Source organism: Gordonia otitidis NBRC 100426, from assembly GCF_000248075.1.
Lineage (GTDB): Bacteria > Actinomycetota > Actinomycetes > Mycobacteriales > Mycobacteriaceae > Gordonia > Gordonia otitidis.
The window spans coordinates 1-57,671 of sequence record NZ_BAFB01000256.1; the positions used below are offsets into that span (position 1 = coordinate 1).

The window sequence follows — 57,671 nt, forward strand, 5'->3', positions numbered from 1 at the left end:
ACGAACACCATCGGAATCCGCGGCAGGTCCGCGATGTCGATCGGACCGTCGGGCAGGTCGGTACCCGGCGGACACACGAGCCAGAACTCCTGCTCTCCCAACGTGATCACCTCGAGGCCGTCGGCTCGTGCGTCGAGAGTGCCGAGGTGGGTGACGACGAACTCGCAGCGGCCCTCCTCGATCATGGCCGATGCCGCCGACTCGTCGTGCATGTCTCGGACACGGACACGTGCCGCGGGATGCTCGGCAACGAACGCGGCGAGAAGATCCGCGAGGCTCGCACCGTCGATGAAGGGCGATGCCATTATCTCGATCCGACCGGTGATCTCCTCGGCACCGACCGCCAGCGCGTCCTGTACAGAACCGACGTCGCGGACCATCTGACGTGCGGAACCAACCAGCGCTCGACCGGCGGCGCTCGGTACCATTCCGCGTCCGATCCGGTGGAAGAGCTGCACTCCGAACTCGCGCTCGAGGGCGCGCAGAGCCTGTGAGACGGTCGGCTGTGTCACGCCGAGCGTTGCCGACGCTCCGCCGATACCACCGTGGTCGACGACGGCGAGGAAGTACTCGATCTGACGGAGTTCCACCGGTGTCCGCCTATCCGAGGTCGTCCGCGTCGAGGGTGGCGTCGACAGTGCTGAGCGCGTCGTCGTCGACTAGTGCCGGTGCGCCACAGGTACGACGCGCCACAGCGATGAAAGCGGCCGCTGCCGGGGACGGTTGGCCCGACCGGACGAGCATGCCGAACTCGTGATGGAGCGGTGGGGTCATCGGGTAGGCGACGGCGCCGGGGATCTGTTCGGCAACGGAGTCCCGCGGCAGGATGGTCGCGCCCACGCCGCGGTTCACCAGTTCACGCACCGTGGGTGGATGCGCGCAGTCGACGACCACGTTGCGCGCGTCGTCGCCGATGACGTCGGTCAGTTGAGTTCCCATCGTCTGGTCGGAGAGATCGATCACCAGTGGTAGTGATCGAACGGACTTCCGCGCCAGTGCACCGTCTGTGGTGTCGACCGACAGCGACGGCGGCGCCGCCAGTACGAGTTCCTGCGTGCCCAGAGGGGCGAAGGTGAACGTCGAATGGTCTGCGGCCGAATCGATCAGACCGATTTCTGCCTCACCGTGCCGGAGTCGATTCACGATGCCGGCGGGTCCGTCGGCGGCGAGGATGCGGACGGCGACCTGGTTGAACCGTGTGCGGAAGTCACGCACGATCGATACCAACGGTGTCACGGCGAACATCGAATCGGTGACCACATCGACGGTGCCCGAACGCAACTCGCGGACTGCTGCGACGCGGTCGCGTGCGCGGTCGACGTCGGCGAGGACACGACGCGCGACCACCTCGACGCGTGCTCCCGCGTCGGTGAGTTCGAGACGACGCCCCGAGCGGTCGAACAGGGTCACCCCGAGGCGGCGTTCGAGGGTGCGGATCGCCTGCGAGAGCGACGGCTGGGAGATGTAGAGGGCCTGTGCAGCCTTGGTGATACCGCCGTGGTCGATGACCGCGACGAAATAGGTGGCGAGATGCAGGTCCACCACCTGATCGTAGGCGAGCGTCTGCGAGCTGCGTCACGCCCGTGTCAGTGACCCGTCCACGTCGGTGCACGCTTCTCGGCGAATGCCCGTGCACCCTCCTGTGCGTCGTCGGAGGCGAAGACCGGGTCGAGAATGCCGCTCTGTGCTGCGAAGAGATCGGGATCTGTGTAGCGGATGGCCATGCTGACCACCTGTTTGGTGGCACGCACGGCGAGGGGACCGTTGGCGGCGATCCGTCCCGCGAGCTCGCGCGCTCCCTCCAGCGCTCCGCCCGACGGCGTCAGGGTGTTCACCAGGCCGAACTCGTGCGCGCGGACCGCGGTGATCGGATCGCCGGTGAGCGCGATTTCCATGGCGAGTTGGTACGGCAAGATCTTGGGCAGGCGCAGCAGACCGCCCGCAGCGGCGGCGAGTCCCCGCTTGACCTCCGGCAGCCCGAACTTCGCGTCCTCGGCGGCGACGATCAGATCCGCAGACAGCGCCAGCTCGCACCCGCCGGCCAGTGCCCAGCCCTCGACTGCTGCCACGAGGGGTTTACTCGGCGGCGCCGACGCGATACCACCGAATCCGCGTCCGGGGACACTGGGCAGTTCGCCTCGCGTGAACGCTTTGAGATCCATACCGGCACAGAAGGTTCCGCCTGCGCCGGTGAGGATTCCGATGGTGATGTCGTCGCGACGCTCGAACTCGTCCATCGCGGCGGCGAGTTGTTGTGCGACCTCCTGATCGACGGCGTTCCGCGCGTCCGGCCGGTCGATGGTCACAACGGCTATGCCGTCGGCGAATTCGGTGCGCACCGGGGTCATCGCAGGGATCCTCTCGTGGTTGCGGATTCGACGTCGAGGTCATCGGGCAGGGGATCCGTGATCGTCCAGCGCACGGGTTCGTGGCCCGCCGACGAAATGACACCGCGCGCCTCGAGGACGAGCAGATGTGCATTTGTTTCGCGCAATGCCATGCGTGACAGGGGGATCGACAGTTCGGAGAACGGTCGCGACCACGTCACCGTGCGCGTCACGTCCCACGCTGTCGCGCCGGGTTGGTCGGAGACGGCTTCGGTGATCTCGGTGAGTCGCTCCTCGTGGTGGGAGAGAAGATCCGTCACCCGGTCGGCGAGTCCGCGGAACCGGTACTCGTGGCTGGGCATCGCCTCGAGGTCGCCGATGTGCTCGGTCCGCGCGAGAGAGGTGAGGTAGTCGGCCAATGGACTCGGGGTCTGGAACGGATTGGTCGACACGTTCGGGCTGATCCGGGGGAGCAGGTGATCGCCGGTGAAGATGACCCCGGCGTCGTCGTCGGCGAAACAGAGGTGACCCGCCGTGTGTCCGGGCGTCCAGACCGCGCGTAGATTCCAGCCGGGGACCTCCAGCGGCGAGCCGTCGTCGAGTTCGACATCCATCGTGCGGCCGTCGGGGAGGCGGACGAACTCGAGTAGACCGGTGTCGGCGACATCGGTCGGCGCGCCGAGGATGCGCAGGTCTTCCTGGGCTGCCTCGAACTCGCGCGCTTGCTCCGCCTCGGAGTGGAACCGCAGGTGACGTGGGTCCGCGGTGTGCATGGCGACCTGCGGATCGACGTGCTCGAGAAGGCGGGGTACGAGTCCGAAGTGGTCGGGATGCAGGTGCGTGACGAAGACCTGCGAGACGTCATTGAGGTCGTGCCCGGTCGCGTGGATGCCGTCGACCAGCATCTGCCAGCCCGCGTCGGTGTTCCACCCGGTGTCGATGAGTGCCAGTCGACCGTCCGCCGTCGCCAGCGCGTACACGAGGATGTAGCGCAACGGGTTGCCGGGCATGGGCACCGGAATCGACCAGAGGCCAGGACGTACTTCTTCGACGGGCGGCAGTTCCTTGCGACCCCACGCCTCGCGCTGACGATGCCCGGTGACCACGATCGACGTACTCATCGTCTCATCCGACCACGCCCCGGCCGAGCGCCACAAACACCCGTCGACTCACGGGCCGTGAGGAGAACCCTATATGTGATTCGCGCTGGAAACGGTCGCCTGATCCCACACGGCGAGTAGTTCGTCCATCACGTCCGTCGACATCCCGAACAGGCTCAGGTGGCTCTCGCCGTGCAGGCTGAAGAGTTTGGCGTCGGGCAGTAGTGACACCACGTGCTCGCCGTGGGCGTAGGGGACGATGTGGTCGTGATCGCCGTGCCACCAGCGCACCGGGGTGACGACGTCGGCGACTCGGAAACCCCAGTCGCGCGAGAACACCCGCACGTCGTTGAACGGTGCCTCCATGCGGTGTGAACCGCCGCTGAGCAGGTCGTCGAGGAACATCGCGCGGAACTCGGGACGGCTGAGCAACTCGCGGTCGGCGGCGGGGGATAGCCTGCCGTAGAGCAGGATCGCAGGCTCGGCGATCGGACGTACGAATCGCAACGCCGTACTGATCGCCTGCCCGACCGGTGCGCCGACGAACGGGAGGATCGGTGCAGCGCGGCGGGCGAGCGCCACGGCACCACCACCGATTGCCTCGCAGCCGACGGTCGGCGCCACACCACCGACGATTCCGGCGACGTGGACGCGCGGGCCGAACTCGTGCGCGACGGCCAGCGCATACGGGCCTCCACCGGACACCCCGATGACACCGAAGTCGTCGATGCCGAGCGCATCGAGCACATCGACGAGGTCATCACAGAAATCCCGCACGCACTCATACGGATGGGCCGTCGACGACCCGACACCCGGTCGGTCGATTCCGATGAGCCGGACGCCGCGGGCCGCGGCGTACTCGCGTGCTTCGATCGGGATCTGCCGACGAGCACCGGGAGTGCCGTGGAGCCAGAGGATCGGGCGTCCCGATGCTGAACCGAACTCCGCGAAGCCGATGCGGCGCTTCTTGCGTTCGAGCGATGATGTTCCGACTGCAACGGAGCCCTCGATCTTCGGGCGATCGACGTCGATCATGTGACCAGGATCTCATGATCGAAGCTTCCGTGGGCGTCAGGGGCCTCGGCACCGGTTCACGCCTATCGGGTGCCGTTGCCGACGAATGCAGGCATGGTTGAGCCATGGCCTCCGCCTGGCAACCGCTGAAGAGTTCGGTCTTCCGCAATCTGTTCATCGCGCAGCTCGTGTCGAACATCGGGTTGTGGATGCAGTCGGTCGGCGCGCAGTGGTATCTCGTCGACCAGCACGCCGGCCCAGCGGTGATCTCGTTGGTGCAGACCGCCAGCCTCGCCCCCACGCTGTTGCTCTCGCTGGTGGCGGGTGTCCTGGCCGACAGCCTCGACCGCAAGTGGCTTCTCGTGGTGATGTCGGTGTACTCGACGGCGATCGGGGTGCTGATGGCCGTGCTGGCGTTCACCGGGCACCTCAATCCCGCCACCCTGCTGATCCTGACGTTCCTGCTCGGCGCGGGTGCTGCGCTCTCGTCACCTGCGTTCCAAGCGATCCAGCCCGAACTCGTCCCGCGTGACGAGATACCCGACGCCGCGTCGCTGGGCAGCGTGTCGGTCAACGCCGCCCGCGCGATCGGTCCCGCGCTGGCAGGCGTGATCTTCTCGTTGGGCGGAGCGGGCACGGTCTTTCTGCTCAACGCCATTTCTTATCTGGCCGTCGTGGTCGCACTGTTGATGTGGAAACGCTCGGGACAGAGCTCCGACATCGTTCCCGAACGTCTGTCGGACTCGCTGTGGGTAGGGCTGCGCTATGTGGCGGCGGCGCCCATCGTGCGTCGAATCCTGCTGCGATCAGCGCTGTTCGCCATCCCCGCGTCGGCTCTATGGGCTTTACTTCCGCTGATCGTTGCGCACTCCTTTCATCTCGGGTCGTCGGGGTACGGTCTCGTGCTCGGCGTGCTCGGCGTCGGCGCGATGATCGGAGTGGCGTTGATGCCGTGGATGCGGCAACACCTTTCGTCGGCGGCGATCCTCGCACTGTCGGCCCTGGTGTTCGCCATAGCGACCATCGGCGCGGCCTTTCTGCCGCTGTGGCCGTGTCTGGTGCTCTTCCTGTTCGCCGGAATCGCGTGGATCGCGACACTTACCACCCTGAACGCGGGGGCGCAATTGACGCTCCCGCAGTGGGTCCGTGCACGCGGGATGGCGGCCTATCTCCTGGTGTTCATGGGGTCACAGGGCATCGGCGCATTGATCTGGGGCGCTCTCGGCTCTGCCATCGGTACGCGGTGGGCACTGGTGATCGCAGGAGTGTGTCTGCTGCTGACCGCGGCGAGCGTGCGGTTACTCCCGCCGTCGCCGGTCACCGGCAAGCTCAGCCGCGACCTGTCGATGGCATGGCCGGTACCGACGTTGATCTTCGAACCCGACCCCGACGACGGGCCGGTCGAGGTCAGTGCGATCTACAACGTCCCGGCCAACCGCCATGCCGATTTCCTCGCCGCCATGCCCGCGGTGGCGAGATCACGCCGACGCACCGGAGCGCGCAACTGGCATCTGTACCGAAGCGCCGACGAACCCGACCACTACGTGGAGCAGTTCATCGTGCCGTCGTGGTCGGAGTATCAGCGTCAGCATCGTGAACGGTGGACCGAGTACGACCACGACAACGTCGCGCGAGTGCTCGCCATGACCGAAACCGGCATACCCGACGAACGGCACCTGTTCAGCACGGATCTTCGCTGAGCGCGCACGGACGGAAAACGCCAGCGTGACGGCGTACCGTTGTTCGGGTGAGTGCAGACGTTTCCCCGGCAACGCAGAGCTCGACGCCGTCGTCGATTCAACGGATCATCCGCGGTGTTCGCCACGTGGCCACGCCCTATCCCGTTCGTGATCTGCCCGTCGGTCGGATGGTCGAATTACCCGGCCGTGGAACCACATTCGTCACCGACTCCGGACCGGAGGACGCTCCCGCAGTGTTTCTGCTGCACTCGGTGCTCACCACGGGTCTGCTCTGTTGGTATCCGTCGATCCCGCAGCTGAACGGTCGCTACCGGGTCATCACACTCGACCAGCGCTGGCACGGGCGCGGAATCCAGGCGGCCGGGTTCGATCTGCGCGACTGTGCCGACGACGTCGTCGCGCTCGCCGACGTCCTCGGCATCGACCGTTTCATCGCCGCCGGGTTCTCCATGGGCGGCGGGATCGCGCAACTCGCGTGGCGCCGGCACCCGGGCAGGGTATCGGGGCTCGTGTTGTGCTCGACGGGGCCGTTCTTCAGTGAGCGAGACCCGCATCGGCGCGGCCGCGACGCCCGCATCGGACGAATCCTGCGCCCGATCTACGAATCGCTACCGCGCCCATCGTCGGAGAGCCTCGATCAGCCCTCGAAGCACACCACCGTGTGGGCCTTCAAACAATTTCTGTCGACGCCGCTGTCGCACGCAGGCGATTTCGGCGAAGGCCTCGGCAACTTCGACTCCCGCCCATGGCTCGGCGAGATCGACGTCCCCACGTCGGTCGTCGTCTCGACCCGTGACCACACCGTCGAGCCGGAGCGACAACAATTGCTCGTCGACGGCATTCCTGGCGCACGCCGATTCGACGTCGATGGCGGCCACGCCTGCTGCGTGATCGGCGTCGAGAAGTTCCTCCCGCCCTTCGTCGCCGCCGTCGACGCGGCCGCCCTCGCGTCTCCGGTGCTCGTCAGTCGGGGCTGATCGGCGCGTCCGAACGTTCCGCTGAACGCCGTGGCAGACGCCGCCGTCGGCGGCCCGCGGCCACAAGACCTTCGACGCGGTTCTCGCCGGCGGTCCCGACAAGGGCTCGCTGTGAGCGATCTGGAGTAGGGTCGACATCGTGCCCTCCTTCAGCCCATTGGAGTGGCCGGTCTTCCGGCAGTTGCGCACCGGCGACAAGTACGGCCGCGGTCCGGCCGTACAGTCTCCGCGCACCCGCGCCACCGAGTCGAGGACCGCCACCGCCGATCGCGTGGTGCAGAGCGTGTGCCCGTTCTGCGCTGTCGGCTGCGGGCAGAAGGTCTACGTCAAAGACGATCGCGTCATCCAGATCGAGGGCGATCCCGATTCGCCGATCTCGCGCGGGCGGCTGTGCCCGAAGGGCGCCTCGAGCGAACAACTGGTGAACAACCCGATGCGGCAGCGCACCATTCGTTATCGCGCGCCGTATGCGGCCGAGTGGACCGATCTCGATCTCGACACGGCCATCGACATGATCGCCGACCGGTTCGTCGAGTCGCGGCGTCGGACCTGGCAGGACACAGATGACCAGGGTCGCGTGCTGCGTCGCACCATGGGCATCGCTTCGCTCGGTGGCGCAACCCTCGACAACGAAGAGAACTATCTGATCAAGAAACTCTTCACCGCGGCGGGCGCGATTCAGATCGAGAACCAGGCGCGTATATGACACTCCGCAACCGTTCCCAGTCTGGGAGCCTCATTTGGACGCGGCGGCGCAACGCAATCACTACAGGACATGGCGAACTCCGACTGCATCGTGCTCATCGGCGGCAACATGGCCGAAGCGCACCCGGTCGGATTCCAGTGGGTCGTTGAAGCACGCTCCCGCGGAGCGCGCGTCATCCACGTCGACCCGCGGTTCACGAGAACGTCGGCCAACGCCGACAAGCACATCTCGATCCGTGCCGGCTCCGATGTCGTGCTGCTCGGCGGGCTGATCAACTACATGATCACTCACGAGCGGTACTTCCGGGAGTACGTCGTCGCCTACACCAACGCCGCGACGATCGTCAACGACGACTACCGCGACACCGAAGACCTCGGCGGGCTGTTCTCCGGGTTCGATCCCGAGACCGGGCAGTACGACCCGTCGACGTGGGCGTACGCCGACGCCGAGGACGGTCGCATCGAGTCGCCCGGCGGTGAGGAGCACGGTGACTCGGCGGCAGCGCGTGCGGCCGGCGACCAGCACGGTTCCGGAGGGCCTCCCCTCGAGCATGCGAAGGTGCTGCGCGACGACTCGCTGACCGACGAGCACACTGTCTTCCAGATCCTGAAACGGCACTTCTCCCGGTACACACCGGAGATGGTCCGCGACATGTGCGGCATCTCGATCGACGAATTCACCTACCTCGCCGAGTCGATCGCCGACAACTCGGGCCGCGACCGCACAACGTGTTTCGGCTATGCGACCGGGTGGACGCAGCACACCCTCGGCGCGCAGTTCATCCGTACCGCCGCTGTCCTGCAGTTGCTGCTCGGCAACGTCGGGCGCCCCGGTAGCGGGATCATGGCGTTGCGTGGGCACGCGAGCATCCAGGGATCCACCGACATCCCGACGCTGTTCAATCTGCTTCCCGGTTATCTGCCGATGCCCTCGGTGGGTAAGCACGACACCTTCGAGCAGTACCTCGAAGCGGTGGGTTCGCCTGCGCAGAAAGGCTATTGGGCCTACGCCGATACCTACATGGTGAGTCTGCTCAAGGCGTGGTTCGGCGACGCCGCGACGGCCGACAACGACTGGTGCTACGACTATCTGCCCCGACTGAACGGTCCCGCGGGGACGTATCAGACAACAGTGTCGATGCTCGACGACGAGGTCGAGGGCTACTTCGTGCTCGGCCAGAACCCGGCGGTCGGGTCGGCGAACGGTAGGCAACAACGCCTCGCGATGAGTCACCTGAAGTGGCTCGTGGTCCGCGATCTGAACATGATCGAGTCGGCGACCTGGTGGAAGGAGGGCCCCGAGATCTCCTCCGGAGAGTTGCGCACCGAGGACATCGGTACCGAGGTCTTCTTCATGCCAGCCGCCACCCATGTCGAGAAGGCAGGCTCGTTCACCCAGACCCAGCGCATGGTGCAGTGGCGGCACCAGGCGGTCACACCGCCGGGTCAGGCGCAGAGCGAACTCGACTTCTTCTACGAGCTCGGTAAGCGAATCCGACAGCGGCTCGAGGACTCCGACGATCCGCGCGACCGACCGCTACTAGACATGACGTGGGACTACCCGCTCGACGAGCACGGCAACCCCGAACCGGAGTCGGTGCTCTCGGAGATCAACGGTTACGTCACATCTGGCGAGCACGCGGGTGAGAACCTGACCAGCTACACACAGATGAAGGCCGACGGCTCGACGGCAGGTGGCTGCTGGATCTACACCGGCGTTTACGCTCACGCGACCAACATGGCTGCGCGACGCGTCCCGCACGGCGGCGACTCTGTGAGCCAGCACGAGTGGGGTTGGGTGTGGCCCGCCGATCGTCGGATTCTCTACAATCGAGCCTCCGCCGACCCCGAGGGCAAACCGTGGAGCGAACGCAAGCGCTACATCTGGTGGGATGCGCAGGCGCACAAGTGGGTTGGCGACGACGTGCCGGACTTCCCGGTCGACAAAGCGCCCGACGCCCGCCCCGATCCTGATCTCGGTGGCGCGGACGGCCTCGCGGGCGATGACCCGTTCATCATGCAATCCGACGGCAAGGGTTGGCTCTTCGCGCCCAAGGGACTCGTCGACGGCCCGCTGCCCGCGCACTACGAGCCGCAGGAATCGCCGGTGGCCAATGCGCTCTACCCGCAGCAGCAGGCGCCCGCGCGAATCATCTTCGCGCGCACCGACAACCTCGACGCTCCGAGCGCAGGCGATGCCGGCTCCGAGGTCTATCCCTACGTGTTCACCACCTATCGGCTGACCGAGCATCACACCGCGGGCGGGATGAGCCGGTGGTCGCCGTACCTCGCGGAACTGCAACCGGAGATGTTCTGTGAGGTCTCGCCGGCGCTGGCCGCAGAGCGCGGGCTGGTCAACGAGGGGTGGGCGACGATCATCTCGCCCCGCGCGGCGATCGAGGCGCGTGTGCTGGTCACCGATCGCATGAAGACGTTGCGGATCAACGGGCGTGACGTCCACCAGGTCGGCCTTCCCTACCATTGGGGAATCGGCAGTGACGCGGTGGTCAGTGGCGACGCCGCCAACGATCTTCTCGGCGTCACACTCGATCCCAACGTGCAGATCCAGGAGTCGAAGGTCGGGTCGTGCGAGGTGATCGCAGGCCGTCGGCCGCAGGGCAGGGCACTTCTCGACCTTGTGCGGGACTACCAGCAGCGCGCAGGCGTGACACCGCAGACCGACAATGTGCGCATCACCGACCCAGAGCACGAAACAATCTATCCGCCAACCGATTCCGACGACACCGACGGAGAGGGATTCACCCGATGGTGAGGAGTGCGAGATGAGCCATCAACTGTCCGGTCCCACCGACCCGAGTGCCGACGCGCACTGGGGCGACGCCGAGCGTGCGCGCAAGGGCTTCTTCACCGACACCTCGATCTGTATCGGCTGCAAGGCATGCGAGGTCGCATGCAAGGAGTGGAACCACAATCCGCGCGACGGCGACCTCGAACTGACCGGCATGTCCTACGACAACACCGTCGCGCTCGGCGCGAGCACCTGGCGCCACGTCGCATTCATCGAGCAGGATCGCGAACGCATCGAGCAGGCACGTGAATCCGGACGCGCCCTTGTCGGTTTGGGGATGCCGACGATGCCGGGCGGCGCAGAGCCACAGCCCGAAGTGGACACCACCCCGCCCGATACTTCCCCACCCGATACTTCTCCGCCCGACACCCCCGAGTTCCGGTGGCTGATGTCGTCGGACGTCTGCAAGCACTGCACGCACGCGGGTTGTCTCGACGTCTGCCCGACAGGCGCGTTGTTCCGCACCGAGTTCGGGACCGTCGTCGTGCAGCACGACGTCTGCAATGGCTGTGGAACCTGTGTTGCCGGTTGCCCTTTCGGGGTCGTCGAACGTCGTTCCGACGGAACCGTCGAGCCGACAACACGAGAAGGGCAACGCAAAGGTGAGCAGCCTCCCGTGCCGAGGCGTGGTGTGGCACAGAAGTGCACACTCTGTTACGACCGTCTCGTCGACGACGAGACACCCGCATGCGCCAAGACCTGTCCGACGACGTCGATCAAGTTCGGCGATCACGACGACATGTTCGACACCGCACGCGAGCGCGTCGCGCAACTACACGAACAGGGGATGACCGAGGCTCGCCTCTACGGTGCGAATCCCAACGACGGGGTCGGGGGCACCGGCTCGGTGTTTCTGCTGCTCGACGAACCCGAGGTGTACGGTCTCCCGCCGGATCCGCGGGTGTGCACGGCCGACCTACCCACGATGTACCGCCGTGCAGGCGCTGCGGCCCTCGGCATGGTTGCTGCAGCGGCGGTCTCCTTCCTGACCGGTAGGAAGCGATGACCTCCGACTACGATTCGCTACGCCCACCGGAACCATCGGGGCGTCGAAAGCGTAAGGGCGGCAAGGGGCGTCGACGTAACTTCTTCGGTCAGGGCGACGGTGGGCGCGAGATGTCCATGGTGCCCGACGTCGAGTTCGAGAAGGTCGACGCCGACGGGCACGCGGGCTACTACGGGCACAACGTCGTCAAGCCTCCACCCTGGGACGACAAGGTGGCCACCTATCTGTTCCTCGGCGGTGTCGCGGGAGGGTCGGGTGTGCTCGCTGCCGGGGCGCAGTTGACGGGACGGAAAGTGTTGCGCCGCAACGCCCGCATCAGCGGGCTGGCGGCAGCGGGACTCGGTGGGGTCGCCCTGATCGCCGACCTGGGCCGCCCGGACCGCTTCTACAACATGCTGCGGACCTTCAAGGTCACGTCGCCGATGAGCGTCGGCTCGTGGATTCTGTCCGGCTTCTCCGGGGGCATCGGCGTGGCGGCCGCGGCGGAGGTGGATCGTCTTCTCCGAGAGCGACTTCCGCTCGGGCCGCTACGTTCTGTGCTGCGCGTGGCCGAAGCGCCCGCCGGACTCGTCGGTGGGGCGTTCGGGCCGTTGCTCGCCGTGTACACGGCAGCACTGCTCGGCGACACGGCAACCCCGACGTGGAACGCGATGCACCGCGACCTGCCCTTCGTGTTCGTGAGTTCGGCGAGTCTTGCGGCTAGCGGACTCGCTCTGGTCACCACGCCGCTCGACGAGGCCGGTCCGGCCAGGACCCTCGCCGTACTCGGCGTGGTGGGCGATGTGGCGGCCACCCGGGTGATGGAATCGCGCATGGACCCCGTCGCCGCCGAACCACTCCACCACGGCACCCCGGGCACTCTGATGCGCTGGGCGGAAGGTCTGGCAGTCGCGGGAGGGGTGGGTGCGCTGCTCAGCGGCCGCTCACGTATTGCGTCTGCGGTCTCGGGGACAGCCCTGCTCGCGGCGTCGGCGTGCACCCGCTTCGGTGTCTTCCACGCGGGCATCGAATCGGCCAAGGATCCGCGATACACGATAGAGCCACAGAAGCGTCGCCTCGCTGCTCGTCGTGCCGCCGGTGTCACCGACGATTCCATCACGACTGCGGACTGACAGTCAGCGCGTCAGCCGAGTCTGCTCAGCCGGGATGGTGTGCGGTGCGCGTGTCTCGCAAGCGGCCGATCGTCTCCGAGGTCGGCGACGACAACCCGGTTTCCGCCCTGGCGCTTCGCTGCGTACATTGCGGCGTCGGCCGCCTCGAAGAGCCTGTCGACGTCTTTCGTGCCACCGCCGGAGGCCGCGCTGATGCCGATGCTCACCGTAACAGAAGGCGAGGTGTCGGCAGCGACGCCGACCCGGATACGTTCGGCCAGCGAGCGGGCCGTGCGTAGTTCGTCGTCGAGGATGACCGCGAACTCCTCGCCGCCGGTTCGGGCGGCGACCAGGTTGCGGATTCCCGCCAGTCGATGACCTGCCTGCGTGATCCGACCGCCGACGCGCACGAGCACGAGGTCACCGATGTGATGGCCGTGTGTGTCGTTGATGGCCTTGAATCCGTCGATGTCGATGATGATCACCGACATGACCGTGCGGGAGTCGTCGAGGCCGGCAAGGTAGCGTTCCAGGCCGCGCCGATTGGCCATTCGGGTCAGCGCGTCGGTCCCGGCGTCGGAGGCATTGGTGCCCAGCACCCACAGGAAGTAGTGGACGGTCGGGAGAATGACCAGGACAAGGGCGAACGGCGCGATGCCTTTCGAGAGGGCGACCAGCAGCATGTCCTGCCCCCGATCGATCGCGACCAACACGATCAGCAGGACAGTGACGGCCGAGGCGAACACACTGTGCAGAACGTGGGCACGCGAGGTGCAGAAGAACATCGCGAACACGCTCATGATGGAGAAGATCGTGACACCTGCGACGCCCAGCAGATGATCGTGATGCCCGAGGCATGCCACAGCGATCACCGCGTCGCTGAACAGGAGCACCGTCAGACTCTCGAGCCTGCTCGGCAACGGGAGCACCCACCAGCGCACCACGAGACTCGCGGTGACCAGAGTGGTCAGTACCAAGACCTGCGTGACATACGGAGCGAAGTCGGAGTTCGACGACGTCGCGGCCGCTCCGGCTGCGAAACCGAGCAGGGCTGTTCCGAGAGTGAGGACGAGTCGTTTGAGCGTTCGGCCGCCCAGTTGCTCGAACACGGGCACACGGCGTTGCAGAGATTGCCGATCGCGAAACCACGTCGAGACGGCGAAGCCGGGGCGCTGACGCGACATCATCCCCCCTAGAAATAGGCCCGTCGTCCACGAGAATAGAGTGAGCGCGCTTCGATGTCAGCGAACTGCGATCCCTGCACCTGCAACTATCTCGCCGATCACGGGATATCCGGGGACTTCGCCGACCAGCAGGAGGCCGCCGGACGTCTGGGCGTCGGCGAGCATCAGCAGATCGTTCTCGTCGATGCCGCTGCCGACGTCGAGGTGATCGCGAACCCACTCGAGGTTGCGTCGGCTGCCGCCGGAGACGTAACCGTCGTCGAGCGCGTCGCGGGCGCCGTCGACGAGGGGCACCGCGGAGGTGTCGACGACCGCGCGTACGCCCGACGCCCGGGTGAGCTTGTGGAGGTGGCCGAGCAGCCCGAAGCCGGTGACGTCGGTGCCGGCGCGGACTCCGGCGCGTAGGGCCGCGTCGGCCGCGTCGCGGTTGAGCGTCGTCATCACCTCGATCGCTGCGTCGAATACTTCTCCGGTCTGCTTGTGTCGGTTGTTGAGCATTCCGACGCCGATCGGTTTGGTCAGTGTGAGGGGTGATCCGACGGTCGCGGAGTCGTTGCGGATGAGGGCGTCGGGGGCGGCTATCCCGGTCACGGCCATCCCGTACTTGGGCTCCGGGTCGTCGATGCTGTGCCCGCCTATCACGGGGCAGTCGGCTTGTGCTGCGACTGCCAGCCCGCCGCGCAAGACCTCGGTCATCAACTCCATGGGCAGGACGTCGCGCGGCCAGCCGACGAGGTTGATCGCGACGACGGGCGAGCCGCCCATCGCGTAGATGTCGGAAAGTGCGTTGGCAGCCGCAATGCGCCCCCAGTCGTAAGCGTCGTCGACGACTGGGGTGAAGAAGTCGGCGGTCGAGAGGACGGCGAGGTCGTCGCGGATTCGCACGGCTGCGGCGTCGTCGCCGTCATCGAGGCCGACCAGGATGTTCTCGCCACTCTGGCCGGTCAACCCGGAGACTGCGGCCTCGAGCTCGCCCGGTGGGATCTTGCACGCGCATCCGCCGCCGTGGGCGTACCCGGTCAGCCTGATCGTCGGGGTCTGCGAGGGGCTCGTGTCGACGGTGCTCATCTGACACAGGGTAATCAGGGGTTCGAGCCATCCGAGGTGGGATTCGCTACGGTTGGGTCGGCGAGGAGGCGTCTGGGTTCCTGGTGGTCCCCCCGGTCTTCAAAACCGAGGAGGTCGAGTATCTCGGTCTGGCGGGTTCGATTCCCGTCCGCCTCCGCCACAGCGCCACCGCAGCGGAAAGGAAGGGTGCGGGTGAGTCAGGTCGACGGCACGCGTCCGGAGCGGCAGCAGTCGGATGCCCGACGTCGAATCCCGCGCACCGACCGACTGCTGAGCAATCCCGACATCGCGTCGGCTGCAGCACGACTCGGCGAGCAGTCGGTACGCGACGTCGTGCGTGAGGTCCAGGACTCGGCACGACGCGGTGAACTCGACCCCGACGAGGTGGAGTCGGTCATCTGCGAAGCCCTTGCCCGTCGCCGTGTCGGTTCGGGTCGGGGCGTGCTCAACGCCACCGGGGTGGTCGTCCACACCAATCTCGGCCGTGCGTCGCTCTCGGGTGCCGCGTGCGACGCCGTTCTCGACGCCTGCGGCTACGTCGACGTCGAACTCGATCTGGAGTCGGGGACACGATCGCGACGCGGAGCAGCGACGCGCGCCGCCCTCCTGCGTGCCTGCCCCGCGGCGAATGACGCGTTGATGGTGAACAACGGTGCCGCGGCGATGGTGCTGGCCACGACAGCGCTCGCCGCCGGACGCGAGGTGGTCATCAGCAGGGGGGAGATGATCGAGATCGGTGCGGGATTCCGCCTGACAGACCTCATCGAGTCGACCGGCGCGCGCCTGCGTGAGGTCGGCACCACCAACCGCACCCACCCGGGTGACTACGCGAGGGCCATCGCCGACGGCGACGTCGGGTGCGTACTCAAGGTGCATCCGAGTAACTATCGTGTCAGCGGGTTCACCGCGGAGGCGACTATCGCTGAAATCGCCGAAATCACTGTCGGGCAAGGTGTTCCACTGATCGCCGATCTCGGCAGCGGACTTCTCGTGCCCGATGCGACGCTGCCGGACGAGCCGGACGCATCGTCGGCGCTGACCGCGGGCGCGGATCTGGTGATCGCCAGCGGCGACAAACTACTCGGCGGCCCACAGGCCGGAATCCTGCTCGGCGACGTCGATCTCATCGCTCGGTTGGCCAAGCATCCGCTGGCGCGGGCCGTGCGCGCCGACAAACTGGCTCTGGCGGCGATGGAGGCGACGCTGACCGGGCCTACGCCACCGGTGACCGAATACCTCCACGCAGACCCGGATCTGTTGCGCGCCAGGACCGAGAGTGTCGCGACGGCCATCGGGGGCGTCGACGTGGTTCCGCACGACGGCAGGGTCGGTGGGGGAGGGGCGCCCGGAGTGCCGTTGCCCGGCTGGGCGATCCGACTCCCCGAGCGTGCCGCGCATGCCCTCCGTACGGGTGTTCCCGCAGTGCTGCCGCGAGTCCACGACGGCGCCTGCCTCGTCGACCTGCGTTGTATCCCGCACGCCGACGACGCGACCGTCGCCGCAGCCGTGCGACGTGCTCTCGATTCGGCCGGGCCGGGATCGGCCGATTAGATGTACGTCGTCGCCACTGCCGGTCACGTCGACCACGGCAAGAGTGCGCTGGTACGCGCGCTGACGGGTATCGAGCCCGATCGATGGGCAGAAGAGCGTAGACGAGGGCTCACCATCGACCTCGGGTTCGCCTGGACCACAACGCGATCCGGCGCAGATCTGGCCTTCGTCGACGTGCCGGGTCACCAGCGCTTCCTCGGCAACATGCTCGCGGGCCTCGGGCCGACACCGGTCGTGATGTTCGTCGTCGCCGCGGACGAGGGGTGGCGCAGGCAGTCGTCGGACCACCGCGACGCGATCGTCGCACTCGGCATCGACCGCGGTGTTGTGGTGCTGTCGCGTGCCGACCTCGCGGACAGGGGACGGATCGACGAGGTCGTCGCCCAGGTGGCCGACGAGTTCGACGGAACGGGGCTGGTCGACGCTCCCGTTGTCGTCACGTCCGCGCACACCGGGCACGGGATCGACGCCCTGCGTGACCGGCTCACAGACGTCCTCGAGGACGGACCGGTTCCCTCCGACGCTGCGCCCGTTCGGTTCTGGATCGACCGATCGTTCAGCATCACCGGAGCAGGTGCGGTGGTGACCGGAACCCTGTCGGCAGGATCACTCGGTCGGGGCGACACACTCGATCTGGTGACCGACAACAACGTACGGTCCGTCGGGATACGTGGGGTGCAGAGTGAGAACGCGCCGCGTGAGCGCGTCGGTCCGGTCAGTCGTGTGGCGGTGAACCTCAGGGATGTGTCCGCATCGGACATCGCCCGCGGCGATCTGCTGCTCACCCCCGGCATGTGGCGGCTGACCGACACCGTCGACGTTCGTCGGGTCAGCGGTCCCGGGTTGGACTCCGTGCCAACAGGTCTCGGTGTCCATGTCGGCACGGCCGCACCGCACGGTCGAGTGCGCCCCTTCGACGCCGAGCATGCGCGAATGACACTCGACCGCGCGTTGCCGTTGATCGTCGGCGACCGTATCGTCCTGCGTGACCCGGGCAGTGGACTCGTCGGCGGGGGTGTCGTGCTGGACGCGGAACCTCCGGAGTTGCGGCGGCGTGGTGATGCGGCGCGTCGCGCAGAGGCGTTGTCGGACATGCGCACTGACGGCGACGCGCTCCACGAGGTGGTGCGTCGCGGCGCGGCGACCGTCGACCACCTCACGCGACTCGGGGTCGCCACCGCTGGCGAGAGTGCGCCTGCCGGAGTGCGGGTCGTCGGGGGCTGGTGGGTTGACGAGTCTGCCTGGGAGATCTGGATCAAGCGGCTCCGGGCTGCTGTCGACGCTGTGGCCGTGGAGGATTCGATGTCGCGGGGACTGCCGAGGGCGAGCGTGGTCGGCGCGGTCGGCTTGCCATCGGACGCGCTGGTTGCCGCTCTCATCGCAGACGCTGGTCTCGATCATGCCGATGGCTACCTCACGAAGCAGGGTGCGGTCCCCGGACTCGGCGACGCGGAGGAGGCGGTCGCAGCGCTCGAACGCAGATTCGCCGACAACGCTTTCGCCGCACCGGAGGCCGACGACCTCTCAGCGCTCGGTCTGGGCCACAAGCAGTTGGCCGCGGCCGAGCGACTGGGGCGGTTACTGCGCTTGCGCGACGGGATCGTGGTGTCGCCGCGCTCTCCGGCGCTGGCCATGCGGGTGCTCGCGGGGCTGGAGCAACCGTTCACCACCAGCGAGGCCCGCAAGGCGCTGGGAACCACCCGCCGTGTCGCGATCCCGCTTCTCGAGCATCTCGATGCCCGCGGTTGGACGAGACGCCTCGACTCCGGTCACCGCGAGGTGGTGCGGTGAGGTTGTCGCCGTGCGACCAGCGGGAGCGCAAGAACGGTCGGGCGATGAGCAGCTGACGGGTTCCATACTGGCCATATGCCTACGCAAGGACGGGATCGACTCCGCGAACTGCTCGACGCCGTGCTCGCCGACGACAACTCGACACTCGGGAACATGGCCGCAAGTGTCTACTCGTCGCCGTTTCACTTCAGTCGACGAGTTGCACGGGACGTCGGCGAGCCGCCGGCCGCGCTCCGACGCCGCGTCCTCCTCGAACGGGCCGCATGGCAGTTGCGACACGGAGCGTCGGTGACCGATGCGGCCTTCGCCGCGGGCTATGAGTCAGTCGAGGGTTTCAGCCGCGCGTTCGGGCGCGCTTACGGTCACCCGCCGAGCGCGATGCCGTCGGGCGTCGAGGGGCGCGGGCACTGGTTGCCTGCCCCGAACGGAATCCACTTCCATTCGCCGACAGTCCTCTACGTCGCGGGATCGAGCACGTTCGGCGATGGGACCACGGCGTCGAGCGGTGACCTGGTGTCGCTGCTCGTGCGCCACGACGTCGACGACATAGCCGCGTTGCTCGACGTCGCAAAGTCGTTGAGTGACGAGGACTTCGACCGGGTGCACTTGCCGGGAAACACGACGATCGCCTGGGACGGGCACGACGAGTCGTTGTCCGATGTGCTGCACCATCTCGTGTTCGCCACGGTGCCGTGGATGGCCAGTATCGACGGCGACGACCTACCCGACGCGGACATACGGTACAGCGCGGCGGAACTCGCCGACCGATACGACGACATCGCCCCGCGGTGGCTGGCGACGGTCCGTGAGATCGACCGACGCAAAGCGTGGGCGGACAGCATCGTCGACGCGCTGTGCGATCCGCCGGAATCCTTCGTGCTTGCCCACATCGTCGCGCATGTGCTGACGTTCTCGGCTCATCGTCGACAACTTGCCCGAACGATGTTCGCCCGGGTGGGGATCGACACCTCGGCGCCCGAACTCGACCCCGACCCGATCATGTGGCAGCGCAGGCAATTCGGAGGTGTCCAGTGAGTACGACAACGCGGTTTCGCTTCTACACGGCGACGAGTCTCGACGGCTTCCTCGCCGATGCCTCCGACTCACTCGATTGGCTGCTCACTCAACCGATCGACGACGACGGTCCGATGAACTACGCCGACTTCATCGGCGGTATCGGCTGCCTGGTGATGGGGTCGACCACCTACGAGTGGGTCGTCGAACACGAAGTGGAACAGGGTAATCCGTGGCCGTACGAGATCCCAGCGTTCGTGTTCTCCACGCGCGACCTCGCAACCGTCGCCGAGAGTGTTCGTGTCGTGTCCGGGGCACCGGGCGTTCACCGTCAGGCCCTTCTCGACGCGGCAGCTGGTCGCGATGTGTGGGTCGTCGGGGGCGGCGATCTCGCCGCCCAGTTCTTCGCGGCCGGGATGCTCGACGAACTCATCGTCTCGATCGCACCGGTCCTGCTCGGTTCGGGACGGCCGCTCTTCACCGCGCGGTGCGATCTCGAACTGCTCGACGTCGCGCGTAACCGCGGGTTCATCTGCGCGCGTTACGACGTCGCGGCGTTCCGCTGAACGCTTGTGCCTTGTCGGCGTTCAGCGGAACGCTTGTGCCTTGTCGGCGTTCAGCGGAACGTTCACTCCGAAACCCTGTCAGTACCCGCCGATACGATGCCCTTATCGAACACATCATCGATCTCCAGGGGTGGCCATGGCCGGCGGCAGCACAGACATATTCGACGAGGCTGATCCGTGCGAGCTGGCGGTGGGGGAGATCGCCGACCGGCTGGAAGGCTACGCGGGCCAGATCGCGAGTATGACTGCCCGGTTCCTGCTCCTGGTGTCAGAATTCGACCGACGCACCGGCTGGTCGGGTGACGGGATCATCTCGTGCGCACACTGGTTGACGTTGCGGACCGGGCTGTCGACGCGAACCGCGCAGGAGTACGTGCGGGTGGCACGCACCCTCGACGAATTGCCGAAGATACGTGTGGCGTTCGCGCAGGGGCGGTTGTCGTACTCGAAAGTGCGTGCACTGACTCGCGTCGTGACACCCGACCGCGAGGACGAACTGCTCAACGTCGCGTTGTCCGCCGACGCCGCCCAACTCGAGCGGGTGGTCCGGGCTATCCGCTCCATAGATCAGCGGGAGCGCGAGGCCACCGAGGGTGAGGTCGAATCAACCGCGTCGTGGGAGTGGAATTCCGACGGCACCCTGTCGGTGCGGATGCGTTTGTCGGCGGTAGACGGGGCGTCGTTCATGGCGGCGACGGTCCGCGCCGAGTACGAGCGCACGCGGACGTCCGGGTCCGACGACCGCGGTCCGACCGTCGCCGATCTCGTGGCCGCACAGATCGAACGAGCCGGTGGGGCAGATCGCGAAGCCGACATCGAGGAGGCCGGTCTCGAGCCTGCGGATAGACGGCTGTGGCGCCACACGCCTGCGAACATCGCACCCGCGGTGGTGCTGATGGCAGAGACGATGCAGTCAGCGATCGAGGTGCCCACGTTCACGCCGGGTGCCGAAGTGGTCGTCCACACGCATGAGCGCGGCGAGGGCGTAGCTGACCGCACCGCGGCAGTCGCTCCCGATGCGCACGTCGAGGGTGGTCCGGCCCTGTCGGCGGTGGAGGTGGCTGAGGTGTCGTGCTCCGGCACGACGACCGACGTCCGCCATGATCGGAGGGGGACGGTGACGTCGTGGGGGCGTCGAACGCGGGTGCCGTCGACGCGGACCTTGCGGGCGATTCTGGACCGTGACGGCGGGTGCCGCTACCCGGGATGCGGACGGACACGGCACCTGCACGCGCATCACGTCCGGTTCTGGTCGCGTGGCGGGGCCACGACGCCCGACAACCTGGTGCTGCTGTGTTCGTCGCATCACCGAGCGCTACACCGAGGCGAGTTCTCGATCGAGGCGCATGCGTTGCAGCAGTTCATATTTCATCGGCAGGTCGATGGGACCGTGATCGAGCGGGCGCCGTCGATCAGTGCGGCTCAGGGATGGCGGCCGGCAGCGATCGCCGACGGCGCGGTGGTGCCCGAGAACCCCGGACGGCTCGACCTCGGATACACGACCGAGGTCTTGTACGCCGCGTGAAGGTTCAAGCAGGCCGCCAGCAGTCGCGACGATTCGACGACGAGGACCTTGGCGGCGTGAGGGCGTTCAGCGGAACGCCGGCGTAGTGAGCGCCTCGCGATGACGAGTGCCCCCAGTAGGGCTCGAACCTACGACCTGCGGATTAAAAGTCCGTAGCTCTACCAACTGAGCTATAGGGGCGGGTGCCTCGACGCGGTGGCCGACGCAGGATGTGAGTTTACAGGTCTGCCTGGCAGCGGTGCGTTGACGGTCCGGATGGAATTGTCGATGCCCTTCACGCCCGAACCGGGTATGGTGTCCACAGGGCGCCTTCTCGCGCGAAATGCGGCCTGACCAGGCGATTTGTGAATTGCGCGAGCGGTGTCCTAAGCTGAGTCGGCTCCCAACGGAGAACCGGCCCCCTTCGTCTAGCGGCCTAGGACGCCGCCCTTTCAAGGCGGTAGCGCGGGTTCGAATCCCGTAGGGGGTACAACTGAGCCCCTACGGGGGAGCAGGAAAATTGAACATGGCCCTGTGGCGCAGTTGGTTAGCGCGCCGCCCTGTCACGGCGGAGGTCGCGGGTTCGAGTCCCGTCAGGGTCGCCAAAGGTTTCCGGTGTCGCACCGGACCTTCCGGCCAGGTAGCTCAGTTGGTACGAGCGTCCGCCTGAAAAGCGGAAGGTCGCCGGTTCGATCCCGGCCCTGGCCACTGAGAAAAACCACCTGGCAACAGGTGGTTTTCTTGTATTCAGGCACTGCGTTGCCGCGTCGCCGCTATATGTTCCACCGCGTTTAGGTAGCGCCGCGTCATCAGCGCCTGGACGGTACGCGCGATCGGTCCACCGAGTCGGGTATACCAACGACCAGGACGTGAGAAGGCGCAGATCGTCGCCACCACAGAGTCGTCGGCTCGCCATTCCACCGCGAACAATTCTTCGCCACTTTCGGGATGACCGGGTAGCGTGCCGTAGGCGAATCCGGAGCAATCGGGTTCGTCGACGACGTACACCACTCGGCACGGGACGCGGATGGGTCCGAGAAACCATGCGGAGCACATCATTACCGTGCCCACCCGGGCCGACGGGGTGCTCGCCCGTACGGTTAGTCCAGCACCTCGGTGCATTTCGTACCGAAGAATCGCGTCCCCGATGGTCCTGAAGTCGGATTCGCCTCGGCCGACGACGCGTTCTGCGCGGCTCACGTGGGCATCTGAAGGGAGCGTTCCGCGAGTAGCGCCGATCTCGTCGTAGGTGACTGACGCGCCGATCCAGTTGCCGAGGTCGGTCATACCGCGCACTGCCCTCGGTAGCGGAGTCCGCGGTATGCAGGCACTCGAGTCGGTCTGATCCGAGCGTCCGGTCTCATCCGAGTCCCCAGGTGAACCAGGACGCCACGAGGCCGACCATGCCGCCGGCAACAGCGAATGCGATGGCGTATCCCACGCCGAAGCGTCGGGTGCGTACCGGGATGATCAGCGCGATCGCAGGGATCATCAACACGACCCACGCGACCAGCCAGGGCAGCCAGTACGTGGCAATGAGTGGTCTGCTCTGCGGGTAATCCAGCGGGGCCGCGGTCGGCTCCGGGAGGCCGAGCCAGTCGCGGCTGATTCTCGCGAGCGGGGGCATCGCTACAAACGCGACGAGGACGCCTGCTGCCACGGCGATCGCATCGACGAGCTTGCGCGCGCGAACCGTCCGTACATCGGTCATCGCCTCATTCTAGGAACGCCGCGCGTGTGCGAACGACGACGTCCACCGCTCGTCGGCGTATCGTCAGCGCCCGGAGCCGCCCATCGTGAGCGAGTGTCGGGTCATGGTCAACTGGATGTGTGACATCCATCGATCGCACGATTGCCACTGATCGCCTGGCGGCGCTCGAGCGCCGCGTCGTCGACGATCCCGAAGCGCGCCCCGCTGCCGTCGCCATCGTGATCTCGAGTCAGGCGGACAGGCAGGGGATCTGGATCTTGCGACGCCCACTGACCATGCGCAAGCATGCCGCGCAGTTCGCCCTTCCCGGCGGGCGACTCGATCCGGGAGAAGGGGTCATCGACGCCGCACTACGTGAACTCGAGGAAGAACTCGGGGTCGCCCTCCATCCCGACGACGTACTCGGACTACTCGACGACTACCCCACGCGATCCGGCTTTGTGATGACGCCCGTCGTGTGTTGGGCACAGGATGCTTCGGCTCCGTCGCCTAGCCCGGATGAGGTGTCCGAGCTGTTCTTCGTACCTCTCGACGACCTGCTCGACGAACCCCGGTTCATCACCATCCCCGAGTCGCCCCGCCCGGTGATCCAACTCCCGATTCCAGGGCTGCGCCGCGACCCCGACGACCACTCGCCCAGCGGCCGCTCGGCGTTGCTCCATGCGCCGACCGCTGCAGTGATCTATCAGTTCGTCGAAGTTGTGCTGCGAGGGAGGGACACTCGGGTCGACGGCTTTGAGCAGCCGGTATTCGCCTGGAAGTAAAAAATCTGACCCATCGGAATGAAATCGGACCGCGGTCCGTTTAGAATGACTGATGGGCCGGAGAGACGGTCCACGGACCACAACGAGAAATCGACAAGAAGCCGAGGAGTTTCACCATGACCACAAGCACCGTCAAGGCCCCCATCGAGGCCGGCGTCTGGAACATCGATCCCACCCACTCGACCGTGGGCTTCGTCGTGAAGCACCTCATGGTGAGCAAGGTGCGCGGCAAGTTCGAGACCTTCAGCGGCACCATCACCGTCGCCGAGGACGGCACGCCGTCGGTGCAGGCCGAGATCGACGTCACGACCATCACCACCGGCAACCCGCAGCGCGACGGCCACATCAAGTCCGCTGACTTCTTCGACGCCGAGAAGTTCCCGAAGGCCACCTTCGTATCGACGAGCGTGCGCCCCGATGGTGACAACTTCGTGCTCACCGGCGACTTCACGCTGCACGGTGTGACCAAGTCGGTCGATCTCGCACTCGAGTTCAACGGCTCGAACGCGGGCATGGGCCAGGGAGAGGTCGCGGGCTTCGAGGCCAGCACCGTGCTCAACCGCAAGGACTTCGGCATCGACATCGAAATGCCTCTCGAGGGCGGCGGCGTCGTGGTCGGCGACAAGGTCACCATCAACCTCGAGATCGAGGCGGTCAAGTCCCAGGCCTGATCCCTCGTCAGACCACTCGTGCTCATCGTCGGATCATCGACGTCACGTGCGAGTTCGAAGCCGGCGCTGTTCCTCCGTCCCCTTGGAACGGCGCCGGCTTTTGTCTGCTGTCACAATGAGTAGTCTTTTGTGACAAAGCAGGCAGAAAGGCGTCACGGTGCAACCGCAACGCGACTCGGGCGACCATGACGACAAGTGGTCTCGCGCGCGGCGTCGATACTCGACATTCGTCTGGGGCGTCGAGCGGCCGCCGACGCTGCGCGAGTGGGGAGATATCGGTCGCGCCGAGCGGATCCGCCTCGCACGTCGCGCAAGCCTGATCGCGGGCTCCGCGATCGTCGGCAGCAATGTACTCGTCGGTCTCGAAACGTTCCTGCTGGTGCAACTCGCCTACAACGGCGGTCGGATGACGTTCGCCACCACGCTTGGCGCGCCCAACTTCCCGGCGGTCGTCGCTGCGATCGTGGTCGGGCTCATCGTCAACATCTTCTTCGTGCTCGGAGTGATGACGCCACAGCTGCGGTGGTTCATCAGCGGCAATCTCGCCGACCGTGCTCGTCGACGTTCCGTGCAGCGGATCCCGTTCGCGCAGGCGGCCGCGACGATGGTCGGCTGGCTGCTCGCAGTGCTGAGCTACGTGCTGCTGTCGTTGGACAAGCTCACCGCCGACGACCTGCTCGGCGTGGCGGTCGCCTTCGCCCTCGCCGGGGTGTCGATCGGATGCCTCACCTACCTCTTCGCCGAACGATCGGCCCGTCCGCTGCTGATCATCGCGCTGCAGGATCAACCCGCAACGCATGCCGTCCAAGGTGTGCGTGCCCGGATGGCGGCGGTGTGGGCGATCAGTTGCCTCGTGCCGATGACAGGACTGCTCATCATCAACATCGGACGATGGTCGGGACTCCTGCCGCCGGCCGTCGGCCGGATCGACTGGACGACCGTGGTCCTCGCCGCAGTCGGCCTCGCGGCAGGGGTCCGTGTCATCATGCTGGTCGGGCAGGCCATCATCGACCCGCTCACCGAACTGCGGCACGCCGTGCAACAGGTACAGGACGGCGACCTCACGACCCACGTCGACGTCTACGACTCCTCGGAACTCGGAGTGCTTCAGCACGGGTTCAACGAGATGGTCGAGGGTCTCGACGAGCGTGAGAGGATGCGCGAACTGTTCGCACGACACGTCGGCGACACCGTCGCGCGACTGGCGATCGAACACGGCGTGGGCATGCACGGGTCCAACTGCCAGGTCGGCGTGTTGTTCGTCGACATCGTCGGCTCGACTTCGTTCGCCGAGCACCGTGCACCCCAGGACACCGCCGCGCTGCTCAATTCGTTCTTCTCCGTGGTCGCCGACGTGGTGGACCGGCACGGTGGCTTCGTCAACAAATTCGAGGGCGACGCTGCGCTCGCAGTGTTCGGCGCTCCCGTCGAACTCGACGATCCTGCTGCGGCAGCGCTTGCCGCTGCGCGTGATCTGGCCAGGGGGCTGACCGAGGCTCTCGACATCCGGTGGGGCATCGGGGTCTCCTACGGCACTGTCTTCGCCGGCAACATCGGAGCCGAACGGCGCTACGAGTACACCGTCATCGGCGATCCGGTCAACGAGTGTGCACGATTGTGCGAATTCGCGCGCAGCGGTCGCTACCCGGTTCTTGCGAGTGGCGCCGCGATCGACGCGTCGGAGCAGGAGAGCGAGCACTGGACAGCGGTGGACCGCCGCGTCATGCGCGGACGTAGCGAGATCACCGAGATGTACGCCCCGATCGGACTCGACGGGCACACGCCGCTGTCGATCAGCGGCTTGATCTCGGGTCTGCTCGGCCCCGCCATCCGAATGGCGACCGGCTCGTCGAGGCATTCCGGCAACTGACCGGAAGTTCTTCATCGCGGTAGATGCAGCGGAACGTCGGGAACATGTGGCAGGTGGATCTGGCCGTTGCGGAGTTCGTCGATTAGTGCGACCAGCGGCGGCACGACGGTCTCGGCGACCTCCGCGGCATCGGCGGCGCGCCGGGCGTAGGTGTGTGCTGTGTCGCTGCCGGGCATGTCCGCCGCGCGTTCGACGTAGGGCGTCGGCGTCTCGCCGCGGACCACCTTCGCCATGTTCTCGAAGGCGTCGGAATCGGGATCGTTCCAGTACTCGCCGTGTCCCTTCAGCCCCTGCACCAACCCGTGTTTCTCCGAGTTGTGCTCGCCGTAGAAGCCGGTATCCATGCGTATGACGCCCTCGGCTGTGTCGGGATCGGCGCCGTGCGGGTTGCCGGGTAGCGACTGCGACGCCTGGATGAGATCGCCCGGCGCCGTCAGCGAATAGCGCTCGACGTCGCGGTCGCTCCACGGCGTATCGAACACTCCCGTGCCCGCGGACGACGCATAGATCACGCGGTCCGCCCGCAGCCCCAGCTGTTCGGCGGACCCGACGACGGATCCGCCGTAGGAGTGACCGATATAGGTGGTCTTCGCGCCCGGACATGTGGCCTCGATCTCGGCGTCGAGCGCGTGACTGAAACCCACCAACCCTGGTGCCATGTCGCGTGCGAGCTGCGGATCGAGAGCGGAGTCGTTGACCGACGAGGCCACCGCGGACACCGAACCCAGCACTGCCCCGGGAACGATTCCGGCCGGACCGAGCGCGCGTCCGCCCACCGCCCCACCAGCGAGAGCATCGGAGACAACCGTCGGCCAACCCTCGTATCCCACTTTCTGCGGGAGGTCGCCGTCGGCGTAGACGAAGACGGGGCCACCGGTGCGCTTCGACAGGTTCCACGCCGATTTCGTGTTCGACGTGCTGTCGTTCATGTTCGTTCCCGTTCCCGGTACGTACACCGCAGCGTTGGGTGTGCCCGGCGCCAATTGACCGATCATCTCGATGAAGTGACCGTTCTCGGTGTTGTCGAAGACGATGAATGATCGCTCGACCAGGTGATCGTCCGCGCCATCCCCTGCGCGCGGATCGTCGAAGCCTGCGGCCTGACGCGGATCGGGGATCTGACGCAGGAACTCGATCAGTCTCTTTGCGCGGGGGCCGTTCCCCCGACCGGCTTGCCGTTCATCGGCGAGGGCGTTGCGGATGTTGACCTCGTTTGCGTTGGCACGCAACGGGAATGGCACACCGTCGAGTCTGCCCATCGCGATCGGGTCGGCAGCGACGAGCCGACGCACATCGGAGGGACTCATGGCCTCGAGCGTCGCGCGTATCTCTGTTGGTCGCATCATCGACAATCGCCTGACCAGATCGTCGGCGTCGGTATACGTGCCGTCGGGGAGCCGGACATCGGGTTGCCCGTTGACCATCGTGGCGAGATCACTGGCGAGGTCGGCGATCCGGCTCCCATAGTCGGTGTCGTACGCGCCAACCGTGTTCAGTCCGTGCTGAATCTGGGCCTGCAGGCTCGAGGCCTTGTCGTTCTCGGCCGAGTCATCGTCGGCGGAATCATCTTCCGCGGAGTTCCCGACGCGGCTCACCTCTCCGGTGTCGGAGACGGTGAAGCCCTGGGCGAGTGCGCTCGCAACCTGGCGCAGGACGTAGTCGCGGGCATGCGCGATGTCGGCCGCGGCGTCTTTGGCCTCGTCGGCGATCTGGTTCAACACGTTGCGCACCTCATCGGCGTGATCGCGCTCCTGCGTCACGCGAACATGGGCGGCATCGTGTGTGGCACCCCGCCAGAGCATCGCCCCGTCGAATGCACGGGCGGTGGCATCGAGCGCGGCATCGAGAGTTGCGGCGGCGGACTGCGCAGCGTCGCCCGCGGCCGTCATCGAATCGGTGCTCCACGAGCGCAGTAGCGAGATGGTCGGAGACATCACCGCTCCGCGAGGCTGCGCAACGATGCTGCTGCGGCGGCATCGCCAGCGGTGGTCGAGTCGTTGAACGTCCGTAGGTGGTTGCCGAGGGTGCGTAGCCGCGTCGCGACGGACGCGAGGGTCGGGGACGCCGCAGAGTGTGCGCTGTGGAGTGCGGCCACGACGCTGCTTTCCGAACCGGTGGCGGCCGACAATGCGCCGAGTTCGATGTCGGCGACGGCGGAGCCCTGCGCGCGCCAGCATGCCGCCATCGACGTGATCTCGTCGGCGTCGACACCGAATCGCAGCTGATCGTGAATGCTGTCGGCCGTCTTCGTCACGAAGTCGGGCACGAGATCGCTCGGACTCATGGAGGCCCCCTGGGTCAGATGACTCCGCCGGCTGTCACCGGCGGCAGCAACTCTGACGCAGACGAAGCCGGAAAGGTTCCGCGCACGGACGCGGGTGGGATCACCAGACGCCGGGAGGTCGGAACTGCACGCTCATCCGTGCGCCGACCCCGCGAACCTTGGGTACCGCATGCTCCCAGGTGCGCTGGCAACTCCCGCCCATCACCAACAGATCGCCGGCCGACAGCATGAACTTCAACGACGTCCCGCCGCCGCGCGGCCGCAGCGCCAACGGACGTGGCGAACCGAGCGACACGATCGCGACCATCGTGTCGTGCGTGGCACCGCGACCGAACCGATCGCCATGCCACGCAACCGAATCCGACCCGTCGCGATACAGACACAGGCCCGCCGTGGCGAAGCCCTCGGGCAACTCGTCGCGATAGTGGGCGGTCAACGCCGACCTGGCGTCGTCGAGGAGTTGGTCGGGCAGTTCGTCGCCCGCTCGGTAATTGCAGACCAGCCGCGGAACGTCGACGACCCTGTCGTACATCCGACGACGCTCGGCTCGCCACGGCACTGCGGTACGCAGCGCGTCGAACAGGTCGACGCTGCCGGTGATCCATCCCGGTCGCAGATCCGCCCACGCGCCGTCGGTCAGTGTGCGTCGTTCGACGTGTTGTCCGAGATCGCCGAGACGAGGCGACTCGGCGTCGAGATCGAAAATCGATCCCTGGACTCCTGCGCTCATGCCCCGAAGTCTACACGTTGATCGAACAAGCGTTCGTATGCCGGATCCGGTTGATCGTGGGGAGGCGAGGACCGTAGGACGTCGATCACAATCTCCGCTCGGAGGTGGCGCGTCGAGATGGCCGTATGTATACCGGAGCACAAGTGTTAGTCACTAACAGTTCTTGCCACCGACAGTTCCAGGGAGATCGCTGATGGCGTCGTTGTTGTTCCGGGTGGGGCGATTCTCGTTCCGCCACAAGTGGTGGGTGATCGGCGCCTGGGTGCTGATCGCCGCTCTGTTGATCGGGCTCGTCGGTGCGCTGAACCCCAAGTTCGCCAAGGACTTCGACCTTCCGGGAACCGACTCGGGAACCGCGACGTCGCAGGTCGAGGAGTACTTCCCGCAGGTGATGAAGCAGCAGTCGCAGGCATCGACGAGCGTCCTCGTCGCCGCCGACGACGGACTCGCCAATCACTCATCGCAGATCGACGCCCTTGTCGCCGACCTGCACACGCTGCCCGATCTCACCGACGAGGCCACGGTGCTCAACCCGGTGACCGTTGCGGCCGCCAAACCCGAGCTCGCGTCCTCTGTCCTCGGCGACGGCGGCAAGGTGGGGCTGATCCAGGTGAGGCAGAACATCGAGCTGACGGACCTCACCGTCGACAACAAGAAACAGTTGACGGACATCCTGGAGAAGCATCGCGGAAACGGGTTGCAGGTCGAGGCCACCGGTTCGTTGATGAGTGTGATGGAGGCAGGCGGCAAGGCCGAGCTGATCGGATTCGCCATCGCGTTCGTGGTGATGATCGTCGCCTTCGGGGCACTGGTCGCCGCGTTCATCCCGCTGATCACCGGCCTGATGGGTGTGCTGATCACGATCATGCTCCTGCGGTTGTCGGCCGAGGTGTTGACCGTCAACGAGACCGCGACGGCGATTGTCACGATGCTCGGCATCGCGGTGTCGATCGACTACGCGCTGTTCATCGTGTCCCGCTACCGCGGCGAGGTGAAACGCGGTGGTGACAGGGCCGACGCCGCCGGTCGGGCAGTCGGTACGGCGGGCTCCGCGGTGGTCTTCGCGGGACTGACGGTGATCATCGCCGTCGTGGCGCTGATGGTCGTCGGTATCCCCTTGATCACGCAGATGGGCGCGGGCGCAGCGGTCGCGGTGTTCATGGCTGTTCTCGCGGCGCTGACTTTGATTCCCGCCCTGCTCGGTGCCGTCGGCCGGTTCGCGTTCACCCCGCGCATCCCGTGGATCAAGCATGCAGAGGAGTCCGACACCGCCGACACGAACGGAGTCCGGTTCGGTCGCATGGTGGTCCGACGGCCGATCCCGTTCATCGTCGCCGGACTTGCGGTGCTGGTACTCGCGGCGATCCCGGTCGGCAAGCTCCAACTCGGACTGTCGCTCTCCAGCGACGACGAAGCGCCTGCGCAGGCGCTGCTGCAGCGCGGATTCGGCGAGGGCATCAACGGGCCGCTGCTCGTGGTGTTGCACTCGGAGGGCGGCACGGTGGAGAACGCGGCCACCGAGACCGTCGCGCACATCAAGACGCTGCCCGACGTCGCCAACGCGTCGACGTTGACGTGGATCGGCAACGGGACACCGCAGCCGAACGTCGGCGCGAACTCCGCTCTGATCTCGGTCACCCCCAACAGCGCACCGTCGGACGAGGCGACGCATGACCTCATGGAACAGATCCGCGCGTTCAGCCCCGACGCCGAGCGGGCGGGTGCAGAGCTCCACGTCGGCGGTCAGACAGCCATCATGTCCGACCTCTCGGCCAAGCTCGACAAGGCGCTCATCCCGTATCTGATCGTGGTGGTCGGCCTCGCGTTCCTGATCATGATCGCGGTGTTCCGGTCGATCTGGGTGCCCCTCATCGGAACGGTCGGCTTCATCTTCTCGGTCCTGGCGACCTTCGGCGTCACGGTCGCGATCTTCCAGGAGGGTTGGTTCGGTCTGATCGACAACACCAAGCCGATCCTGTCGTTCCTGCCGATCTTCCTGATCGGTGTGGTGTTCGGCCTCGCGATGGATTATCAGGTCTTCCTGGTGACCCGCATCAGGGAGGAGTACATCCACGGCATGACCGCCAAGGACGCGATCGTCGCCGGCTACCGCCACGGTGCCCGGGTCGTGACCTCCGCCGCGATCATCATGATCAGCGTGTTCGCGGCCTTCATGCTCTCGCCGGACACGACCGCCAAGATGCTCGGCTTCTCACTCGCGATCGCGGTGCTGTTCGACGCTTTCATCATCCGGATGATCGTGGTGCCCGCGGTGATCGCATTGCTGGGCGATCGGGCGTGGGGTCTGCCACGATGGCTGGACAAGCTGGTTCCCAACCTCGACATCGAGGGTGAGAAGGTGCGCGACCGCGGTATCCCGCAGGAGAGCAGCGCCGAGTCCCGAGAGGTCGTCGCGGCGTCGAGCTGACCGCGAGAGAGGATTGCGATGACCGAGGCGTCGAGTACGGCAGCGGTGGCTTCCGCACCCGCCTCGGTCACGCACGTCGGGGATGTCGCCGACCGGCCGATCGGCTTGCGCGAGAAACACAAACGACGGACCCGTGCTGCGATTCGTGCTGCGGCGATGGAACTGTTCGACGCTCAGGGATACGCGCAGACGACCGTCGCCCAGATCGCCGAGGCGGCCGAGGTCTCCCACACCACGTTCTTCCGCTATTTCCAGTCGAAGGAGCAGGTCGTCGTCAGCGACGACCTCGACGAGGTGTGGCAGGACGCGCTCACATCGATCCCCCAGGCCTCGGGCGCTTCGACCTGTTGCGTGCGATGGTGCGGACGCTCGTGGGACTCGTCCTCGCCGACGACTGGGCCTCGGACCCGGCACGGATGAAACTCATCCAGTCCGAGCCGGCGCTGCTGTTGGTCAACCAGGTCGAGTCCGACCGCGCGATCTCCGAGGCCGCCGACTTCATCGGCGACTACCTCGGCGTCGACCGTGACAGCCGGCGGCTGCGGGTGTTCATCGCAGCTGTGGGCGGGATGATGTTCCACATCGCCAACGACATCGAGGACCCGCGCGACGGGCAGCTGCTCGATACGCTCCTCGAGGCCATCGACCTCCTCGAGGCGGGTCTACCGGTCTAGCGCCGCGGCTCTCAGGGTCTCGGCTGCCGCGTCGAGCGTGCGCGCCGCCTCAGTGGAGTCGATGCGGGCCAAGCACTGTGCCGCGATGATCGCGGCCACGGTCAGCCGCGTGTGGTGGTCGACGTCGCTCGGTGTCGCATCTGGGAGCAGAGCCCGCACGCCGCGTAAAACCGCCGATGCGAGTTCGGCGCGATAACTCTCGATGACGGCGTGAACGGTCTCATCGGAGCCGATCGGAGTAGCCGACGCAGTGAGGATCAGACATCCCGCCGGAGCGCCGCCCGTCTGCGCGATCGTGAGAATGGCATCGCGGAGACCCGCGAGGTAGTCGATGAGCGCATCGGCGGAGACGTCGTCGTCGACGAGGCCGGCCAGGCGTGGTCGGACGACGGTGTCCAGATAGTCCTCGACTGCGGCGTCGAACAGTCCGCGCATGCTTCCGAAGGCGTGGTAGATGCTCGACCGTCCCACCCCGGTCGCCTTCTCGATGTCGGTCACCGACACCTCTCCGAAACCGCGTCGCCAGTACAGATCGCGTGCGACGCCGACGAGCTCGGCCTTGTCGAAGGTGGCGGTGCGGCCCACGGCGATCTCCTCGTTCGAGAACTTATTGCAACGACCATTCTACTATGCTTATAGTGTAATGACCAGTACATAATCGGAGTCAGGGAGAGTCGGATGATCGTGGCCGCAGTCATATTCGTGGGTGTGGCCGTCGCGCTGCACTGCTACATCTTCGTCATGGAGTCGCTGCGATGGACGGCGCCGGCCACCAGGCGCACCTTCGGACTCTCGGCCGACGAGGCCGCCAACACTCGTGACATGGCCTTCAACCAGGGTTTCTACAATCTGTTCCTCGCCGTGATCGCCGCGGTAGGTGCGGTGCTCGTCTTCACCCACCGCGACGTCGGTGCTGCGCTGATCTTCGCAGGTTGCGGCTCGATGGTCGCAGCAGGCGTGGTCCTGCTGGTGTCGTCGCCTGCGAAGGCGCGAGCCGCACTGACCCAACTCGCGACACCGCTGGTCGCGGTCGTCCTCTTGGCCGCGGCACTCATCGCATGATCCGAACGTCTGGTCCCATACCCATCCAACAGAACCCATGTAACCGAAATACGAGGAGAGTGGAGATATGAGCACAACGAGCACGCAGATCCAATTGGTGAATCGCCCGGTCGGCTGGCCGAAGGACAGCGACTTCCGCACGGTGCAGGTGACGCTCGACGACCTCGCGCCGGGTGAGGTCCGCGTGGCCAACGAGTTCGTCTCCGTCGACCCGTACATGCGTGGGCGGATGATCGACACCCGCAGTTATGTTCCGCCGTTCAAACTCGACGAGACGATGACCGGGGGTGCGGTTGGGCGGGTCGTCGACTCGCGTTCCGACGACGTGCCGGTGGGCGCGCTGGTGCTGCACCAGCTGGGCTGGCGCGACGTGGCGCAGGGGCCCGCCACGGCATTCACCGTCCTTCCGGAGCCGCCCACAGACGCCAACGGCGACAAGGCTTTCGACTCGTCGCTCTATCTCGGTGTGCTCGGCATGACCGGACTGACCGCCTATGTCGGACTGACCGAGATCGCGAACATGAAGCAGGGCGACGTCGTCTTCATCTCCGGCGCGGCGGGCGCCGTGGGGACCGCCGCGGGCCAGATCGCACGACTACTCGGCGCCAAGGCGGTCATCGGCTCGGCCGGTAGCGCCGAGAAGGTCGAGTTGCTCACTGGGCGTTACGGATTCGACGTCGCGCTCAACTACAAGGACGGCCCGATCCGCAAGCAACTCCGCGCCGCGGCGACCGACGGCATCGACGTCTACTTCGACAACGTCGGAGGCGATCACCTCGAGGCGGCGCTCGACGTCTTCAACGACGGTGGGCGTGCGGCGCTGTGTGGCGCGATCGTCGCCTACAACTCCACCGAGCGAATTCCCGGGCCCGACAACATGTCCAACATCATCACCCGAGGACTGACTCTGCGTGGCTTCACCGTCGGGCATCACTTCGACAAGGCGCCCGAGTTCACCGCGAAGATGTCCGACTGGCTGGCCTCGGGGGAGGTCGTCTACGACGAGACGGTCGTCGACGGGATCGACCACGCGGTCGATGCCTTCCTCGACATGATGCGCGGAGCGAACATCGGCAAGATGGTCGTGCGCATCTGACGCGTCATCACAGTCGACGCAGGCGTCGCGCGGCCTCCGTGATCACCTCGTCGCGCTTGGAGAACGCAAATCGCACCAGGTGGTTCCAGGGCTCTTTGTCGTCGGCGAACACGCTGACCGGTACCGCGGCGACGCCGATCCGTTCCGGCAACGTGAAGCAGAACTCGACGCCGTCGGAATAGCCGAGCGGGCGAGGATCGGCGCAGACGAAATACGTTGCTTCGCTGCGGTGTACGTCGAATCCGGAGTCGACGAGCGCCCCGGTCAGCAGGTCGCGTTTGGCTTCGAGCTCTGCTGCCGACCTGCGCACCCACTCCATCTCCGTGTCGAGCGCGCTGGCGACGGCGGGTTGGAACGGGCCGGAGCCGACGTAGGTCATGAACTGTTTCGCCGCACGCGCCGCAGCGACCAGTTCGGCAGGCCCGCTGATCCACCCGACCTTCCAGCCGGTGCAGTTGAATGTCTTCGCCGCGCTGGAGATCCGCAATGTGCGCTCACGCATACCGGGCAGTGTGGCCAACGGCGTGTGGGTGCGCCCGTCGAACAGCAGGTGTTCATAGACCTCGTCGGTCACCGCGACGACGTCGTGTTCGACGCAGAGGCTCGCGATCGCGGCGAGGTCGTCGTCGGAGAGCACTGTCCCGGTCGGATTGTGCGGTGAATTGATCAGCGCCACCGAGGTTTTCGGACCGAAGGCGTCGGCGAGTCGTTCCCGGTCGAGGCGGAAGCCGTGTCCGTCGGAGACGAGCGGGACGACGCGACGCACGCCTCCCGCCATCGCCACGGTCGCCGCATAGGAGTCGTAGTACGGCTCGATCATCACTACCTCGCGGCCCGGCTCGACCAGGCCGACGATCGCACCCGCGATGGCCTCGGTCGCGCCGACGGTGACGAGCACCTCGGTGTCGGCGTCGTAGTCGAGTCCGTAGTGTTCGCGCTGATGCCGGGCGACCGCTGCCCTCAGTTCGGGCACTCCGATACCCGGCGGGTACTGGTTTCGCCCCGCCGAGATCGCGTCCTTCGCAGCGGTCAGCATCGACGCGGGACCATCGGTGTCGGGGAAGCCCTGTCCGAGGTTCACGGCGTCGTGTTGCACGGCGAGAGCCGACATCTCGGCGAAGATCGTGCTGGAGAACGGTCTCAGGCGCTCGACGGTCATGGTCCCAGGCTGTCACACGTCGGATGTTCGATGCACCCGCCCGCGCCTCGAACGCCGAGTCCACGCTCGAACGCCAAGTCCACGCCGCAAACACCAAGTCGATGACAAGAACCCCGCAAGCTCACGGAGCGAATGTTGCCGTGGCGCCGACAGTCGGTGTCACCGTCGAGAGGATTCGCGATGTTCACTCCCCCCAGCACCCACGTCCTGCCCGGTCCGCTCTGGCGCATAGGGTGGCGCGTCGGCGCGGTCGGTGCCTGCATGGGCCTCACGCTCGTCGCCGCGTGCGGGGTCACGGTCGGTGACGACATCGTCGACGACGCCGCCGACGTCGACGTCGGGCAGTGCGTCGCGATCGGTGCGTCCACGGACGACGACGGGAACGTGAAGGCGACGCACACCGACTGTGGCGGTGACGATCTCACGTTCTATGTCGCTGCGAAGGTTCCGTCCGATGCAGGTTGCGTGAGCAAGAACAGTGCAGGTCTGACCTTCGACAAGGGCGACCAGAAGCTCTGTATGACACCGAATTTCATTACCGGACAGTGCTACCAGGTCCCGACACCCGGCGGGCGTCTCGTCGACTACCGTGAGGTCGACTGCGCCGCAACACCACACTCGGCGACGGTTGTCGCGCGCACGGTGCAACGTGCCGACGGCGGCGTCGAATGCGCAGACGACCTCACCAAGTGGGAGTTCAGCGAACCGCGCTCGATCGGGTACTGCCTCGAGGCATTGGCGTGAGTGAGCAGATCTGCACCAGCAGGATCAGCCCGCGGACTCCTCGCCGATGGCCGGGCCGAGCAGGTCGTCGGCGTCGGTGATGCGGTAGGCATAGCCCTGTTCGGCAAGGAAGCGCTGCCGGTGTGCCGCGTAGTCGGCGTCGAGGGTGTCACGCGAGACCACCGAATAGAAGTGCGCCTGACCACCGTCCTTCTTGGGACGCAGCAGGCGTCCGAGACGTTGGGCCTCCTCCTGACGCGAGCCGAACGTTCCCGACACCTGCACCGCGACCGACGCCTCCGGCAGATCGATGGAGAAGTTCGCGACCTTCGACACGACGAGCGTCTGTAGTTCACCGGACCGGAATCGGTCGAACAGGGCCTCGCGCTCCTTGTTCTTCGTCGAGCCCTGGATGACCGGAGCGTCGAGCTCGCGACCGAGCTCTTCGAGCTGATCGATGTACGCGCCGATGACCAGCGTCTGCGATCCGGCATGTTTGGCCAGGATCGATTTCACGACGTTGACCTTCGTGTGCGCCGTCGAACAGAGCTTGTACTTCTCCTCGTTCTCAGCGACGGCGTACTGCAGACGTTCCTCGTCGGTCAGGGTCACCCGCACCTCGATGCAGTCAGCGGGTGCGATCCACCCCTGCGCCTCGATGTCCTTCCACGGGGCGTCGTACCGCTTGGGTCCGATCAGGCTGAACACGTCACCCTCACGTCCGTCCTCACGGACGAGCGTCGCGGTCAGGCCGAGTCGACGCCGCGACTGGAGGTCGGCGGTCATCCGGAACACCGGTGCGGGTAGCAGGTGCACTTCGTCGTAGACGATGAGACCCCAGTCGCGCGAGTCGAAGAGATCGAGATTCTTGTACTCGCCCTTCGACTTTCGCGTCATCACCTGATAGGTGGCGATGGTGACGGGACGGATCTCCTTACGCTCGCCCGAATACTCCCCGATCTCTTCCTCGGTGAGCGACGTGCGCGCGATCAGCTCACGTTTCCACTGCCGTCCCGCGACGGTGTTCGTCACCAGGATCAAGGTGGTCGCCTGCGCCTTCGCCATCGCGGCGGCGCCGACCATCGTCTTGCCCGCGCCACACGGGAGTACGACGACGCCCGAACCTCCCGCCCAGAACGAGTCGGCGGCCATTTCCTGATAGTCACGCAGATGCCACTCGTCCTGTTCCAGAGTGATCGGGTGTGCCTCGCCGTCGACATACCCCGCGAGATCCTCGGCAGGCCAGCCGACCTTGAGCAGCACCTGCTTGAGCCGGCCGCGTTCGGAGGGATGCACGACGACCGTGTCGTCGTCGATCCGCGCACCCAGCATCGGGGCGACCTTCTTGTTGCGCAGGATCTCCTCGAGTACCGCACGGTCGAAGCTCACCAGGGTCAGGCCGTGCACCGGACTCTTCACGAGTTGCAGTCTTCCGAAGCGCCCCATCGTGTCGACGATGTCCATCAGCAACGGCTGGGGCACCGCGTAGCGCGAATAGGAGACGAGCGCGTCGACGACCTGCTCGGCGTCGTGGCCAGCGGCACGCGCATTCCACAGCGCCAGTGGCGTCACCCGGTAGGTGTGCACGTGCTCGGGAGCACGCTCGAGTTCGGCAAAGGGGGCGATCGCACCGCGCGCTGCCGCGGCATCGGGGTGATCCACCTCGAGGAGCAGCGTCTTGTCGGATTGCACGATCAGGGGTCCATCAGTCACCCGGTCGATTGTATGCGCGCGGCCGTCGGCGGTGGCGGGTCCGGTGGTCGGTACACGCGCTCCGGCGCTATGTCCGTAATGCGCCCTATGCGCGACTGTCGCAGGTGAGGGCCCCGGCGTAGGCTATCCGGAGTACGGACCTCCGGATAGTTCCACGGACCTCGAGACAAGCGAGTCACCAGCAGATGTCCACTTCTGAGTCTTCATCGACCACCGAATCGACCACTGAGATGTCGGCGACGGCCCGATCAGCCGAACCCGATCCCCGGCGCTGGAAGGCGCTCGTCTTCATCTGCATCGCGCAGTTGATGGTGGTGCTCGACGGTACCGTCGTCCAGATCGCGCTGCCCGACGCCAAGGTCGATCTCGGGATCAGCGACGCCAACCAACAGTGGGTGATCACAGCGTATGCGTTGGCGTTCGGCGGTCTGCTGCTGTTCGGCGGACGCATCGCCGATCTGTGGGGCCGCCGTCGTGCACTGATGGTCGGACTCGTGGGCTTCGCGCTGGCATCCGCCCTCGGTGGAGCCGCGGTGAACCAGGGCATGCTGTTCGGGTCGCGCGCGCTGCAGGGAGCGTTCGGTGCACTGCTGGCTCCGGCCGCGTTGTCGCTGTTGACCGTGATGTTCACCGAGCCCAAGGAACGTGCCAAGGCGTTCGGCATCTTCGGCGCGATTGCGGGCGGCGGTGCTGCGGTCGGTCTGCTGCTCGGCGGATTCCTCACCCAGGTGCTCGATTGGCGCTGGACGATGTACATCAACGTGGTGTTCGCCGCGATCGCGCTCTTCGGGGCGATCGTCGAGATCAAGGAACCGGCGCGTGCTCACAACCATGCTCCCGGGCTGGACGTACTCGGTGTGATCCTGGGCGGAGGCGGACTCGCACTCGTCGTCTACGGGTTCAGCCGGGCAGCAGAAGAGGGCTGGGGCGACACGGGGACCGTCATCTGTCTGACCGCCGCGGTGCTGTTGCTGGTGGCGTTCGTCGCATGGCAGGCACGCAGCAGTCATCCGTTGCTCCCGCTGCGTGTCGTTGCGAACCGTGCGCGTGGCGGCGCCTACCTCGCCGTCGGATTGTCGGTGGTTGCGATGTTCGGCTCGTTCCTATTCCTCACGCTGTACATGCAAGTGGTGCATCACTATTCGCCGCTGATGGCAGGTGTGGCCTTCCTGCCGATGGTCGGCGGCATGCTGGTCGGGTCCACCCAGATCGCGGTGCGGCTCATCACGCGCGTGCCGCCGCGGTTCCTACTCGTGCCCGGCGCGCTGCTCGCCGCATGCGGGATGCTGCTGCTCAGTCAGATCTCGGCCGAGTCGACGCGGTACTGGAGTGTGGTCTTCCCCGCACTGTTCCTCCTCGGCATGGGAATGGGCACGGTCTTCATGACGTCGATGAACCTGGCGACCTACGGTGTCGAACCGCGTGATGCGGGCGTGGCGTCCGCCATGGTCAACACGTCACAGCAGGTGGGCGGTGCCATCGGTACCGCACTGCTCAACACGATCGCGGCGACCGCGGCGGCGTCGTACGCGACAGCTCACCTGGCGTCGGTCCGCGGACCCGCCGACGCGAAAGCGATGCAGGCGCAGGCGCTCGTGCACGGGCAGAGCATCGGGTTCTACGTTGCCGCAGCCATCCTCGCGGGCGTCGCGGCTCTGACGGGCCTGCTGATCAACGTCAAGCGACCCATCGGCGACGCACACGACGCCGAGCCGGAGGCCGCGCTGGCGGGGTGACTCGCGAGCCGGCGTGAGTGGCGACGTTCTCACTCACGGATGAGTCCGCTGTTGGACAGGAACTGTCGAGCGGCGGAGACGTCCGCGATGCCATTGGTGGACACACCGAGCCCGCTGACCGTATTGGCATAGGTGATATCCGCTGTCGCGCCGCCGTCGATCTCGCCGGCTGCCGTACGTGCCGTGTTGGTGACCAGTTGATCGCCGAGTTCCCCATCGGAATTGTTGAGGATGGAATCGATGTTGTTGCGCGCCTCGGCGGTGCTGAGGTACGCAGAGATCCGGACTGAGGACGAGAGCCCGGTGCCCGCATCGCTGCCCGGTCGGACATAGCAATTCATCACAGCGGTCCCCGCCGACGTCTTCTGCTCCGTGAGTGTGCACTGCTGGACCGAGTTCCGAAGTGCCGACGGCATTCCCGCCTTGATCTCTTCAACGGAATTCCCGGAATCGCCACCGGCTGTAGGAGGCGCTGATGTCGGAGCCGCTGCGGCTGAATCGGACGCGGGGTCGTTACCGCCGCTCAGTCCGAAGTACGCACCGACGGCGACGGCAGCCGCAACCACGACGACTGCGGCGCCGATCATCGCGTATCGGGTCCGGCTCGTGCCAGTCGTCTGTGGTGCGGGGGCCGGTCCGGCGCCCGGGTCGGCTGCGGGCCCGGCGACAGGTGGCGCTGCCTGGCCAGTACTTCCCTGCTGCCAGGACGACATGAGGTCGGGGGCAACCGGCTGTGCCGCCTCTGAGTGGCGAGGCGTCTGCACCGCCACGAGTGCGCCTTGCGCGACAACGGTTTTCGGATCGTCCAGTGTGGCAACCGGGCCGACTTCCTGCAAGCGCTGGTGCACGAGCGGCACCCGCGACGACCCGCCGGTCAGGTAGAGGGCGTCGAGTTGACCGGGGTCGGTGATCCCGGCATCGGCGAGTGTTGCGCGGGCGAGTGCGACGGCTCTGTCGGCGACCGGTCCGATCAACTCGTCGAATTCGGCGCGGGTGATGTGGAACGTCTCGTGAAATCCCCCGCCTACCATCGAAATAGTGGCAGACGGCGCTTCCGACAACAGCTCCTTGGCCCGACGAATCGAGTCGTCGAGGGCCTGCTTCACGCTGGTCGGCGCCGACCCGCGCAGAAACTCGAGCGCGTCGGGGTTTCGCGTAGCGAGTTGCTGATCGACCCAGCCTCGAACGAGTGCGTCGAAGTTCTTACCGCCCATGCCATTGTCACCACGGGCAGCGAGGACGGTGAACCTCACCGCCGACTCGCCGCGATCGGTTGCGGGGGCTTCGGCCGCGAGGACGGCGATGTCGAGGGTTCCACCGCCGAAGTCGAAGACCGCGATGCGGCTCCCGGGCCGCATGGAGTGACTGCGGGTGTAATACTGCGCCGCAGCACGAGGCTCCGACACCGTCGAGATCTGCTCCGGGCGCATCCCGATCGACTGCGCGGCCTCGGTCAGCACTCCGACCTGTTGAGGGGACCATGCCTCCGGATGAGTGAGCACCAGTCGCGCGGGTCGGCGGCCACCGTGCGCGGCGACCGCACGTTTGACGACCGTCGCGAAGACGGCCGAAATGGGTACCGACAACGGTAACTGGCCTCCGTTCACCGCGACGACCGGTTGACCGATGAGACGTTTCGGCGCGGCGAGAAACCCGACCGGATCCTGTTCAGCAGCGTTGATGGCGACGTCGCCGACCGAGATGTCGTCACGACTGGCGATGTAGACCGCCGATCGCATCAGATTCGATGAATGCGTCAATGCCAACGTCTCGACTGCTCCACTCGTCGCCCCCGAGTGCGCGGCCGCGGTGTTGGAGGTACCGAAGTCGATACTCAACATCCAGTCAGTAATCGCCATACTCTCTCTCGAAGTCATCGTCTCTCGAAGTCGTCGTCACGCAGGTCACCCGAACTGTACGAATAAATGGTTACCCGAACAAACCCTCGATGTGCTCGATCAATACCATAGCGGCGTCGGTCGCCGTGTCGTGATCGCTACCCGCGCGCAGAACAGAGAGGACCACAGTGAAGCCGAGCGTCGGACTCAGAGGCCGAATGGGGATTGGAATCCTGGCTCCGGCCACTGTTCTGATCAGCGCATGCCAGGCGAGTGGTGATCCGACGTCTGGCAGTTCGGCGTCCATGGTCGAGAGCAGCGTCGACGTCGCCGCTCTGGATACCGGTGCGTATCCGACCGAACCCGCGAAGCCTTTCGGCTATGCGGATCCGGAACAACTCGTCGACGTCGAGGCGCAGCGAATGGCCGAGTTCGTCGTGCTCCCTTTCCAGATCGACGAATCGCTTGATCTGGGGACGAGTCCGACGACACCGATAAGGAGTGACCGCGAGCTGCAGACCGTATTCGGTCGCGCTGCCGAGGCGGCGAAAGCCGGTGCGGTATATGGATTCTCGACGTCGGCGAAGTCTTCTGCTGCTACCGACACCGGACGCGGGATCACCATCGCTGCAGTGCGCTACAAGACGGCGGACGCCGCAAAGAAGTCAGCAGCCGATCTCAGCGAAGCAGTCTCGAAGGACGCTCCGGCCGGGGTCGTGAAGAAGCGTGACCCCATTGCGACGAAGTCGGGAGCTTTCTCGGTGGTCAGCGCGGTGTCGGGTGACATCGCGGCTGCTGCATTCGTGCCGCATGGGCAGTATCTCGTGTATGCGCAATCGGTTGCGCGATCGAACGACACCGACTGGGCCGTCGATACGGCACTCAAGGCCACGACGTCGCAATCAAGCATGATCGACAAGTTTCCGGCGACACCGACACCTGATGAGAATCCCGACGACAACACGCGTAAGGTCAAGCTCGACCAGAACAACATTCTGATCTACGCACTTCCGCTCGCCGATACGTCCGACGGCATCGCCGCGGTATACGGCCCCCAGGGCATCGCGCACTTCACGACGCACCAGCGCGAGACCTATGCGAATGCAGCCAAGTTCGGTTCAGTTCACACGGCAGTGGCGAAATCCTTCGTCTACCGGGCGTCCACGAGCGACAACGGCGCGAAGTTGCGTGATGCCCTCGTGGCGGTCTGGACTGACAATGGTGCCCGACCCGTCGAATCCCCGGCGGGCTTGTCGAGCGCCAAGTGTGCGAAGAGTGGCACCAAAGAATCGTTGTACAACTGCGCAGTTCGTGTTGGCCGCTACGTCGGACTCGTGGCCGGGGATTCCCTCGCAGACGCCCAGCAGCAGGCGTCTGCGCAGTACGTCATTCTCACCAAGGCCGACCAGGACGCCAACTGATCCGGCTCGGTCGTCTGGCGTCGGGTCAGTTGTCGAGCAACTCGACGCTGGTGACGCGGTGCAGGGTGAAGTGCTGCTCGTCGTCGGAACCCTCCTCGGTGCCGACGAGTTGCCCGGCGCCGAGCAGCCGTGGCGTGACGACGTGTCTGCTCGCCGAACCGTGGGCGTCGACGTAGCCGACGAGCAGTCGGCGGTTGGCGCGCAGCGCCAATTGGATGAGGGCCGTGGTGGATTCGCCGCCGCCGACGGCGCGCACCGGGGCGGAGTCGGCCTTTCCCGATGCGGAGGGGGTGGCGCGGGTTGCTCGGTCGTGAGATCGCATGCGACTCACCACCGACAGCAATTGTTCGGAGGTGGGGTTCGAACGACGCGGCGTGGCGCGTCGGCGACCGCGGCTCGATGACACCCGGCTCCCACGCTCGCGCAGATCGACGAGCGAGCCCGACGAATCCTCGCCTGCGGGAGCGAATCCGGCATCGCGGAGTCGGTCGATCACGGTCCTGACCTCAGACGGCGACACCGCGACGGTCGGCGCCAGCGCCCGCAGCGCGAGCTGCTCGGCGGCGTCGCTGCGCAACACCGCAGCCAGCATGGTCGGATCCTCGCAGCGGATGAACGCCGACGCGATGCCGACTCTGAGCTGTCCGTGTTTGCGCGCGACGTCCTCGATCAGATAGGTCAGCGACTGCGGGACCGGCGTCGACGAGTGCGCGGTGAACATGGTGAGGAGTTCGCTGCTGGTCTTACCGGCATCGAGTGCGCGCCGCACACTGGATTCCGATACCCGGTACACCGATGCGGCACCACCGGATTCGAGGTCGGCGACCAATTCGACCTGGTCGCTGAGATCCGGCGTCATCGGACCGGGCACCGTCAGCGTCAGGTCGGCCTGGGTGAGGAAGTGGTCGACGGGTTCGGGCAGTGCCTTGCGCATGGCGGCGAGCACCTGCGAATCCACTGCGTCGGGATCGTTGTCCGACAACGCCACTCGACCGACGGAGGTCAACGACTGGTGCGCGGTGACTCCGAGGCTCTGCGCTTCGGCGAGGGTTTCACCAACGACGCGCGGCGAGAGCCGACGAATCCTCTGCGGGTACCGCCACGCCAGTGACGCCGTCACGGTGTCGGTGGAAAACGGTGTCGCACTGTCGAGTTCGGTAAGGAGCTCGAGGATGAGGTGCCGTTGAGCCGGTGCGGCCGAATCGTAGAGCTCGGACGACAGCGCAGGGTGGGCGTTGCCGTCGCGATCGGGTTCGCCGACCTGCCACGCCCGCCGCGGCATGGAGAGCCACGCGTCGAGCAGAGTGGCCCACTGCCTTTCCGGTACCGAATGCAGCCAGGTATCGGCGGCGTTCGTCGGTGCGAATGCCTGCTCGCCGCGGTCCCCAGCAGGCGGGGGGTCGGGGAACCCGACGTCGATGAGGCGGGCATGACCGAGGATCTCGACGAGGAATGCAACGCGTTTCTGCTCGAGGCCGGTGGCTTTTGCAAGCCTGCGGAGTTCACGGACACCGAGCGCACCCGAACGCAGTACCGCTGCAGGCGTTCGACCGAGCACGTCGAGAAGTTGCGTGGCGTGGCGGATCAACTCCAATGCCTCACCGCCGGCGGCGGCATCCACCGCGTGCGCGCCGAAACGCATGGTCGCGAGCTCGTCGGCGAGCGCGGGGGCGGCGAGAGTGTCTGTGCGCAAAGCGGGTTCCCCGCGGATGAGCGCGCCGACCATCGGTGGTAGCTCGACCGTCTGGTCGTCGATGCGTGCGAGAAGTCCGAGCGCGATCAGTCGCGCGACGGGGCTGTCGGGGTCGGCGCCCGGCGCGGCATCGCGACTGCGTCCGAGAGCAGGCCCGCGCGACAGTGTGGAGAGCAGGTCCCGTTGCCGATCGTCGACGCCGTCGATGAGTGCGCGGATCTCGTCGGGGGCGAGGTGGGCGAGCGGTCCGGTGAGATGCAGCGCCTTCCACGGCAACGTCGACGCCAGGTGGGCGCCGGCGTGAAGTGCATCGTTCGCGCCCCACAACACGGCGCGTCGGCGAAGGTCGTCGACGCGACCACGGATCTCGCCGGCCTCGGCCCGATCGGACAGAGCGCCCACCAGAGCTTCGCCGTCGACGGACGCCGGTACGCGCGCAACGTCGGGTCCGGTGGACAAGGCGATGAACTGTTCGATGACCGCCATGGTCAACAGGTCGAGTTGCTCACCCGCGAGAGCAAGTGACGCTGCGGCCAGCGCGCGCTGCGCCAGGACCGAGGTTCCCTGTGGCGGGGGAGAGGCGAGATCGGGGCGGAGGGACAGCAGATCGCGCAGATCGTCGTCGGTGCGCGCGGCCAGATCGTCGGCCAGGCCGATCCGCTGGTCGTCCGTGCTCATTCGATCAAGTCTAGTGGTCGCGGGAAAACGGCAGCCGAGTCACGACACCGCACGGTGCGACGGGGGGAGGCATGGCACAATACGGGCGTGGCTGAGAAGGAAAAGAAGAATCACTACGTCGACAACGGTTGGCCCCGCGACGGTGACGGCAACGTTCCCGAGCATGCGGTGTCGGAATTCGCGGCGGAGATCCCCGGTGCACTTTCACCGTTCGGCGACGTCGAGTTCCCGCTGCCCTCCGACAAGGTCAACTACGTCGTACCGAAGACCGTCGTCAACCGCTGACCACGTCTCGGAGACCTGATGCCTCCCCGGCACGAGCGTAGGCAAGACGAGCCCTCTCGTCCTTCTCGCCTGTCGCACGTCGACTCCTCGGGTGCAGCACGCATGGTCGACGTCGGTGACAAGGCCGCAACGCGACGGCGTGCCGTTGCCGCAGGCACGTTCCACACGACCGCCGAGGTCATCGATCTCCTGCGTGACGCAGCGCTTCCCAAGGGAGACGTGCTGGCGACCGCCCGGATCGCCGGGATCATGGCGGCCAAGCGGACCGACGCGCTCATCCCACTGTGCCATCAATTGGCGCTTTCGTCGGTCGACGTGGACTTCAACATCTCCGACGACCACATCGACATCGTGGCCACCGTCGAGACCGCTGGCAAGACCGGCGTCGAGATGGAGGCGCTGACCGCTGTCGCGATCGCCGGGCTCACATTGCACGACATGACAAAGGCCGTCGATCGGCGGGCGAGTACGGGTGAGATCAGACTGCTCGAGAAGTCCGGCGGTCGCTCGGGAACCTGGAGTCGCGACGAGTCGCACTGACCCCGTGGTGACCGCGGGCGTGCGGAGATGAGGGAGTCGACACCTTGACACAACCGAAACCGGTCGCGCGTGTGGTGGTGGCCTCGACGCGGGCGAGTCGTGGTCTCTACATCGACAAGAGCGGTCCGATCATCGCCGAGTGGCTCACCACGCGCGGATTCGTCGTCGATGAAGTCGACGTGGTAGCTGACGGTGATCCCGTCGGTGAGGCGATCCGCGCCGGGATCTACGCGTCCGACTCGCTGGTGATCACGACGGGCGGGACGGGCCTGTCGCCCACCGATCGCACCCCGGAACAGACACGTGCACTGCTCGACGTCGAGATTCCCGGACTCGCGGATGCGATCCGCGGTGCGGGCCTGCCCGACGTGCCCACCGCCGTTCTCTCCCGCGGCACTGCCGGTGTCGCCGCCGGCACGTTGGTGATCAATCTGCCCGGGTCGACCGGCGGCGTGCGCGACGGACTCGGCGTGCTAGACGGCGTTCTCGCCCACGCGCTCGATCAGATCAGCGGCGGCGACCACCAGCGGAGCGACGGATGACCGTGCTGGTCGTCCGCGCCGCACTCGCCACCGACCCGATCGACCTTCCGTCCCACGAACAACTCGTCGCCGACGCCGCTGCGGGGACCGCAGGCGCGATCGTCGGCTTCGCGGGCGCGGTCCGCAACCACGACGGCACGCATGCGTCGTCGGTCACGAAGCTGTCGTACTCGTCGCACCCGAGCGCGCCCGCGGTGCTCGCGGAGGTGGTCGACGAGGTGTCGATGACGGTGACAGGAGTGCGTGCCGTTGCCGTGTCCCATCGTGTGGGCGATCTCGACGTCGGCGACGTGGCATTCGTCGTCGCCGTCGCGGCTGACCATCGGGCGCCGGCATTCGAACTGTGCGCGCGGCTCGTCGACGAGGTGAAAGCGCAGCTGCCGGTGTGGAAGCACCAGATATTCGCCGACGGTTCAGACGAATGGGTCGGATCGGCCTGACAAATGGAAAAGGACCCCGCACGGCCTCATGGCTACGTGCGGGGCCCTTCGTCTCGGGGTCCGGCAGTCATCACTGCCGGGACGCGGGCGAGATCGCTCAGGGGAGCGGAATCAGGCCCTTGTTCTGGTTGTAGAGCTTCAGCTGATCCGGCGTGAGCTGGTATCCGCTGTCCTTGGCGGCCTTCCAGAGGCTCTTGACCTCGGGGCTGACCTTGGCGTCATCGAGGGCGGTGTCGACCTGGCTCTTGACGTCGTCGGTGCTCTTGGCCTCGGGAGTCTTCTCCAGCGGGGTCTGCGGCTGCGCCTCGGGCTTCAGCTCAGGCTTGGGGGCCTGCAGCGGCTTGGGCGAGTCGGTGGGAGCGGTCCGCGGGGTCGAGCCCGACAGTCCGGTGCCACACACCGGCCAAGCGCCCTTGCCCTGCGTCGCCAGAACGCGCTCTGCGACGGCGATCTGCTGCTCCTTGGAGGCCTGATCGGCGCTCGGTGCGTAAGCGGTGCCGCCGTTGGCCGCCCAGGTACTCGGGCTGAACTGCAGTCCGCCCTGGTAGCCGTTGCCGGTGTTGATGGCCCAGTTGCCGCCCGACTCGCACTGAGCGACCTGGTCCCACTCGGAGTCGGAGGCTGCGTGAGCCGAACCGGTTCCGAGAAGGGCGGCTCCGCCGCCGAGTACTGCACCGGTGAGGGCGACCTTCGCGAAGGTCCTGGTGGTCGTGTTGGTCGTCGACTTGCGATGACGTCCGGCCATGAGTTGTCTATCCTCTCTCCACGCGCCTACGAAGTCAGCTGTCGGGTTCGAACGAGAGGTTGCTCGGTCCGTGGTCGCCGTGGCGGCCGGTGGACTTAACCCCAAGGACATCTGCTGATGTCCGTTATCTCCTGGGAGAAGGTGGGTCCCCCGTCCTCGTTCCTGAGTTTGTTGTTCGTCATTCGATCGGGGGAACGAGGCTTGGCGCGCCCGGTCGAATGTTGTGTTCTGTTGGCTGTCCTGTGATCTCCCTGGAGGAGACTGTTCGTACAGTACGACGTCTTTGCCGCCGAATCATCCCCGTCCGCAACCGAATTCTCGTGGTGCGAGTGGGACTTTGGGCCCGATTTTCCCGTCATCGCTGCTCAACCCGACGATGGTCGGTTCGTGTCCATCCCGTTATCGGGCTGTTATGTGACTAAGGTCACAAGCGTGGAGCGTGTCATCCGCCCGCAAACGGGGGGAGAACGTCGATCGTCGTGCAGTTGCCGAGAGTGCGGCTGCGGTCGCACAGGGCGACGGCATCGCGCAGGTATGAGCAGCGGGCGAGCACGCGTGCGAGGTCGGGTTGCCCGATGCTCAGGACACGTTCGAGGTCGCCGAGCGTGGCGTCGTCGGGCACGACGATCTCGGTCAGCTCGGTGCCCGCGGCTGCGCGTGCAGCCGCGAAAAATCGGACGGTCAGCGTCATCGACGGCTCACCCGCCGATGGCCGACATAGGGCGATCGGGCTGCCGGAAGTCCGTGGTGTTGACCGCGTGCCCGGCCTCTTTGCGCCACATGTCGCCGCGCCAGCGACGAGCGATCTCCTCGTCGGCGTCCGTCGACGCGAGCCCACTCCGCAACGCGGGCATGAGAGACGTCTCGGCGTCGGCGAACAGACAGTTTCGGAGCGCACCATCCGCGGTGAGCCTCGTGCGGTCGCAGTCGCCGCAGAACGGACGGGTCACCGATGCGATCACCCCGACCCGCGCGGGCAGCCCCATCGGATCGGAGTAGCCGCGCACGAGCCATGTCGCTGCCGGTGCGCCGCCGCGCGGTCGAGGATCGGGGGCGAGATCGAATGTGCACCGCAGGGTCGCCAGGATCTCGTCGGCGGTGACCATCTCGTTCCGAGCCCAGCGATGATCGGCGTCGAGCGGCATCTGTTCGATGATGCGCAGCTGATAGCCCTCGTCGAGGCAGTACCGCAGCAGGTCCGGAAGGCGTTCCAGGTCGTCGCGGTGCGGGACCACCGCGTTGACCTTGACCGGACTCAATCCGGCGTCGCGGGCCGCCGCGAGGCCGTCGAGGACGTCGGCGAGCCTGTCGCGGCGGGTGATCTGCGCGAAGCGCGTGCGGTCGAGGGTGTCGAGTGAGACGTTGATGCGATCCAGCCCCGCGTCGGCCAGGGCACGGGCTCGATGCCGTAGTCCGAGACCGTTGGTGGTGAGCGCCAACTCCGGCCGTTCCGGCAGGTTCGACGCCGCTCTGATCAGATCCTCGAGATCTCGTCGCAGGAGCGGCTCCCCGCCGGTGAACCGGATGCGGCGGATACCCAGATCGCGTACGGCGACGGTGAGCACGCGCACGAATTCGTCAGTGGTCAGCAGATCGTCGGAGGGCAGCCAGTCGAGGCCTTCGGTTGGCATGCAATACGTACACCGCAGATTGCAGCGATCGGTTACCGAGACCCGCAGATCGGTGGCCACGCGACCGAATGTGTCGACCAGCGTTCCCGACGAGGGGGCGTCGACGTCTCGTGAGGGCTTCGGTGTGGTGGGCAGCCCGAGGTCGGTGATACTCACGACGCACCTGGTAGCGGATGGAGGCCCGGACGCGCCTCGAGGGCACGGAATGTGCTGGCGTGAAAGACCAGCGGCTCGACGTCGGGGTCGCAGTCGAGCGCGTCGATCTGCAACAGGACGACGGTGTGGTCGCCCGCGGCGACCTCGCTGTGGATGTGGCACGAGAGGCGGGCGGCGGAGTCGGGAAGGAACAGCGCGCCGTCGTCGGCGATCTGAGGGGTGACGTCGTCGAACCGGTGCTCTGCAGGGCCCGCGAGCTGCCTGCACAACGCCGATTGAGTATGTGCGAACACGCTGACGCCCAGTGCGCGCGCGTCGCGCAGGCGCGGCCAGGTGGTCGAGGTGTTCTGGATACACACCGACACCAGTGGGGGATCGAGCGAGACGGTGGTGAAGGCCGACGCAGCCATGCCGAGCGGCTCCGAATCCGTGTCGCTGCAGCAGACCGCCACCACGCCGGTCGGAAAGCAACTGTAAGCGCGCTTGAGCGCGCCGGGCTCCGACGCCGGCGACAGCTGTGCGTGGCGGTCCGAGCTGCCCGATGCCGGGTCGGTCATTGCACGCGCCGCCCGGAGCGCAGCGCGTAGACGATGCCGAGCAGGAAGCCGATGGGCGTACACATCGCGAGGAGATAGACCCACGTGGGCGCTGTGCCTCCATCGTCGACGACCGGCATCACGAACAGCGTGATCAGCGCCAGGAGTCCGACACCGAACACCACACCCGCGAGCACAAGAAGACCCGTGGACGATTTCTTCTGCATACCTCAACGGTAGAGCACACCGCACGTGAGGCGAGATGACCGTTGTGTGAGGTGACCGTTATGTGAGATGACTGGGCAGCAGACGATTGGCTAGACTGGGTCGAACCAGGCGCCTTGCTCATTGTGATTGTCGTGGGTTGGGCGTCTTTTGTTGTGACAAGACTGTTGTTGTGACAAGACCGCTGTGCCAGAAGACTGCTGCAGCGAGACCGAGCGAAGATGAAGGTGAGCACAGTGCCTACCGGCAAGGTGAAGTGGTACGACGCGGAGAAGGGCTTCGGCTTCCTTGCTCAAGAAGATGGGGAGGACGTCTACGTCCGCTCATCTGCGCTGCCCGACGGCGTCGAGGCACTCAAGCCGGGCCAGCGCGTCGAATTCGGTATGGCTGCCGGACGACGTGGACCGCAGGCCCTGACGGTCACCGTGCTCGAGCCCGCGCCGAGCGTCTCGAAGAACGCCCGCGAGGCCGCGCGCAAGGAACAGCAGGCCAAGCGGCACAGCCCCGACGAACTGCACGGCATGGTCGCCGATCTGATCACGCTGCTCGAGGGCAAGGTGCAACCCGACCTGCGCAAGGGCCGCTACCCGGATCGCAAGACAGCGCAGCGGATCTCGGAGGTCGTCCGGGCCGTCGCCCGCGAACTCGACAGCTAGCCGGTTGCCGACGGCTCGTCGGGCTGCTGGGGCTGGGCGTTCTGCGTGGTGGACTGGCGCACCCTGAAGCCGTCGGGAGTGGTGTTCAGCGCGAGCACTCCACGCGCGACCTGGAACTGACCTCCGACGACGACGGCCGACAGCGGTTGAACCTCGATGTTGACGAGTACACGGTCGGGCGTCGAATGCAACGCGACCGTGTAGGTCGAGCCGCTTGCCTTGTACATGGGCTCGGGGTCGGGATCGATGAGCTTGCCGCTGCGGTCGGCGTAGAGCGCGTACAGCAGCCACGGGTGTTCGGATATCTCCTCCGACACCGACACCAGCGCGCTCTGGCCGACGGGCAGTGGCACGTGCTGGCCGCGCAGCGCCTGATCCTGGTCGGCGGTGCAGTGCTGCATCAGCACGTCACACCACTCCGTGGGTCGCACGGTGATCAGATCATCGTCGATCGCGACGTGGAGATAGCCGCGTTCGTCGTGATGGTGACCCACGACCAGTGCACTGACCGTGCCGCCGACGACGGCCACGAACACCACCGCGACGATCGCGATGATCGCGACAACCTTCTTCTCACCACTGTTGAATTGCACGGTTCAATGATGACCTGTGTGGTGAGCCGTCGGGTGGACAGGTCCATGTGGCGGTCGGCTCGGTTGCGGACGCGTTGGTGCCTCGCTGGGTCCACGATGCGCGGATTCGTACCGTTCACCTGCGTGTTGCGCGTTCCCGCCGCGTGATGCGCCGGAGGCGTGGAAGGCGCGCTCGGTCGGATGGGTGAAGCGATCGGTGTCCGCGGCGGCGAATGAAACGGTGGGCGCCGCCTGTTCGGGCCGGTGGCCGCCGAGCCCCGGCACCAGCGTCGAACCGCGCGTGGTCATGACCGTCTGCGCCAAGCCGAGACCGAGCAGGACGGCGACGACGGTGAAGCCTATCCACAGCGTGGGCGGCAAGAGCACGCCGAGCGCGGCGCCGAGCACCCAGCAGAGCTGGAGCACCGTTTCCGAGCGACCGAAGGCCGACGCCCGTGACCGTTCGGGCAGGTCGTCCTGGATCGACGAATCGAGGCACACCTTGCCGATAGCGCTGGTGCCCGACGCGACGAATCCGGCGACGACGGCGAGCAGCACGTTGCCGAAGATCGCGGCGAGAACGGCTACGACGAAGCAGGCCGTGGTGGCCCACACGATCACCTTCGGCGGGTTCTTCAGTTCCAGTCGGGTCCCGACGCCGTTGCCGATCGCGTTGCCGACACCCGCGGCGGCACCGACCGCACCGAGCAGTGCGAGTTGCATCCACCCGCTGTGGGAGCCCTGGGCCTTGGCATAGAACGCGATGTAGAGCGTCATGAAACCGGTGAGGATGCGGATCGTGCCGTTGCCCCACAGACCTGCGACCACCGTCCGGCCCAGTGGCTGTCGCATGGTCTTGGCGATCTCTCGTGCGCCGCGTCTGGCTCGCGATGTGCGTCCCGCACCCGATCCAGGGGAGGGTCGGTGCGGCTGATGATAGGTCAGGGTGGTGGGCACCTCGCCCTCGGTGACCTCCACCCAGGACGGGATGCGCAGACAGAGGTAGGCGCCGAAAGCCGAGATGATCGCCAACCACACCATCGCGCCCGGGATGTGGATCGGCAGCGCCTTGGCCAGCACCAACTCGAACAGAGCCGCTACTGCGCCGCCGATGATGGTCCCTCCGATCAGCCCGAAGGTCGTCAACCGCGAATTCACCCGCGGAAGATCGATACTCGGCGGGACGACGCGTGGTGTCACCGCAGACTTCAGCACGCCGAACGACTTGGAGAGCACCAGCAGCCCGAGAGCGCACGGATAGAGCACCCACGGGTCGTATTGCAGCTGTTGGGTGGCGGGATTCCACGCGACGTTGCTGATGATCAGCAGTGCGAGCACGGTGCGCAGCCCGAAAGTCGCGGCCATCGCGATACGTCGACCGTGTTGCAGACGGTCCAGCATGGGGCCGATGACGGGGGCGATCAACGCGAAGGGTGCGATCGTCAGCGCCAGGTACAGCGCGACGTTGGTCTTCGACTCGCCGGTCGCCGCGGCGAAGAACAGCGTGTTGGCCAGCGCAACGGCCATCGCGGCGTCGACGGCGAAGTTGGCGATCACCGGCAGCGTCAGCGCGGTCAGCCCCGACTTGTCGGCGCCGTCGGCGGTCGCGGCCTGGTGGATCTTGTCGACGCCGCGCCCGGTCAGTTCCCGACCCCGCATCGCAGCCACGCGCATGACCGTGATCTTCTTCGGGCCACGATCGCGGCGTGCCTTCTCGGTTGCGGAGTCGTCGGGCATCGCGCGCGTCGAGCCCGCTGTGGTCTCGTCGAGAGGTGGAAGGTGGGGGTTGTGCGTCCGGGGCGGGAGGTAGGCGTCCCCGACCGAGGTGTGCGCGCGGCCGCGCGCCCGGGAGTCACCCGCCGGATAGTTGGCGCTGCCCGGATGGGCCGCAGGTCGTCTGCGGCTGAATTCGTCTGCGGCAGCGGTTTCGCTGCCGGGTACCTGCTGCGTCGGGGAGTCGTCGTTCGATCGGCCCCCGTCGGCCCGCCTCCATCGGATCACCTGACCAATTGTTCCTCATCGGTGTGACCAAGTGGCGTAACCGTCTGTCGTGCGGGGCGCCGCAGCGTCTCGAGGTGGGCGGTTGGCCGAGCGTGGCGACGATATTGCACACTGGAAACGTGATCGCAGTGACCGGAAACCAGCTCTTGCTCGACGCCGTCGAGTCGGCTCGTGCAGCGCTCGAGGCCGACGGAGAGCATCCGGGCGACCACCGCGCCGCCATCGCCGAGGGCGAGTGGGCTGTCGCCCACTACTTCGATTCCGACATCCCCGGGTACCAGGGGTGGCAGTGGTGCGTCGTGGTAGCCGGATCGCCCGACGTCGACGACGTCACGATCAGTGAGACCGCGCTGTTGCCCGCCGACGGCGCACTGCTCGCTCCCGACTGGGTGCCGTGGTCGCAGCGTGTCGAGTCCGGCGATCTCAATCCCGGCGACGTTCTGGCCGCCGACGACGACGATCCGCGCCTGGTGCCCAACCAGATCGACACCGGCGACGAGTTCCACACCGATTCCGACGACGAGGCCGCCGACATCGCGCAGGTCGCTGGTGAACTCGGGCTCGGCCGACGCCGGGTGCTGAGCCGCGAGGGCCGCGACGACGCCGCGCAGCGCTGGTACGACGGCGACTTCGGGCCGGGCTCAGAGATGGCGCAGGCTGCTCCGTTCTCGTGCGCGACCTGTGGCTTCTACATCCCGCTCTCCGGTGCGCTCCGAGCTGCGTTCGGCGTGTGCGCCAACGAGCTCTCCGCAGACGGCCGGGTGGTCTCCGCCGAGTATGGTTGCGGCGCGCACTCCGACGTCGAACCGCACCGCGGAGAGGGTTCGCCCGCATACGAGGCATTCGACGACGGAGTACTCGACATCGTCGCGACCTCCTGAGGACGGTCGGCCCTGACGACTGACGGGAGCGGCAACGACCCGTTCGGGACGGGACGGCTGCGGGCAGCGGCTCTCGACGCCTGGCGCTCGTCGCCAACGCGGCTGATCGAGGACAGCAATGCCGAGGCCGACCTCGTCACCGTCGGTTATCGCGATCGACTCTTCACCGAACTCGTGGTCAATGCCGCAGACGCTGCCGCGGCGGCGGGTTCGCGCGCACGCGTCGCCGTCTGGGTCGACGGAGGCGACCTGCACGTAGCGAACACCGGCGCGCCATTGAGTGCGAACGGGGTGCGATCGCTGATGGCGCTGCGGGCGTCGGCGAAGTCAGGCGACAGCGCGGGCTCGGGCGTGATCGGCCGGTACGGAGTCGGCTTCACGGCGACCGCCACCGTCGCCGACAGCGTCGAGATCCGTTCGACGACGGGCTCCATCCGGTTTGATCGTGCCGACACCCTCGCGGCGGTGCGCGATGCGGGGGTGTCGCATCGGGACGACTCGTCGGTGCCGCTGCTGCGGCTGGCCTGGCCCGTCGACACTGCGCCTCCCGACGGCTTCGACACTGATGTCGTCATGGCGTTGGCCCCGGAGGTCGATGCCGCGGCGTTGCTCGCCGACATTGCGGAGCAGGCGGCCGACCTGTTGCTGTCGCTGGAATCCCTCGACTCGATCAGTATGCCGGACAGGGAATTTCGCATCGAGCGCGAGGAAGTCGAGAGCAGCGACGTAGGTCCGGGGAGTAGCGTTCGACGGCTTCGTGTACTCGTCGGTGCCGACGGTGAGTACCGCGTCCACGCGTCCGCGATCGAGGTAACGCACACTGACGGCGATGTCGTGAACCGTTGGCTCGCACACCAGCCGGCCGAGGGGACGGCTTCCGCGGGCGGACGGGGCGTGTTGTACGCGCCGACGGCCACCGACATCGAACTCGGTATTCCGGCACGGATCATCACCTCGCTGCCGTCGACCCCGGATCGTCGTCACCTGAGCCCAGACGTCGACATCGCCTCCGCGGCAGCCGGATACGCCGATCTCATGCGCGCGGTCGACCCGCGGGATCGGCTTGCGCTGGTGCCCACCTCCCATCGGATGGCGAGTCTCGACGACGCCCGACTCACCGAGGCCATTCTCGACGAACTCCGCGACGCGCCATGGCTTCCGAGCGCGGACGGATCCGCCCTCGTGCCATCGCGGGCAGTTCTGCTGCCGGGACTGACGGACGAACTCGCGGACGTTCTCGGCGACCTCTTCGCCGATCTCGTGCATCCCGACCTTTCGACGCCGACATCGCTCGCCACCCTCGAACAGGTCGGGGTGACGTCGATCGGCCTTGCGGCGCTGGCCGATCGACTCGTCGGCGTCGACCGCCCCGCTGCCTGGTGGCGTCGACTCTACGGGGCACTCATGCCGCTGGTGCCGACCTCGCGTGAGGTCGAGGAGCTCTCGGCACTACCGGTCCCGCGCGCCGACGGACGCATGAACATCGGTGCCCGTGGCCTGTTCGTCGTCGCGGTGCCGCGCGCGTTGAGCTGGATTCGCAGCGTCGATCCGGACGCCGACCATCCGCTCCTCGAACGACTTGGTACACAGCGACTCTCGGTATCCGATGCGCTCAGAGACGATGCGCTGCGTGCGCTCGTCGACGACGCGGCCGACGAACCGTCGGCGGAGCTCCTCGACGAGGTCGCAGCGCTCCTCGAGGCCGATCCCGATGCGGCGGTTCCCGACTGGCTGTCCCGGCTGCCGTTGACCGCCGACGGCGAGTGGCGCGCTGCCGACGAACTGCTGCTGCCCGACGCCCCGCTGCTGGAGGTACTCGTCGACGACCATCCCTTCGGTATCGTCGACGAGGCACCGGTGGCGCGGGTCGGCGTCGATCTGCTGCGCAGGCTCGGCGTCGGCTGGGGGTTCACGACCGTCTCCGATGAGTTCCCGACCGGACCCGACCACGATCTCCCGGACGAGGAGATGTGGTGGGACGGGCTCGACGACCTACCGGAAAAGCTCACGGCTGTGCGCGATCTCGATCTCGTCGATGACGAGCGTTGGTCCGAGGCGCTCAGCTTGCTCGCGCAGGACGAGTCGCTGACACCGGTGCTGGCCGACCGCGACGGCTACACGGCGTGGTGGCTGCGCCATCACGCGCAGGTCGGCGGGCACCGGCTCGGGTGGTACCGCGCGCCGTCGGACACCGCCTTGGCCGGGGTGCGTGACGTCCTCGACCATCCGCATGCCGACTCGCTCAGCGCTGCACTCGGCGGCGGCGAACCGGAATCGGCCGCCGATGCCGACATCCTGCTGCACAACCTCGCCGACCCTGCCCGCAGCATCTCCGCCGGCGTCGCGACGACCACGTACGCCGCGGTCGTGCGCGCGTGTCGACGCGGCATCGTCGAACCGATGGATCTCGCTGTGCCCGAACGTGTTCGCGCCGTGTCGGGACGCGCGGTCGACGACGCGGTGGTGATCGACAGGCCGTGGCACGTGCAGGTCGTCGACGTCGATGCGATGGTCGTGTTGCCTTCGGATACCACGGATCTGGCCGCCGACGCCGCGCTGCTCGCCGACATCCTCGATCTCCCGACCTCGTCAGAGGTACTCGCGACGGAAGTCGTAGACGCGGGGGTGGCGTCGACGGAGGCGGGTACCGAGGCGGTGCTCTTCACCGCGGCGACTGGCCGCACGATCGCAGCGGGGGAAGTCCGTGTGCACGACGACCTGCGCATCGCCGTGACCCGCGACGGCGACGATCAGCACTCAGCGGAGTTCTCGGTCGACTGGTGGATCGACGAGCGCGGCGTCA

The 57,671-nt window shown here is 66.6% G+C and carries 51 protein-coding genes, 5 tRNA genes, 1 pseudogene and 1 riboswitch (2 of these 58 only partly in view); of the genes and pseudogenes, 31 read left to right on the forward strand and 26 right to left on the reverse strand.

The window, feature by feature from the left end:
• From GOOTI_RS23940 to GOOTI_RS23960, 5 genes are all read right to left on the reverse strand, one after another.
• A partial coding sequence (locus GOOTI_RS23940; RefSeq protein WP_007241189.1) for a LysR family transcriptional regulator occupies window positions 1-590 on the reverse strand: 590 nt, incomplete at its 3' end.
• A gap of 10 nt (window positions 591-600) precedes the next feature.
• A complete protein-coding gene (locus tag GOOTI_RS23945; protein WP_051998061.1) occupies window positions 601-1,542 on the reverse strand; it encodes a LysR family transcriptional regulator in 942 nt (313 codons plus the stop codon).
• A gap of 44 nt (window positions 1,543-1,586) precedes the next feature.
• Complete coding sequence (locus GOOTI_RS23950; protein ID WP_007241191.1) at window positions 1,587-2,348, reverse strand: crotonase/enoyl-CoA hydratase family protein; 762 nt, start codon at window positions 2,346-2,348, stop codon at window positions 1,587-1,589.
• Window positions 2,345-3,448, reverse strand: coding sequence for an MBL fold metallo-hydrolase (locus GOOTI_RS23955; protein ID WP_007241192.1), 1,104 nt, complete (start codon window positions 3,446-3,448; stop codon window positions 2,345-2,347). Before GOOTI_RS23955 ends, GOOTI_RS23950 begins: the two co-directional genes overlap by 4 nt.
• A 69-nt stretch (window positions 3,449-3,517) precedes the next feature.
• The gene (locus GOOTI_RS23960) at window positions 3,518-4,462 is read right to left on the reverse strand and encodes an alpha/beta fold hydrolase (protein WP_007241193.1); all 945 of its coding nucleotides are present in this window, start codon (window positions 4,460-4,462) and stop codon (window positions 3,518-3,520) included.
• 104 nt (window positions 4,463-4,566) lie between these two features.
• Between GOOTI_RS23960 and GOOTI_RS23965 the strand changes: the two genes are divergently transcribed.
• From GOOTI_RS23965 to nrfD, 5 genes are all read left to right on the forward strand, one after another.
• Window positions 4,567-6,141 carry an MFS transporter gene (locus tag GOOTI_RS23965; protein ID WP_007241194.1) on the forward strand — a complete coding sequence of 525 codons (1,575 nt, stop codon included), beginning with the start codon at window positions 4,567-4,569 and terminating at the stop codon, window positions 6,139-6,141.
• Between the two features lie 167 nt (window positions 6,142-6,308).
• Window positions 6,309-7,118, forward strand: coding sequence for an alpha/beta fold hydrolase (locus GOOTI_RS23970; protein WP_227923573.1), 810 nt, complete (start codon window positions 6,309-6,311; stop codon window positions 7,116-7,118).
• A gap of 139 nt (window positions 7,119-7,257) precedes the next feature.
• The gene (fdh, locus tag GOOTI_RS23980; protein ID WP_233425575.1) at window positions 7,258-10,596 is read left to right on the forward strand and encodes a formate dehydrogenase; all 3,339 of its coding nucleotides are present in this window, start codon (window positions 7,258-7,260) and stop codon (window positions 10,594-10,596) included.
• Window positions 10,597-10,606: 10 nt separating this feature from the next.
• Window positions 10,607-11,638, forward strand: coding sequence for a 4Fe-4S dicluster domain-containing protein (locus GOOTI_RS23985; RefSeq protein WP_007241197.1), 1,032 nt, complete (start codon window positions 10,607-10,609; stop codon window positions 11,636-11,638).
• On the forward strand, window positions 11,635-12,750 hold the full coding sequence (gene nrfD / locus GOOTI_RS23990; protein WP_007241198.1) for an NrfD/PsrC family molybdoenzyme membrane anchor subunit: 1,116 nt from the start codon (window positions 11,635-11,637) through the stop codon (window positions 12,748-12,750). The genes GOOTI_RS23985 and nrfD overlap by 4 nt, the downstream gene beginning before the upstream one ends.
• A gap of 11 nt (window positions 12,751-12,761) precedes the next feature.
• On the opposite strand, the gene GOOTI_RS23995 is transcribed toward nrfD, so the two are convergent.
• A complete protein-coding gene (locus tag GOOTI_RS23995) occupies window positions 12,762-13,838 on the reverse strand; it encodes a GGDEF domain-containing protein (RefSeq protein ID WP_233425576.1) in 1,077 nt (358 codons plus the stop codon).
• 132 nt (window positions 13,839-13,970) lie between these two features.
• Entirely contained in the window at window positions 13,971-14,981 is a 1,011-nt protein-coding gene (gene selD, locus GOOTI_RS24000; RefSeq protein ID WP_007241200.1) for a selenide, water dikinase SelD, read from the reverse strand.
• Between the two features lie 64 nt (window positions 14,982-15,045).
• Here selD and GOOTI_RS24005 point away from each other — a divergent pair.
• From GOOTI_RS24005 to GOOTI_RS24030, 6 genes are all read left to right on the forward strand, one after another.
• A tRNA-Sec gene (locus tag GOOTI_RS24005) sits at window positions 15,046-15,141 on the forward strand.
• 32 nt (window positions 15,142-15,173) lie between these two features.
• Window positions 15,174-16,532, forward strand: a complete 1,359-nt coding sequence (gene selA, locus GOOTI_RS24010; RefSeq protein WP_007241201.1) for an L-seryl-tRNA(Sec) selenium transferase — start codon at window positions 15,174-15,176, stop codon at window positions 16,530-16,532.
• Window positions 16,533-18,323 (forward strand): selenocysteine-specific translation elongation factor, encoded by a 1,791-nt coding sequence (gene selB / locus GOOTI_RS24015; RefSeq protein WP_007241202.1) that lies wholly within the window; start codon window positions 16,533-16,535, stop codon window positions 18,321-18,323.
• 75 nt (window positions 18,324-18,398) lie between these two features.
• On the forward strand, window positions 18,399-19,358 hold the full coding sequence (locus GOOTI_RS24020) for a helix-turn-helix domain-containing protein (RefSeq protein ID WP_007241203.1): 960 nt from the start codon (window positions 18,399-18,401) through the stop codon (window positions 19,356-19,358).
• Window positions 19,355-19,903: a dihydrofolate reductase family protein gene (locus GOOTI_RS24025; RefSeq protein WP_007241204.1), complete on the forward strand. Its 549-nt coding sequence runs from the start codon at window positions 19,355-19,357 to the stop codon at window positions 19,901-19,903. Before GOOTI_RS24020 ends, GOOTI_RS24025 begins: the two co-directional genes overlap by 4 nt.
• 136 nt (window positions 19,904-20,039) lie before the next feature.
• Entirely contained in the window at window positions 20,040-21,428 is a 1,389-nt protein-coding gene (locus GOOTI_RS24030; RefSeq protein WP_007241205.1) for an HNH endonuclease, read from the forward strand.
• Between the two features lie 107 nt (window positions 21,429-21,535).
• On the opposite strand, the gene GOOTI_RS24035 is transcribed toward GOOTI_RS24030, so the two are convergent.
• A tRNA-Lys gene (locus GOOTI_RS24035) sits at window positions 21,536-21,608 on the reverse strand.
• Window positions 21,609-21,824: 216 nt separating this feature from the next.
• Between GOOTI_RS24035 and GOOTI_RS24040 the strand changes: the two genes are divergently transcribed.
• From GOOTI_RS24040 to GOOTI_RS24050, 3 genes are all read left to right on the forward strand, one after another.
• Window positions 21,825-21,897, forward strand: a tRNA-Glu gene (locus GOOTI_RS24040).
• A 38-nt stretch (window positions 21,898-21,935) separates the two neighbouring features.
• A tRNA-Asp gene (locus GOOTI_RS24045) sits at window positions 21,936-22,012 on the forward strand.
• Window positions 22,013-22,041: 29 nt separating this feature from the next.
• Window positions 22,042-22,115 (forward strand) — tRNA-Phe (locus GOOTI_RS24050).
• Between the two features lie 39 nt (window positions 22,116-22,154).
• Here the strand turns inward: GOOTI_RS24050 and GOOTI_RS24055 are convergent.
• Both GOOTI_RS24055 and GOOTI_RS24060 read right to left on the reverse strand, forming a co-directional pair.
• Window positions 22,155-22,694, reverse strand: coding sequence for a DUF1990 domain-containing protein (locus tag GOOTI_RS24055; RefSeq protein ID WP_007241206.1), 540 nt, complete (start codon window positions 22,692-22,694; stop codon window positions 22,155-22,157).
• A gap of 73 nt (window positions 22,695-22,767) precedes the next feature.
• Entirely contained in the window at window positions 22,768-23,118 is a 351-nt protein-coding gene (locus GOOTI_RS24060) for a hypothetical protein (RefSeq protein ID WP_007241207.1), read from the reverse strand.
• A gap of 119 nt (window positions 23,119-23,237) precedes the next feature.
• On the opposite strand from GOOTI_RS24060, the gene GOOTI_RS24065 reads away from it, so the two are divergent.
• The 3 genes from GOOTI_RS24065 (at window position 23,238) to GOOTI_RS24075 (ending at window position 26,423) form a co-directional block, all read left to right on the forward strand.
• Window positions 23,238-23,882 (forward strand): NUDIX hydrolase, encoded by a 645-nt coding sequence (locus GOOTI_RS24065; protein WP_007241208.1) that lies wholly within the window; start codon window positions 23,238-23,240, stop codon window positions 23,880-23,882.
• A 116-nt stretch (window positions 23,883-23,998) separates the two neighbouring features.
• Window positions 23,999-24,553 (forward strand): YceI family protein, encoded by a 555-nt coding sequence (locus tag GOOTI_RS24070; protein WP_007241209.1) that lies wholly within the window; start codon window positions 23,999-24,001, stop codon window positions 24,551-24,553.
• Window positions 24,554-24,710: 157 nt separating this feature from the next.
• A complete protein-coding gene (locus tag GOOTI_RS24075; protein ID WP_007241210.1) occupies window positions 24,711-26,423 on the forward strand; it encodes an adenylate/guanylate cyclase domain-containing protein in 1,713 nt (570 codons plus the stop codon).
• Between the two features lie 11 nt (window positions 26,424-26,434).
• Here GOOTI_RS24075 and GOOTI_RS24080 read toward each other — a convergent pair whose 3' ends face one another.
• From GOOTI_RS24080 to GOOTI_RS24090, 3 genes are all read right to left on the reverse strand, one after another.
• Entirely contained in the window at window positions 26,435-28,357 is a 1,923-nt protein-coding gene (locus tag GOOTI_RS24080; protein ID WP_007241211.1) for an alpha/beta hydrolase, read from the reverse strand.
• Entirely contained in the window at window positions 28,357-28,707 is a 351-nt protein-coding gene (locus tag GOOTI_RS24085) for a hypothetical protein (protein WP_007241212.1), read from the reverse strand. Before GOOTI_RS24085 ends, GOOTI_RS24080 begins: the two co-directional genes overlap by 1 nt.
• A 100-nt stretch (window positions 28,708-28,807) precedes the next feature.
• Window positions 28,808-29,437, reverse strand: a complete 630-nt coding sequence (locus GOOTI_RS24090; protein WP_007241213.1) for an alpha-ketoglutarate-dependent dioxygenase AlkB — start codon at window positions 29,435-29,437, stop codon at window positions 28,808-28,810.
• A 193-nt stretch (window positions 29,438-29,630) separates the two neighbouring features.
• On the opposite strand from GOOTI_RS24090, the gene GOOTI_RS24095 reads away from it, so the two are divergent.
• Window positions 29,631-31,865, forward strand: a complete 2,235-nt coding sequence (locus tag GOOTI_RS24095) for an MMPL family transporter (protein WP_007241214.1) — start codon at window positions 29,631-29,633, stop codon at window positions 31,863-31,865.
• A gap of 18 nt (window positions 31,866-31,883) precedes the next feature.
• Window positions 31,884-32,539: pseudogene (locus GOOTI_RS24100) on the forward strand (TetR family transcriptional regulator).
• Here GOOTI_RS24100 and GOOTI_RS24105 read toward each other — a convergent pair.
• A complete protein-coding gene (locus GOOTI_RS24105) occupies window positions 32,528-33,124 on the reverse strand; it encodes a TetR/AcrR family transcriptional regulator (protein ID WP_007241217.1) in 597 nt (198 codons plus the stop codon). The pseudogene GOOTI_RS24100 and the gene GOOTI_RS24105 overlap by 12 nt on opposite strands.
• A 93-nt stretch (window positions 33,125-33,217) precedes the next feature.
• Between GOOTI_RS24105 and GOOTI_RS24110 the strand changes: the two genes are divergently transcribed.
• Window positions 33,218-33,601, forward strand: coding sequence for a DUF1304 domain-containing protein (locus GOOTI_RS24110; RefSeq protein ID WP_007241218.1), 384 nt, complete (start codon window positions 33,218-33,220; stop codon window positions 33,599-33,601).
• Between the two features lie 67 nt (window positions 33,602-33,668).
• Window positions 33,669-34,697, forward strand: coding sequence for an NADP-dependent oxidoreductase (locus GOOTI_RS24115; RefSeq protein WP_007241219.1), 1,029 nt, complete (start codon window positions 33,669-33,671; stop codon window positions 34,695-34,697).
• A gap of 7 nt (window positions 34,698-34,704) precedes the next feature.
• On the opposite strand, the gene GOOTI_RS24120 is transcribed toward GOOTI_RS24115, so the two are convergent.
• Complete coding sequence (locus GOOTI_RS24120; protein ID WP_007241220.1) at window positions 34,705-35,856, reverse strand: pyridoxal phosphate-dependent aminotransferase; 1,152 nt, start codon at window positions 35,854-35,856, stop codon at window positions 34,705-34,707.
• A gap of 180 nt (window positions 35,857-36,036) precedes the next feature.
• Here GOOTI_RS24120 and GOOTI_RS24125 point away from each other — a divergent pair, with 180 nt between their 5' ends.
• Complete coding sequence (locus tag GOOTI_RS24125) at window positions 36,037-36,600, forward strand: hypothetical protein (RefSeq protein WP_007241221.1); 564 nt, start codon at window positions 36,037-36,039, stop codon at window positions 36,598-36,600.
• Window positions 36,601-36,624: 24 nt separating this feature from the next.
• Here the strand turns inward: GOOTI_RS24125 and GOOTI_RS24130 are convergent, their stop codons facing one another.
• Window positions 36,625-38,292, reverse strand: coding sequence for a DNA repair helicase XPB (locus tag GOOTI_RS24130; RefSeq protein WP_005174246.1), 1,668 nt, complete (start codon window positions 38,290-38,292; stop codon window positions 36,625-36,627).
• 230 nt (window positions 38,293-38,522) lie between these two features.
• Between GOOTI_RS24130 and GOOTI_RS24135 the strand changes: the two genes are divergently transcribed.
• A complete protein-coding gene (locus GOOTI_RS24135; RefSeq protein ID WP_007241222.1) occupies window positions 38,523-40,028 on the forward strand; it encodes an MFS transporter in 1,506 nt (501 codons plus the stop codon).
• A gap of 29 nt (window positions 40,029-40,057) precedes the next feature.
• Here GOOTI_RS24135 and GOOTI_RS24140 read toward each other — a convergent pair whose 3' ends face one another.
• Window positions 40,058-41,887: an Hsp70 family protein gene (locus GOOTI_RS24140; protein ID WP_007241223.1), complete on the reverse strand. Its 1,830-nt coding sequence runs from the start codon at window positions 41,885-41,887 to the stop codon at window positions 40,058-40,060.
• 197 nt (window positions 41,888-42,084) lie between these two features.
• On the opposite strand from GOOTI_RS24140, the gene GOOTI_RS24150 reads away from it, so the two are divergent.
• On the forward strand, window positions 42,085-43,287 hold the full coding sequence (locus GOOTI_RS24150) for a DUF7373 family lipoprotein (protein WP_138985381.1): 1,203 nt from the start codon (window positions 42,085-42,087) through the stop codon (window positions 43,285-43,287).
• 25 nt (window positions 43,288-43,312) lie between these two features.
• Here the strand turns inward: GOOTI_RS24150 and GOOTI_RS24155 are convergent, their stop codons facing one another.
• On the reverse strand, window positions 43,313-45,658 hold the full coding sequence (locus GOOTI_RS24155) for a helicase-associated domain-containing protein (protein WP_007241226.1): 2,346 nt from the start codon (window positions 45,656-45,658) through the stop codon (window positions 43,313-43,315).
• Between the two features lie 54 nt (window positions 45,659-45,712).
• On the opposite strand from GOOTI_RS24155, the gene GOOTI_RS24160 reads away from it, so the two are divergent.
• From GOOTI_RS24160 to GOOTI_RS24175, 4 genes are read left to right on the forward strand one after another with little or no spacing between them, the layout of a single operon-like run.
• Window positions 45,713-45,943 (forward strand): hypothetical protein, encoded by a 231-nt coding sequence (locus GOOTI_RS24160; RefSeq protein ID WP_007241227.1) that lies wholly within the window; start codon window positions 45,713-45,715, stop codon window positions 45,941-45,943.
• 18 nt (window positions 45,944-45,961) lie between these two features.
• The gene (moaC, locus tag GOOTI_RS24165) at window positions 45,962-46,483 is read left to right on the forward strand and encodes a cyclic pyranopterin monophosphate synthase MoaC (protein WP_007241228.1); all 522 of its coding nucleotides are present in this window, start codon (window positions 45,962-45,964) and stop codon (window positions 46,481-46,483) included.
• 44 nt (window positions 46,484-46,527) lie between these two features.
• Window positions 46,528-47,025, forward strand: coding sequence for a MogA/MoaB family molybdenum cofactor biosynthesis protein (locus tag GOOTI_RS24170; RefSeq protein ID WP_007241229.1), 498 nt, complete (start codon window positions 46,528-46,530; stop codon window positions 47,023-47,025).
• A complete protein-coding gene (locus tag GOOTI_RS24175; RefSeq protein ID WP_007241230.1) occupies window positions 47,022-47,465 on the forward strand; it encodes a molybdenum cofactor biosynthesis protein MoaE in 444 nt (147 codons plus the stop codon). Before GOOTI_RS24170 ends, GOOTI_RS24175 begins: the two co-directional genes overlap by 4 nt.
• 97 nt (window positions 47,466-47,562) lie before the next feature.
• Here the strand turns inward: GOOTI_RS24175 and GOOTI_RS24180 are convergent, their stop codons facing one another.
• The 5 genes from GOOTI_RS24180 to GOOTI_RS24200 form a co-directional block, all read right to left on the reverse strand.
• Window positions 47,563-48,210 (reverse strand): transglycosylase family protein, encoded by a 648-nt coding sequence (locus GOOTI_RS24180; RefSeq protein WP_007241231.1) that lies wholly within the window; start codon window positions 48,208-48,210, stop codon window positions 47,563-47,565.
• A gap of 7 nt (window positions 48,211-48,217) precedes the next feature.
• A riboswitch (cyclic di-AMP (ydaO/yuaA leader) is annotated at window positions 48,218-48,394 on the reverse strand.
• Between the two features lie 258 nt (window positions 48,395-48,652).
• The gene (locus GOOTI_RS24185; RefSeq protein WP_007241232.1) at window positions 48,653-48,901 is read right to left on the reverse strand and encodes a MoaD/ThiS family protein; all 249 of its coding nucleotides are present in this window, start codon (window positions 48,899-48,901) and stop codon (window positions 48,653-48,655) included.
• A 7-nt stretch (window positions 48,902-48,908) separates the two neighbouring features.
• Window positions 48,909-49,997 (reverse strand): GTP 3',8-cyclase MoaA, encoded by a 1,089-nt coding sequence (gene moaA / locus GOOTI_RS24190; RefSeq protein ID WP_007241233.1) that lies wholly within the window; start codon window positions 49,995-49,997, stop codon window positions 48,909-48,911.
• Window positions 49,994-50,554, reverse strand: coding sequence for a flavin reductase family protein (locus tag GOOTI_RS24195; RefSeq protein ID WP_007241234.1), 561 nt, complete (start codon window positions 50,552-50,554; stop codon window positions 49,994-49,996). The genes moaA and GOOTI_RS24195 overlap by 4 nt, the downstream gene beginning before the upstream one ends.
• On the reverse strand, window positions 50,551-50,760 hold the full coding sequence (locus tag GOOTI_RS24200; protein ID WP_007241235.1) for a hypothetical protein: 210 nt from the start codon (window positions 50,758-50,760) through the stop codon (window positions 50,551-50,553). The genes GOOTI_RS24195 and GOOTI_RS24200 overlap by 4 nt, the downstream gene beginning before the upstream one ends.
• 234 nt (window positions 50,761-50,994) lie before the next feature.
• On the opposite strand from GOOTI_RS24200, the gene GOOTI_RS27125 reads away from it, so the two are divergent.
• The gene (locus GOOTI_RS27125) at window positions 50,995-51,414 is read left to right on the forward strand and encodes a cold-shock protein (protein ID WP_039994662.1); all 420 of its coding nucleotides are present in this window, start codon (window positions 50,995-50,997) and stop codon (window positions 51,412-51,414) included.
• Here GOOTI_RS27125 and GOOTI_RS24210 read toward each other — a convergent pair.
• Both GOOTI_RS24210 and GOOTI_RS24215 read right to left on the reverse strand, forming a co-directional pair.
• Window positions 51,411-52,007 carry a DUF2771 family protein gene (locus GOOTI_RS24210; RefSeq protein ID WP_007241237.1) on the reverse strand — a complete coding sequence of 199 codons (597 nt, stop codon included), beginning with the start codon at window positions 52,005-52,007 and terminating at the stop codon, window positions 51,411-51,413. The two genes, GOOTI_RS27125 and GOOTI_RS24210, sit on opposite strands and share 4 nt — an antisense overlap.
• A gap of 3 nt (window positions 52,008-52,010) precedes the next feature.
• The gene (locus tag GOOTI_RS24215; protein WP_007241238.1) at window positions 52,011-53,987 is read right to left on the reverse strand and encodes an MFS transporter; all 1,977 of its coding nucleotides are present in this window, start codon (window positions 53,985-53,987) and stop codon (window positions 52,011-52,013) included.
• 119 nt (window positions 53,988-54,106) lie between these two features.
• Here GOOTI_RS24215 and GOOTI_RS24220 point away from each other — a divergent pair, with 119 nt between their 5' ends.
• Together GOOTI_RS24220 and GOOTI_RS24225 are read left to right on the forward strand one after the other, a co-directional pair.
• Complete coding sequence (locus tag GOOTI_RS24220; protein ID WP_039994663.1) at window positions 54,107-54,868, forward strand: DUF3027 domain-containing protein; 762 nt, start codon at window positions 54,107-54,109, stop codon at window positions 54,866-54,868.
• A 12-nt stretch (window positions 54,869-54,880) separates the two neighbouring features.
• Window positions 54,881-57,671, forward strand: the 5' portion of a protein-coding gene (locus GOOTI_RS24225) for a sacsin N-terminal ATP-binding-like domain-containing protein (RefSeq protein WP_039994656.1). The gene runs 50 nt beyond the window's last position; 2,791 of the gene's 2,841 nt are visible here — the first part of the coding sequence; the start codon lies at window positions 54,881-54,883; the stop codon falls past the right edge of the window.
• A protein-coding gene (locus GOOTI_RS24230) for a TetR/AcrR family transcriptional regulator (protein WP_007241241.1) crosses the window boundary here: on the reverse strand, window positions 57,669-57,671 show its end. Its footprint extends 603 nt past the window's final position; 3 of the gene's 606 nt are visible here — the last part of the coding sequence; its start codon lies beyond the right edge, outside the window; it ends in the stop codon at window positions 57,669-57,671. The two genes, GOOTI_RS24225 and GOOTI_RS24230, sit on opposite strands and share 53 nt — an antisense overlap.

Coding starts and splice junctions, on each gene's coding strand:
- GOOTI_RS24120 (WP_007241220.1), bottom strand. CDS start 35,856: ATGACCGTCGAGCGCCTGAGACCGTTCTCCAGCACGATCTTCGCCGAG.
- GOOTI_RS24080 (WP_007241211.1), bottom strand. CDS start 28,357: ATGTCTCCGACCATCTCGCTACTGCGCTCGTGGAGCACCGATTCGATG.
- GOOTI_RS24135 (WP_007241222.1), top strand. CDS start 38,523: ATGTCGGCGACGGCCCGATCAGCCGAACCCGATCCCCGGCGCTGGAAG.
- GOOTI_RS23985 (WP_007241197.1), top strand. CDS start 10,607: ATGAGCCATCAACTGTCCGGTCCCACCGACCCGAGTGCCGACGCGCAC.
- GOOTI_RS23950 (WP_007241191.1), bottom strand. CDS start 2,348: ATGACCCCGGTGCGCACCGAATTCGCCGACGGCATAGCCGTTGTGACC.
- GOOTI_RS23960 (WP_007241193.1), bottom strand. CDS start 4,462: ATGATCGACGTCGATCGCCCGAAGATCGAGGGCTCCGTTGCAGTCGGA.
- GOOTI_RS24140 (WP_007241223.1), bottom strand. CDS start 41,887: ATGGCGATTACTGACTGGATGTTGAGTATCGACTTCGGTACCTCCAAC.
- GOOTI_RS24115 (WP_007241219.1), top strand. CDS start 33,669: ATGAGCACAACGAGCACGCAGATCCAATTGGTGAATCGCCCGGTCGGC.
- GOOTI_RS24110 (WP_007241218.1), top strand. CDS start 33,218: ATGATCGTGGCCGCAGTCATATTCGTGGGTGTGGCCGTCGCGCTGCAC.
- GOOTI_RS24175 (WP_007241230.1), top strand. CDS start 47,022: ATGACCGTGCTGGTCGTCCGCGCCGCACTCGCCACCGACCCGATCGAC.
- GOOTI_RS24195 (WP_007241234.1), bottom strand. CDS start 50,554: ATGACCGACCCGGCATCGGGCAGCTCGGACCGCCACGCACAGCTGTCG.
- GOOTI_RS24055 (WP_007241206.1), bottom strand. CDS start 22,694: ATGACCGACCTCGGCAACTGGATCGGCGCGTCAGTCACCTACGACGAG.
- GOOTI_RS23970 (WP_227923573.1), top strand. CDS start 6,309: ATGGTCGAATTACCCGGCCGTGGAACCACATTCGTCACCGACTCCGGA.
- selD (WP_007241200.1), bottom strand. CDS start 14,981: ATGAGCACCGTCGACACGAGCCCCTCGCAGACCCCGACGATCAGGCTG.
- GOOTI_RS24095 (WP_007241214.1), top strand. CDS start 29,631: ATGGCGTCGTTGTTGTTCCGGGTGGGGCGATTCTCGTTCCGCCACAAG.
- GOOTI_RS23965 (WP_007241194.1), top strand. CDS start 4,567: ATGGCCTCCGCCTGGCAACCGCTGAAGAGTTCGGTCTTCCGCAATCTG.
- GOOTI_RS24200 (WP_007241235.1), bottom strand. CDS start 50,760: ATGCAGAAGAAATCGTCCACGGGTCTTCTTGTGCTCGCGGGTGTGGTG.
- GOOTI_RS24125 (WP_007241221.1), top strand. CDS start 36,037: ATGTTCACTCCCCCCAGCACCCACGTCCTGCCCGGTCCGCTCTGGCGC.
- GOOTI_RS24070 (WP_007241209.1), top strand. CDS start 23,999: ATGACCACAAGCACCGTCAAGGCCCCCATCGAGGCCGGCGTCTGGAAC.
- GOOTI_RS24185 (WP_007241232.1), bottom strand. CDS start 48,901: ATGACGCTGACCGTCCGATTTTTCGCGGCTGCACGCGCAGCCGCGGGC.
- GOOTI_RS24150 (WP_138985381.1), top strand. CDS start 42,085: ATGGGGATTGGAATCCTGGCTCCGGCCACTGTTCTGATCAGCGCATGC.
- selB (WP_007241202.1), top strand. CDS start 16,533: ATGTACGTCGTCGCCACTGCCGGTCACGTCGACCACGGCAAGAGTGCG.
- nrfD (WP_007241198.1), top strand. CDS start 11,635: ATGACCTCCGACTACGATTCGCTACGCCCACCGGAACCATCGGGGCGT.
- GOOTI_RS24090 (WP_007241213.1), bottom strand. CDS start 29,437: ATGAGCGCAGGAGTCCAGGGATCGATTTTCGATCTCGACGCCGAGTCG.
- moaC (WP_007241228.1), top strand. CDS start 45,962: ATGCCTCCCCGGCACGAGCGTAGGCAAGACGAGCCCTCTCGTCCTTCT.
- GOOTI_RS24060 (WP_007241207.1), bottom strand. CDS start 23,118: ATGACCGATGTACGGACGGTTCGCGCGCGCAAGCTCGTCGATGCGATC.
- GOOTI_RS24180 (WP_007241231.1), bottom strand. CDS start 48,210: ATGGCCGGACGTCATCGCAAGTCGACGACCAACACGACCACCAGGACC.
- GOOTI_RS24085 (WP_007241212.1), bottom strand. CDS start 28,707: ATGAGTCCGAGCGATCTCGTGCCCGACTTCGTGACGAAGACGGCCGAC.
- GOOTI_RS24030 (WP_007241205.1), top strand. CDS start 20,040: ATGGCCGGCGGCAGCACAGACATATTCGACGAGGCTGATCCGTGCGAG.
- GOOTI_RS24020 (WP_007241203.1), top strand. CDS start 18,399: ATGCCTACGCAAGGACGGGATCGACTCCGCGAACTGCTCGACGCCGTG.
- GOOTI_RS24155 (WP_007241226.1), bottom strand. CDS start 45,658: ATGAGCACGGACGACCAGCGGATCGGCCTGGCCGACGATCTGGCCGCG.
- GOOTI_RS23955 (WP_007241192.1), bottom strand. CDS start 3,448: ATGAGTACGTCGATCGTGGTCACCGGGCATCGTCAGCGCGAGGCGTGG.